This window comes from Azovibrio sp. (genome assembly GCF_049658005.1).
Taxonomy (GTDB): Bacteria; Pseudomonadota; Gammaproteobacteria; order Burkholderiales; family Rhodocyclaceae; genus Azovibrio.
On sequence record NZ_JBASOH010000109.1, the window covers coordinates 55,873 to 105,340 of the forward strand.

The 49,468-nt window shown below is 64.9% G+C and carries 47 protein-coding genes and 1 other RNA gene (1 of these 48 cut by a window edge); 36 read left to right on the forward strand and 12 right to left on the reverse strand.

What is annotated here, in order from left to right:
* The 19 genes from pyrC to lpxC form a co-directional block, all read left to right on the forward strand.
* Positions 1 to 761, forward strand: partial view of a dihydroorotase gene (gene pyrC, locus WBH99_RS09750; protein WP_424219887.1) — the 3' portion only. 274 nt of this gene lie to the left of the window's left edge; 761 of the gene's 1,035 nt are visible here — the last part of the coding sequence; its start codon lies off the left edge, out of view; the stop codon is at positions 759 to 761.
* Between the two features lie 23 nt (positions 762 to 784).
* Positions 785 to 1,219 carry a hypothetical protein gene (locus tag WBH99_RS09755; protein WP_424219888.1) on the forward strand — a complete coding sequence of 145 codons (435 nt, stop codon included), beginning with the start codon at positions 785 to 787 and terminating at the stop codon, positions 1,217 to 1,219.
* Between the two features lie 130 nt (positions 1,220 to 1,349).
* Positions 1,350 to 1,743, forward strand: an RNA gene (gene rnpB / locus WBH99_RS09760) — RNase P RNA component class A.
* 365 nt (positions 1,744 to 2,108) lie between these two features.
* Entirely contained in the window at positions 2,109 to 2,558 is a 450-nt protein-coding gene (gene mraZ, locus WBH99_RS09765) for a division/cell wall cluster transcriptional repressor MraZ (RefSeq protein ID WP_424219889.1), read from the forward strand.
* Positions 2,555 to 3,484, forward strand: a complete 930-nt coding sequence (gene rsmH, locus WBH99_RS09770; protein WP_424219890.1) for a 16S rRNA (cytosine(1402)-N(4))-methyltransferase RsmH — start codon at positions 2,555 to 2,557, stop codon at positions 3,482 to 3,484. Before mraZ ends, rsmH begins: the two co-directional genes overlap by 4 nt.
* Positions 3,484 to 3,753, forward strand: a complete 270-nt coding sequence (gene ftsL / locus WBH99_RS09775) for a cell division protein FtsL (protein ID WP_424219891.1) — start codon at positions 3,484 to 3,486, stop codon at positions 3,751 to 3,753. The genes rsmH and ftsL overlap by 1 nt, the downstream gene beginning before the upstream one ends.
* A complete protein-coding gene (locus WBH99_RS09780; protein WP_424219892.1) occupies positions 3,753 to 5,504 on the forward strand; it encodes a peptidoglycan D,D-transpeptidase FtsI family protein in 1,752 nt (583 codons plus the stop codon). The genes ftsL and WBH99_RS09780 overlap by 1 nt, the downstream gene beginning before the upstream one ends.
* Entirely contained in the window at positions 5,501 to 6,973 is a 1,473-nt protein-coding gene (locus WBH99_RS09785; protein WP_424219893.1) for a UDP-N-acetylmuramoyl-L-alanyl-D-glutamate--2,6-diaminopimelate ligase, read from the forward strand. The genes WBH99_RS09780 and WBH99_RS09785 overlap by 4 nt, the downstream gene beginning before the upstream one ends.
* Positions 6,974 to 8,347, forward strand: a complete 1,374-nt coding sequence (locus tag WBH99_RS09790) for a UDP-N-acetylmuramoyl-tripeptide--D-alanyl-D-alanine ligase (RefSeq protein ID WP_424219894.1) — start codon at positions 6,974 to 6,976, stop codon at positions 8,345 to 8,347. It begins immediately after the preceding gene.
* On the forward strand, positions 8,347 to 9,450 hold the full coding sequence (gene mraY / locus WBH99_RS09795) for a phospho-N-acetylmuramoyl-pentapeptide-transferase (protein WP_424219895.1): 1,104 nt from the start codon (positions 8,347 to 8,349) through the stop codon (positions 9,448 to 9,450). Before WBH99_RS09790 ends, mraY begins: the two co-directional genes overlap by 1 nt.
* Positions 9,451 to 9,455: 5 nt before the next feature.
* The gene (gene murD / locus WBH99_RS09800) at positions 9,456 to 10,811 is read left to right on the forward strand and encodes a UDP-N-acetylmuramoyl-L-alanine--D-glutamate ligase (RefSeq protein ID WP_424219896.1); all 1,356 of its coding nucleotides are present in this window, start codon (positions 9,456 to 9,458) and stop codon (positions 10,809 to 10,811) included.
* Positions 10,808 to 11,971, forward strand: coding sequence for a putative lipid II flippase FtsW (gene ftsW, locus WBH99_RS09805; RefSeq protein WP_424219897.1), 1,164 nt, complete (start codon positions 10,808 to 10,810; stop codon positions 11,969 to 11,971). The genes murD and ftsW overlap by 4 nt, the downstream gene beginning before the upstream one ends.
* Positions 11,968 to 13,038 carry an undecaprenyldiphospho-muramoylpentapeptide beta-N-acetylglucosaminyltransferase gene (gene murG / locus WBH99_RS09810; RefSeq protein WP_424219898.1) on the forward strand — a complete coding sequence of 357 codons (1,071 nt, stop codon included), beginning with the start codon at positions 11,968 to 11,970 and terminating at the stop codon, positions 13,036 to 13,038. Before ftsW ends, murG begins: the two co-directional genes overlap by 4 nt.
* Entirely contained in the window at positions 13,035 to 14,423 is a 1,389-nt protein-coding gene (murC, locus tag WBH99_RS09815) for a UDP-N-acetylmuramate--L-alanine ligase (protein ID WP_424219899.1), read from the forward strand. The genes murG and murC overlap by 4 nt, the downstream gene beginning before the upstream one ends.
* A gap of 5 nt (positions 14,424 to 14,428) precedes the next feature.
* A complete protein-coding gene (locus WBH99_RS09820) occupies positions 14,429 to 15,337 on the forward strand; it encodes a D-alanine--D-alanine ligase (protein WP_424219934.1) in 909 nt (302 codons plus the stop codon).
* Between the two features lie 11 nt (positions 15,338 to 15,348).
* Complete coding sequence (locus tag WBH99_RS09825) at positions 15,349 to 16,101, forward strand: cell division protein FtsQ/DivIB (protein WP_424219900.1); 753 nt, start codon at positions 15,349 to 15,351, stop codon at positions 16,099 to 16,101.
* Entirely contained in the window at positions 16,098 to 17,327 is a 1,230-nt protein-coding gene (gene ftsA, locus WBH99_RS09830; protein WP_424219901.1) for a cell division protein FtsA, read from the forward strand. Before WBH99_RS09825 ends, ftsA begins: the two co-directional genes overlap by 4 nt.
* A 37-nt stretch (positions 17,328 to 17,364) precedes the next feature.
* Positions 17,365 to 18,513 (forward strand): cell division protein FtsZ, encoded by a 1,149-nt coding sequence (ftsZ, locus tag WBH99_RS09835; protein ID WP_424219902.1) that lies wholly within the window; start codon positions 17,365 to 17,367, stop codon positions 18,511 to 18,513.
* 77 nt (positions 18,514 to 18,590) lie between these two features.
* The gene (lpxC, locus tag WBH99_RS09840) at positions 18,591 to 19,517 is read left to right on the forward strand and encodes a UDP-3-O-acyl-N-acetylglucosamine deacetylase (RefSeq protein WP_424219935.1); all 927 of its coding nucleotides are present in this window, start codon (positions 18,591 to 18,593) and stop codon (positions 19,515 to 19,517) included.
* A gap of 126 nt (positions 19,518 to 19,643) precedes the next feature.
* Here the strand turns inward: lpxC and WBH99_RS09845 are convergent, their stop codons facing one another.
* Positions 19,644 to 20,141, reverse strand: coding sequence for a DciA family protein (locus WBH99_RS09845; protein ID WP_424219903.1), 498 nt, complete (start codon positions 20,139 to 20,141; stop codon positions 19,644 to 19,646).
* 13 nt (positions 20,142 to 20,154) lie between these two features.
* Here WBH99_RS09845 and WBH99_RS09850 point away from each other — a divergent pair, with 13 nt between their 5' ends.
* The 3 genes from WBH99_RS09850 to argJ all read left to right on the forward strand — a co-directional run bounded on the left by WBH99_RS09850 (position 20,155) and on the right by argJ (position 25,222).
* The gene (locus WBH99_RS09850; protein ID WP_424219904.1) at positions 20,155 to 21,072 is read left to right on the forward strand and encodes a M23 family metallopeptidase; all 918 of its coding nucleotides are present in this window, start codon (positions 20,155 to 20,157) and stop codon (positions 21,070 to 21,072) included.
* An 87-nt stretch (positions 21,073 to 21,159) separates the two neighbouring features.
* Complete coding sequence (gene secA / locus WBH99_RS09855) at positions 21,160 to 23,874, forward strand: preprotein translocase subunit SecA (protein WP_424219905.1); 2,715 nt, start codon at positions 21,160 to 21,162, stop codon at positions 23,872 to 23,874.
* Between the two features lie 109 nt (positions 23,875 to 23,983).
* On the forward strand, positions 23,984 to 25,222 hold the full coding sequence (argJ, locus tag WBH99_RS09860) for a bifunctional glutamate N-acetyltransferase/amino-acid acetyltransferase ArgJ (RefSeq protein WP_424219906.1): 1,239 nt from the start codon (positions 23,984 to 23,986) through the stop codon (positions 25,220 to 25,222).
* On the opposite strand, the gene apaG is transcribed toward argJ, so the two are convergent.
* Complete coding sequence (apaG, locus tag WBH99_RS09865) at positions 25,219 to 25,596, reverse strand: Co2+/Mg2+ efflux protein ApaG (protein ID WP_424219907.1); 378 nt, start codon at positions 25,594 to 25,596, stop codon at positions 25,219 to 25,221. The genes argJ and apaG overlap by 4 nt on opposite strands.
* A gap of 75 nt (positions 25,597 to 25,671) precedes the next feature.
* Between apaG and rpe the strand changes: the two genes are divergently transcribed.
* The 9 genes from rpe (at position 25,672) to trpC (ending at position 32,353) form a co-directional block, all read left to right on the forward strand.
* Positions 25,672 to 26,373: a ribulose-phosphate 3-epimerase gene (gene rpe, locus WBH99_RS09870; RefSeq protein ID WP_424219908.1), complete on the forward strand. Its 702-nt coding sequence runs from the start codon at positions 25,672 to 25,674 to the stop codon at positions 26,371 to 26,373.
* Between the two features lie 2 nt (positions 26,374 to 26,375).
* Positions 26,376 to 27,041: a phosphoglycolate phosphatase gene (locus tag WBH99_RS09875; protein ID WP_424219909.1), complete on the forward strand. Its 666-nt coding sequence runs from the start codon at positions 26,376 to 26,378 to the stop codon at positions 27,039 to 27,041.
* A gap of 171 nt (positions 27,042 to 27,212) precedes the next feature.
* Positions 27,213 to 28,706 carry an anthranilate synthase component I gene (gene trpE / locus WBH99_RS09880; protein ID WP_424219910.1) on the forward strand — a complete coding sequence of 498 codons (1,494 nt, stop codon included), beginning with the start codon at positions 27,213 to 27,215 and terminating at the stop codon, positions 28,704 to 28,706.
* Positions 28,707 to 28,790: 84 nt separating this feature from the next.
* On the forward strand, positions 28,791 to 29,030 hold the full coding sequence (locus WBH99_RS09885; protein WP_424219911.1) for a hypothetical protein: 240 nt from the start codon (positions 28,791 to 28,793) through the stop codon (positions 29,028 to 29,030).
* Between the two features lie 44 nt (positions 29,031 to 29,074).
* Entirely contained in the window at positions 29,075 to 29,380 is a 306-nt protein-coding gene (locus WBH99_RS09890; protein WP_424219912.1) for a type II toxin-antitoxin system HigB family toxin, read from the forward strand.
* 1 nt (position 29,381) lies between these two features.
* Positions 29,382 to 29,762, forward strand: coding sequence for a helix-turn-helix domain-containing protein (locus tag WBH99_RS09895; protein WP_424219913.1), 381 nt, complete (start codon positions 29,382 to 29,384; stop codon positions 29,760 to 29,762).
* A 202-nt stretch (positions 29,763 to 29,964) separates the two neighbouring features.
* Positions 29,965 to 30,537, forward strand: coding sequence for an aminodeoxychorismate/anthranilate synthase component II (locus tag WBH99_RS09900; RefSeq protein WP_424219914.1), 573 nt, complete (start codon positions 29,965 to 29,967; stop codon positions 30,535 to 30,537).
* The gene (gene trpD / locus WBH99_RS09905; RefSeq protein WP_424219915.1) at positions 30,534 to 31,568 is read left to right on the forward strand and encodes an anthranilate phosphoribosyltransferase; all 1,035 of its coding nucleotides are present in this window, start codon (positions 30,534 to 30,536) and stop codon (positions 31,566 to 31,568) included. Before WBH99_RS09900 ends, trpD begins: the two co-directional genes overlap by 4 nt.
* Entirely contained in the window at positions 31,565 to 32,353 is a 789-nt protein-coding gene (gene trpC / locus WBH99_RS09910; protein WP_424219916.1) for an indole-3-glycerol phosphate synthase TrpC, read from the forward strand. Before trpD ends, trpC begins: the two co-directional genes overlap by 4 nt.
* A gap of 136 nt (positions 32,354 to 32,489) precedes the next feature.
* Here trpC and WBH99_RS09915 read toward each other — a convergent pair whose 3' ends face one another.
* Positions 32,490 to 33,131: an OmpA family protein gene (locus WBH99_RS09915; RefSeq protein ID WP_424219917.1), complete on the reverse strand. Its 642-nt coding sequence runs from the start codon at positions 33,129 to 33,131 to the stop codon at positions 32,490 to 32,492.
* 115 nt (positions 33,132 to 33,246) lie between these two features.
* Here WBH99_RS09915 and hemA point away from each other — a divergent pair, with 115 nt between their 5' ends.
* The 3 genes from hemA (at position 33,247) to WBH99_RS09930 (ending at position 37,431) form a co-directional block, all read left to right on the forward strand.
* The gene (gene hemA, locus WBH99_RS09920) at positions 33,247 to 34,512 is read left to right on the forward strand and encodes a glutamyl-tRNA reductase (protein ID WP_424219918.1); all 1,266 of its coding nucleotides are present in this window, start codon (positions 33,247 to 33,249) and stop codon (positions 34,510 to 34,512) included.
* Positions 34,513 to 34,722: 210 nt separating this feature from the next.
* Entirely contained in the window at positions 34,723 to 36,897 is a 2,175-nt protein-coding gene (gene katG, locus WBH99_RS09925) for a catalase/peroxidase HPI (RefSeq protein WP_424219919.1), read from the forward strand.
* 294 nt (positions 36,898 to 37,191) lie between these two features.
* Positions 37,192 to 37,431, forward strand: coding sequence for a DUF2789 family protein (locus tag WBH99_RS09930; protein WP_424219920.1), 240 nt, complete (start codon positions 37,192 to 37,194; stop codon positions 37,429 to 37,431).
* Positions 37,432 to 37,586: 155 nt separating this feature from the next.
* On the opposite strand, the gene pyrF is transcribed toward WBH99_RS09930, so the two are convergent.
* The 9 genes from pyrF to WBH99_RS09975 form a co-directional block, all read right to left on the reverse strand.
* Positions 37,587 to 38,432 (reverse strand): orotidine-5'-phosphate decarboxylase, encoded by an 846-nt coding sequence (pyrF, locus tag WBH99_RS09935; protein WP_424219921.1) that lies wholly within the window; start codon positions 38,430 to 38,432, stop codon positions 37,587 to 37,589.
* Positions 38,429 to 39,604, reverse strand: coding sequence for an Eco57I restriction-modification methylase domain-containing protein (locus WBH99_RS09940; protein ID WP_424219922.1), 1,176 nt, complete (start codon positions 39,602 to 39,604; stop codon positions 38,429 to 38,431). The genes pyrF and WBH99_RS09940 overlap by 4 nt, the downstream gene beginning before the upstream one ends.
* Positions 39,605 to 39,792: 188 nt before the next feature.
* Entirely contained in the window at positions 39,793 to 40,980 is a 1,188-nt protein-coding gene (locus tag WBH99_RS09945) for an MFS transporter (protein WP_424219923.1), read from the reverse strand.
* Positions 40,981 to 41,037: 57 nt separating this feature from the next.
* Positions 41,038 to 41,469: a MaoC family dehydratase gene (locus WBH99_RS09950; protein ID WP_424219924.1), complete on the reverse strand. Its 432-nt coding sequence runs from the start codon at positions 41,467 to 41,469 to the stop codon at positions 41,038 to 41,040.
* Positions 41,470 to 41,599: 130 nt separating this feature from the next.
* Entirely contained in the window at positions 41,600 to 42,463 is an 864-nt protein-coding gene (locus tag WBH99_RS09955; protein WP_424219925.1) for a peptidoglycan DD-metalloendopeptidase family protein, read from the reverse strand.
* 22 nt (positions 42,464 to 42,485) lie between these two features.
* Positions 42,486 to 43,322: a 16S rRNA (adenine(1518)-N(6)/adenine(1519)-N(6))-dimethyltransferase RsmA gene (gene rsmA / locus WBH99_RS09960; protein WP_424219926.1), complete on the reverse strand. Its 837-nt coding sequence runs from the start codon at positions 43,320 to 43,322 to the stop codon at positions 42,486 to 42,488.
* Positions 43,319 to 44,365, reverse strand: a complete 1,047-nt coding sequence (gene pdxA, locus WBH99_RS09965; protein ID WP_424219927.1) for a 4-hydroxythreonine-4-phosphate dehydrogenase PdxA — start codon at positions 44,363 to 44,365, stop codon at positions 43,319 to 43,321. Before pdxA ends, rsmA begins: the two co-directional genes overlap by 4 nt.
* Positions 44,365 to 45,675, reverse strand: a complete 1,311-nt coding sequence (locus WBH99_RS09970; RefSeq protein WP_424219928.1) for a peptidylprolyl isomerase — start codon at positions 45,673 to 45,675, stop codon at positions 44,365 to 44,367. Before WBH99_RS09970 ends, pdxA begins: the two co-directional genes overlap by 1 nt.
* 5 nt (positions 45,676 to 45,680) lie before the next feature.
* The gene (locus tag WBH99_RS09975; RefSeq protein ID WP_424219929.1) at positions 45,681 to 48,113 is read right to left on the reverse strand and encodes an LPS-assembly protein LptD; all 2,433 of its coding nucleotides are present in this window, start codon (positions 48,111 to 48,113) and stop codon (positions 45,681 to 45,683) included.
* Positions 48,114 to 48,209: 96 nt separating this feature from the next.
* Between WBH99_RS09975 and WBH99_RS09980 the strand changes: the two genes are divergently transcribed.
* Positions 48,210 to 49,235 (forward strand): aminoglycoside phosphotransferase family protein, encoded by a 1,026-nt coding sequence (locus tag WBH99_RS09980; RefSeq protein WP_424219930.1) that lies wholly within the window; start codon positions 48,210 to 48,212, stop codon positions 49,233 to 49,235.
* Positions 49,236 to 49,245: 10 nt separating this feature from the next.
* A partial coding sequence (locus WBH99_RS09985) for a nucleotidyltransferase family protein (protein ID WP_424219931.1) occupies positions 49,246 to 49,468 on the forward strand: 223 nt, incomplete at its 3' end.

The following is a 49,468-nucleotide window of genomic DNA, read 5'->3' on the forward strand; positions in this document are numbered from 1 at the left end:
GTTTCGTCAAGGCCGTGAAGCTGTACCCGGCCGGTGCCACCACCCATTCCGACGCAGGTCTGACCCGGATCGAGGCCGCCTACGACACCCTGGCCGAAATGGAACGCCTGGGGCTACCCCTGCTGGTGCATGGTGAAGTGACCGATCCGGCGGTGGACCTGTTCGACCGGGAAAAGGTTTTCATCGACACGGTGCTGCTGCCTTTGCTGCAGCGCTTTCCCGAGTTGAAGCTGGTGATGGAGCACATCACCACCCAGGATGCCGTCCAGTTCGTGCTGGAAGCCGGTCCGAATGTGGCGGCCACCCTCACTGCCCACCACCTGCTCTACAACCGCAATGCCCTCTTCCAGGGCGGCGTGCGGCCCCACTGGTACTGCCTGCCGGTGCTGAAGCGGGAAACCCACCGCCAGGCCCTGGTGCGGGCAGCCACCTCCGGCAGTCCCAGGTTTTTCCTGGGCACCGATTCCGCCCCCCATGCCAGGAGCGCCAAGGAAGCGGCCTGTGGCTGTGCCGGTTGTTACACCGCCTATGGGGCCCTGGAGCTGTATGCCGAGGCTTTTGAAGCGGCCGGTGCCCTGGACAAGCTGGAAGCCTTTGCCAGCTTCCATGGGCCCGCATTCTACGGCTTGCCCCGCAATGCCGGGACGGTGACCCTGAGCCAGGAAGTCCTGGCCGTGCCCGAAGCCTACCCCTATCTTCCCGGCGAAACCCTGGTACCCCTGCGGGCCGGGGAGCAGCTGGGCTGGAAACTGCTGGCTTGATCCATGTTACCGAGGAGATGACCATGTTGCGCCGCATTTTGCCCTTCGCCCTGCTGCCCCTGCTGACGGGGTGCATCAACGATGGGGCGGCTTACCGGATCGATGGTTCCCGGCATGCCCTCACCGTGGTGCGGGAACAGAACCTGTTCTGGAAGAAGCAGGTGAAGCTGGCGGTGGTGGTGGCGCGCATGCCCGATTGCCAGCGCAAGCACACGCTGCAGGAAGCCGATCTTTCGACCCCCGTCGAACTTTGGCAGCCTGGGCCGGGAACCTTCATCCTCGCGGTCGGCAACAACCGGTATGTCACGGAAACCCGTACCTGCCTGGGTTTTGCCCCGCTGACCGAGGAACCGCCGGGAGGTATCGGCGTCCACCTGGGGACCTTCGCCGTGAAGAACGGAGTGTTTACATTCACCCCGGCGGCCAGGCCCGAAGAGGCGGCTGCCGGATCCCGATGATTCGATGCGGCCGAACTTGTTTTCCACCCGGGCTCCTGGCAATGCCGACCCGGCCTGTTGCAACGCGGCATGGCAATTTCGCCCCGGTCGGCGCGGGGTAATTGCCGCCAGGCGCGTATAATCCGCGCCGGGAGTTGGCCAAGGCAGCCGCTGCCTGCCGCAAGGCAGGGGGAGGAAAGTCCGGGCTCCACAGGGCAGGATGCCGGCTAACGGCCGGGCGCTATAAGTCGCAAGACCCAAGGCGACGGAAAGTGCAACAGAGAATAGACCGCCGATGGCCCCAGCGCGTGAGCCTGGGGATCAGGCAAGGGTGAAACGGCGGGGTAAGAGCCCACCGCAGGACTGGTGACAGGACTGGCAAGGTAAACCCCATCCGGAGCAAGACCAAATAGGGAAGCATCAGGCGTGGCCCGCGCTGCTTCCGGGTAGGTTGCTTGAGCCCCGCAGCAATGCCGGGCCTAGAGGAATGGCTGCCAAAGGACGCAAGTCCTTCACAGAACCCGGCTTATCGGCCAACTCCCCCTTCATTTCCGGGCGCTCGCCCCGATCGTGCATGCGCGACAAGAATGCAATGAACATTGCTTGCATTTGATCTGACCGGCCTTTCCGTTCCCCTTCCCCGCGCCCTGTGCGCCCCCTTCCGGATTTTCATGCGTCATGAATGGCCGAAGGGTTTCCCCACCCGGCGACACTCCTGATAAAGCACTTTCAGTTCCCCTTCCCATGCATTGATTTGATTGATTATTTTCATCCGCGATTTTATTTGAAAGCGCGGCTAAGTCCTTGTCTTGGCTAAAAAAACCGGGATTCTTGCGGTTGACGGGGGGTGAGGCTGTGCCGTAAAGTGGGAAGAAGTGGTGTAAAGTGGGTGAACGGGGGGTTTGGGGCCATGTTTGAAGGAGCGGTTTCGCTGAGTCTGGATGCGAAAGGGCGGCTTGCCATTCCGGCGCGCCACCGGGACGCGCTCGTCTCCGCGGCCGAAGGCTCCCTGGTGCTGACTGCTCATCCCCAGCGTTGTCTGCTGCTTTATCCCCTGTCGGCCTGGGAGCCGATTCGCGACAAGATTCTGAAAGCCCCCAGCTTCGATGCCCGGGCCCAGAGCCTGAAGCGGGTGCTGGTGGGGAATGCCCGGACCGAATCCATGGATTCGGCCGGACGGATGCTGGTGGCTCCCGAGCTTCGGGAGCACGCTCAACTTGAAAAAACGATCTGGATGGTGGGCATGGGAAGTCATTTCGAAATCTGGAGCGATGCCGGTTGGCGGCGCCAGAACGAACTGGCTTTCGAGGCGCTGCAAAGCGACGAGCCGCCCCCGGGTTTCGAGGATATTTCCCTGTGAAGGCTGGCGGCGCCCATGTCACGGTGCTGCTGCAGGAGGCGGTGGAAGCGCTGGCGGTGCAACCCGGGGGGGCTTACATGGATGCCACCTTCGGCCGCGGCGGCCACAGCCGGGCCATTCTGGCGCAGTTGGGCGAGGCCGGGCATTTGCTGGCCCTGGACCGGGACCCGGTGGCCATCGAGGCCGGGCGCGCCCTGGTCGATTCCCGTTTCACGTTGTTGCACCGTCCTTTTTCCGAGTTGTCGGAAGGGGCGGAGGAGGCCGGTTTTTCCGGCTTTGATGGCATCTTGTTCGACCTGGGGGTTTCCAGTCCCCAGCTGGACGAAGGTGGGAGGGGTTTCAGCTTCCGCCACGACGCACCCCTCGACATGCGCATGGATACCTCCTGCGGCGAGACGGCGGCGGAGTGGCTGGCGCGGGCCGAAATAAGAGACATCACGGAGGTCATCAGAAATTATGGCGAAGAACGGTTTGCTTTCCAGATTGCAAAGAAGATTGTGGCTACTCGGGCCGAGCGGCCTATTACAACCACAGGTCAATTCGCCACGCTCGTACGCGAAACCGTGCGGACCCGCGAGCTCGGTCAGGATCCGGCGACGCGCAGCTTTCAAGCTCTACGGATTCACGTCAATCAGGAGCTCGGCGAGCTCGCGCTAGCCCTGCCGCAGGCGCTGGAGTTGCTGCGCCCGGGCGGGCGGCTGGTGGTGATTTCCTTTCATTCCCTGGAAGACCGGATCGTCAAGCAGTTCATGCGCAAGGCTGCGATGCCGGCCGATGCCCTGCCCAAAGACCTGCCCTTGCGCGCCGACCAGTTGCCCAGGCCCACGCTGCGTTTGCTGGGCAAGGCTTGCAAGCCATCGACAGAAGAAGTGATGGCCAATCCACGGGCCCGTAGTGCCGTGATGCGTACGGCGGAAAAACTCTGATGTTGCGTTTCAATATGATCCTGTTACTGGTGGCGGTGATGTGCGCGCTGGGGACGGTGACTTCCCAGCACAAGGCGCGCAAGCTCTTTCAGGCCCTCGAGGCCGAGCAGGAGCGCGCCCGGCAACTGGATGTCGAGTATGACCAGTTGCAACTGGAACTATCCACCTGGGCGACCCATTCGCGCATCGAGAAAATCGCCCGGGAACGGCTGAAGATGGTGGTGCCGGCGCGTGTCTCGCCGGTGTATTTGCCAGGCGGAGGGCGCTGATGGCCGTGCGTCGCCGCCATACTTCCCGGGCGCATCGCTTCAGCGAGAGCCCCTTGCTGCAACTGGCGTTGCCGGGCTGGCGCTCGCGCCTGGCCGGCCTGGTATTTCTGGGCCTGTTCGCGGCCTTGCTGGGGCGGGCTTTCTATCTGCAGGTGGTGAATAACGAGTTTTTGCAGGGCCAGGGTGAATCCCGCTACCTGCGCGATCTGGAAGTGTCTGCCTCGCGGGGCAAGATTCTCGACCGCAATGGCGATCTGCTCGCCATCAGCACGCCCATGAAGTCGGTCTGGGCCATTCCGGTCGATGCCGGCAAGCTGGAGCCGCTCCAGGTCAGGAGTCTGGCGGGCCTGCTGGACATGGATGTGAAGGAATTGCAGCGGCACCTGGCGAGCGACAAGAATTTTGTCTATCTGCAGCGTCAGGTGCCGCCCGAAACGGCGGATCGGATCGCGGCCCTGAAGTTGCCGGGCGTGCACCAAAGCAAGGAATTTCGCCGCTATTACCCGGCGGGCGAGATGGTGGCGCATATCGTCGGGTTTACCGGGGTCGATGATCGCGGCCTGGAGGGCGTGGAACTGGCCTATCAGCCGGCGCTGATGGGGCACCCCGGCAGTCGCAGCGTCATTCGCGACCGGCGCGGTCAGATCGTCGAGGATGTGGGCAGCATGCGGCCGCCGCAAGATGGCAAGGACATCCGCCTGGCCCTGGATTCCAAGATCCAGTACCTGGCCTTTTCGGCGGTCAAACAGGCGGTGCAGGACAATCAGGCCAAGGCGGGCGGGGCGGTGGTGATCGATGCGAAAACCGGGGAAATCCTGGCCCTGGCCAACTGGCCTTCCTACAACCCCAACAACCGGGCCCGGCTCACCGGGCCGCAGCTGCGCAACCGCGCCGTCACCGATAGCTTCGAGCCGGGCTCCACCATGAAGCCTTTCACGGTGGCCCTGGCCCTGGAAAAGGGCAAGTTCCGTTTCGACTCCATCATCGACTGTGCCCCGGGGCACATCACCATTGGCGGGGCCACGATTTCCGATGCTCACCCCCATGGTGCCCTGACCGTGGCCCAGGTGATCCAGAAATCCTCCAACGTCGGCGCGGTGAAGATTGCGTCCACCTTCGCGCCCAAGGAAATGTGGGAGATGTTCGATACCCTGGGCTTTGGCACCCCGCCGGCCCTGGGTTTTCCCGGTGAGGTGGGCGGCCGCCTGCGGCCCTGGAAGCACTGGCGTCCGATCGAGCAGGCCACCATGGCCTACGGCCACGGCATCTCCGTCAGTCTGATCCAGCTCGCCCGGGCCTATCTGGTGTTCGCCCGGGACGGGGACCTGCTGCCCCTTTCCTTGCAGAAGCTGGAACAGCCGCCGCCCCGGGGAGTGCAGGTGTTTTCGCCGCAGACGGTGCGGGAAGTCCGCACCATGCTGGAAATGGTCGTCGGCCCCGGCGGCACGGCGCCTCAGGCCCAGGTGCCCGGTTATCGCATCGGCGGCAAGACCGGCACGGCCCACAAGCTGGAAGGCGGGGTCTACGCCCACCGCTACGTGGCTTCCTTTGTGGGCATTGCGCCCATGTCGGAACCGCGCTTCATCGTCGCGGTGATGGTGGATGAACCCTCGTCCGGCAAGTATTTTGGCGGCAGCGTGGCAGGTCCGGTGTTTTCCCAGATTACAGCGGGCGCCCTGCGCACCATGGGGATTGCACCCGACGCCCCGGTGCAGCAGGTGACGGACGGCAAGAAGGAGGGAGTGGTATGACCGGGGCGAGCCTGCTGCTGGCGCAACTGGGACTGTCGTCCGCTGGCCTGACGGGCGCGATGGATGACAGCCGTCAGGTACGTCCGGGCGAACTGTTCCTGGCCTATCCCGGTCATGGGGCGGATGGACGGCAGTACATCGCCGAAGCCCTGGCCGCCGGTGCGGCGGCCGTGTGCTGGGAGCCCGGCGGCGGTTTCGCCTGGAATCCGGACTGGCAGGTGCCTCATCTGGAAGTACCCGGCCTGCGTGCGCTGGCGGGCCCCCTGGCTCATGAATTGGCGGGCCGGCCGAGTGAATCCGTGGCCCTGTTGGCGGTCACCGGCACCAACGGCAAGACCACCATCAGCCAGTGGCTGGCCCAGGTCTATCCGGAGCCCTGTTCGAGCATTGGCACCTTGGGGGCGGGTTTCCCCGGGCAACTGGAGCCAACCGGTTTCACCACTCCGGAAGCGACCACTCTCGCCCGGCTCCTCGCCGGACAGGGGGAGCGGGGGGCCAAAGCCTGCGCCCTGGAGGTCAGTTCCATCGGCATCGAAGAGGGCCGCATCAACGGTTGCCGGGTCGATACGGCCCTCTTCAGCAATCTGACCCGCGATCACCTCGACTACCACGGCACCCTGGAAGCCTATGGCGCCGCCAAGGCAAAGCTGTTCCGCTGGCCCGGTTTGCGCCTGGCGGTGATCAATCTGGACGATGCCCTGGGGCAGCAGCTGGCGCGCACCAGTACGGCGGACCGGGTGATCGGCTACAGCCTGGAAGGGCGCCGCGACCTGCCGGCCGTGCTGCGCGCCGCCCGGCTCGAGGCGACGGCGAGCGGCCAGGCCTTCGAATTGCAGACCCCGTGGGGGAATGCCGCGGTGGAAACCGCGCTGGTCGGGGCCTACAACATTGCCAATCTGCTGGCCGTCGCCGCGGTGTTGCTGGACCGGGGGCTGGAGCCGCGGGCCACGGCGGAGCGTCTGGCCAGCCTGACCCCGCCCCCTGGACGCATGGAGCGTTACGGCGGCGCGGGGGAGCCGCTGGTGCTGGTGGATTACGCCCATACCCCGGATGCCCTGGCCAATGCCCTGGCGGCGCTACGGCCGCTGGCCACGGCTCGGGGCGGACGGCTGCTGTGCCTCTTTGGCTGTGGTGGCGACCGGGACCCGGGCAAGCGCCCGCTGATGGGCGAGGTGGCCGCGGCCCTGGCCGATGAAGCCTGGATCAGCAGCGACAATCCGCGCAGCGAAAACCCCATGGACATCATCGATGCCATCCGCCAAGGCGCCCCGGGCGCCCGGGTCGAGGCCGACCGGGGCCGGGCCATCGCCGGGGTGGTGCGCGGCGCCGGAGCGCAGGACGTGATCCTGATTGCTGGCAAGGGCCACGAGCCCTACCAGGAAATTGCCGGGGTGCGCCATCCCTTTGCGGATGGAGAACAAGCCCGGCGGGCCCTGGCGGCCCGTAACGAAAACAGGAAGGTGGCGTAAATGCGCTGGACTCTGAGCGAAATTGCCGCAGCGCTGGAAGGGCGCATGATCGGTGCCGATCTGACTCTTCATGGCGTCAGTACCGACAGCCGCAAGGACTGTAGCGGCCAGTTGTTCGTGGCCCTGAAGGGAGAGCGTTTCGACGCCCACGACTATCTGCAGATGGCCGTGCAGCAAGGTGCGGCCGCCTTGCTGGTGGCCCGGGAGGAGGGGCTGCCCGCCGGCGTGCCCGCCATCGTCGTGGACGACACCCGGCTCGCCCTGGGGCGCATGGCCTCGGCCTGGCGCCAGCGTTTCGACATTCCCCTGGTGGCGGTGACCGGTTCCAATGGCAAGACCACGACCAAGGAAATGATCGCCGCCATCTTCCGGGTGGCTTATGGGGAACAGGTGCTGGTCACCCAGGGCAACCTCAATAATGACATCGGCCTGCCCCTGACCCTTCTCGGGCTGGAGCCCGGACACCGGGCCGCCGTGGTGGAAATGGGCATGAACAGCCCGGGCGAAATCGCCTACCTGACCCGCATCGCCCAGCCCACGGTGGCGGTGGTGACCAATGCCCAGCGCGCCCACCTGGAGGGCATGGGCTGCCTGGATGGCGTGGCTCGGGAGAAGGCCTCCATCTACGAAGGACTGGGCCAGGATGGGGTGGCCGTCATCAACTGCGACGATGCCTATGCCGACCTCTGGCGCAATCTCAACCGTGGTCGTCCGGTCCTGGGTTTTGGCCTGGATCAGGCGGCCGATGTTGCCGGCCGGGTGCAGCTGCATGGCCTGGATACCCGCTTGAGGCTGGAAACCCGCGACGGTAGCCGCAGCATCGAACTGCAGGCTGCGGGCCGCCACAATGCCCGCAATGCGCTGGCCGCCGCTGCCGTGGCCCTGGCCGCTGGCCTGGACCTGGATACGGTGGCGACGGGGCTGGCCAACTTTGCCGGCGTCAAGGGGCGCCTGCAACGCCGGGCCGGAATCCGCGGCGCCATGCTGCTCGACGACACCTACAATGCCAACCCCGATTCCGTGCGGGCCGGCATCGACGTGCTGGCCTCCACCGTGGGGCGGCAGATCCTGGTGCTGGGCGACATGGGCGAAATCGGCGAAGCCTGCGCCCAGTATCACGATGAAATCGGCGGTTACGCCAAGAGCCAGGGCATCGACCGGCTCTATGCCCTGGGCGAGGCTAGTCAGCAGGCGGTGCGCAACTTCGGCGAGGGCGCGCGCCACTTCAAGACAGTGGAAGCCCTGGTGCAGGCCCTCCTGCCGGAACTGGAGGGCGGCACCACGGTGCTGGTGAAAGGCTCCCGCTTCATGAAGATGGAACGCATCGTGCAGGCGCTGTTGGCCCCACCCGAAACGGCAAAGGAGACCGACTGATGCTGCTCATGCTGACCCAGTGGCTGGCCCAGGACATCCGGACCTTCAACGTCTTCAACTACATCACCCTGCGCACCATGCTGGCCGCCATGACCGCGCTGTTCTTTTCCCTGATCATGGGGCCGGCGGTGATCCGCTGGCTGGCGGCCAAGAAGATCGGCCAGGCGGTGCGCACGGATGGGCCGCAGACCCATCTATGCAAGTCCGGCACCCCGACCATGGGCGGGGTGCTGATCCTGATCGCCATCGCCGTCACCACCCTGCTCTGGGGCGACCTGACCAACAAGTATGTGTGGACGGTGCTGATCGTCACCCTGGGGTTCGGCATCATCGGCTGGTATGACGACTGGAAGAAGGTGGTGTACCGCGACCCGAACGGCCTGTCCTCGCGCTGGAAGTTCTTCTGGCAGTCGCTCCTCGGGCTGGGGGCGGCCCTGTTCATCGCCTTCTCGGCCCAGGTGCCGGCCCAGACCGAACTGATCGTGCCCTTCTTCAAGAGTGTCGCCCTGCCCCTGGGCATCTGGGGCTTCGTGGTGCTCACCTATTTCGTCATCGTCGGCACCTCCAACGCGGTGAACCTCACCGACGGCCTCGATGGCCTGGCGATCATGCCGACCGTGATGGTGGCTTCGGCCTTTGCCATCTTCGCCTATGTGGCCGGCAACGCCGTCTATGCCAAGTACCTGTTCGTGCCCTATGTGCCCGGGGCGGGGGAGCTTTGCATCCTGCTCGGCGCCATCGCCGGGGCCGGGCTGGGCTTTCTCTGGTTCAACGCCTACCCGGCGGAAGTGTTCATGGGGGATGTCGGCGCCCTCGCCCTGGGCGCCGCCCTGGGCTGCGTCGCCGTGATCGTGCGCCAGGAAATCGTGCTGTTCATCATGGGCGGGGTGTTCGTCGTGGAAACCCTGTCGGTGATGCTGCAGGTGGGCTGGTTCAAATACACCAGGAAGCGCTTCGGCCAGGGCCGGCGCATCCTGCGCATGGCGCCCTTGCACCACCATTTCGAGCAGACCGGCTGGAAGGAAACCCAGGTCGTCGTGCGCTTTTGGATCATCACCATCATCCTGGTGCTGATCGGCCTTTCCACCTTGAAGTTGCGCTAAAGAATATGGAACCAAAGGGCAGAACCTTCCTCGTGATCGGGCTCGGCGAATCGGGCCTGGCGATGGCCAGATGGCTCGATCGCCAGGGTGCCCGGGTGCGTGTCGCCGATAGCCGCCTCGATCCGCCCAAGCGGCAGGACCTCGCCGCGGCCGTGCCCGACGCAAAACTGCTGACCGGCCCCTTCCGGGCGGAAAGCTTTGCCGGCATCGATGCCATCGCCCTTTCGCCCGGCGTGCCCAAGACCACCCCGGAAATCGCCGCCGCCACCGTGCCGGTGCTCTCCGAAGTGGAGCTGTTCGTCGCGGGCCTCGCCCGCTACCAGCCCGATGCCAGGCTCCTCGCCATCACCGGCAGTAACGGCAAGACTACCACCACGGCGCTCACCGCCCATCTCCTGAACGGCGCGGGGGTGCCCGCCGTGGCCTGCGGCAACATCTCCCCGGCGCTGCTCGATGCCCTGATGGCCGCCCTGGACGAAGGCAAGCTGCCGGCCGTCTGGGTGTTGGAACTCTCCAGCTTTCAGCTCGAAACCACGTATCACCTCGATGCGGACGCCGCCGCCATGCTGAATCTGAGCGAGGATCATCTCGACCGCTACCACGGCCTGGCCGACTATGCCGCCGCCAAGGCCCGCATCTTCCAGGGCAGGCCGGTGCGGGTGCTGAACCGCGATGACGACTGGAGCCTCTCCCTGGGCGGCTGCGGCGCCGGCCTCGTGACCTTCGGCCTCAATCCGCCGCCCCGGTCCGGCCATTACGGCCTCAAGGACAACGCCCTCTACCTGGGCGAAAAACGCCTCCTTGGTCTTGACGAACTGCCCATCGCGGGTCTGCACAACGCAGCCAATGCCATGGCCGCCCTGGCGCTTTGCGCCGCCATCGGCGTCGAGGCCGAGCGGGTGTTGCCCGCCTTGAAGACCTTCAAGGGCCTGGCGCACCGGGTTACGCCGGTGGCCGAGATCGGCGGCGTGCGCTATGTCGATGATTCCAAGGGCACCAATGTCGGCGCCACCCTGGCCGCCCTCGCCGGCATGGGCCGGCCGGTCGCCATCATCCTCGGTGGCGAAGGCAAGGGCCAGGATTTCTCGCCGCTCAAGCCGGCCCTGGAACGGCATGGCCGGGCCGTCGCCCTGATCGGCCGGGATGCCCCCGCCATCGAATCCGCCATCGCCGCTTGCGGCCTGCCGATGCAGCGCTTTGCCGACATGGAAGGCGCCGTGACCTGGCTGGCGGCCCAGGCCCGGCCCGGGGATTGCGTGCTGCTTTCGCCGGCCTGCGCCAGTCTCGACATGTATCGTAATTACGCGCACCGCGCCGAAGCTTTCGTGGCGGCGGTGCGCAAACTGGAGGGTGGGGCATGATCGTCGAAGCCCTCGATTCGCCCCGCCGCCAGATCGCCGAGATCGACCCGGCCCTGCTCTGGAGCGGCCTCCTGCTGCTGATGCTGGGCCTGGTGATGGTGTATTCCGCCTCGATCGCCTTTGCCGAGGGCAACCGGGCCTTCGGCAACCAGCCGGCCTACTTTCTCGTGCGCCACGGGGTTTTCCTCGGCATCGGCCTGATCGCTGCGGCCATGGCCTTCCAGGTGCCCCTGAGCACATGGCAAAAAGCATCGCCCTGGCTCTTTTTGGTGGGCGTGCTGCTCCTGGCCATCGTGCTCATCCCCGGCATCGGCAGGGAAGTGAATGGCGCCCGGCGCTGGCTGCCGCTGGGGGTGGTGAATTTGCAACCCTCGGAACTGGTGAAGCTGTTTGCCGTGCTCTACACCGCCGATTACACGGTGCGCAAGATGGAAGTCATGCACGACCTGAAGCAGGCCTTTCTGCCCATGGCCGCCGCCATGGCCCTGGTCGGCGGGCTGCTCTTGAAGGAGCCGGACTTCGGCGCCTTCGTGGTCATCATCGCCGTCGCCGTCGGCATCTTGTTCCTGGGCGGCATGAAGGCCCGCCTGTTCGCCTTCCTGTTCGTCTTCCTGCTGGCCGCTTTTGCCATCCTGATCATCGTTTCCCCCTACCGGCGCGACCGGCTGTTCGGTTTCATGGACCCCTGGTCGGACGCCTATGGCAAGGGCTATCAGCTCTCGCATGCCTTGATCGCCTTTGGCCGGGGCGAGTTCTCCGGCGTCGGGCTGGGGGCCAGCGTCGAAAAACTGTTCTATCTGCCCGAGGCCCACACCGACTTCCTGCTGGCCGTGATCGCCGAGGAGCTGGGCTTTGTCGGCGTGCTGGTGGTGGTGAGCTTGTTCGCCCTCCTGGTGCACCGCGCCTTTGCCGTGGGGCGCCAGTGTGTGCAGCTGGAGCGCCTGTATCCGGCCCTGGTGGCCATGGGCATCGGCATCTGGATCGGGCTCCAGAGTTTCATCAACATGGGCGTCAACATGGGGCTCTTGCCGACCAAGGGCCTGACCTTGCCGCTCATGAGTTTCGGCGGCTCGGGCATCGTCGCAAACTGCGTCGCGCTGGCCATCTTGCTCCGGGTGGATTGGGAAAACCGGCAATTGATGCGCGGAGGCAAGCTGTGAGCCGCCATTCCCGCAAATCCATCCTGATCATGGCCGGCGGCACCGGTGGCCATATCTTTCCGGCCCTGGCCGTGGCCCAGCAGCTGCGCGACGAGGGCTGGAAGGTGCTGTGGCTGGGCAAGCCGGGCAGCATGGAGGCGCGCCTCGTGCCCCAGCATGGCTTCGAGATGGTGTATGTGCATTTTGACGCCCTGCGTGGCAAGGGGCTGGCCCGAAAGCTCATGTTGCCCATCAATCTGCTCAAGGGCTTTGGCCAGGCCCTGGCCGGGTTACGCCGGGTGCGGCCCGATGTGGTGCTGGGCATGGGCGGTTATGTGGCCTTCCCGGGCGGCATGATGGCGAAGCTGCTGGGCATTCCCCTGGTGATCCACGAACAGAATTCCGTGCCGGGGCTGGCAAACCGGGTGCTGGCCAGGGTGGCGGACCGGGTGCTGACCGGCTTTCCGGAAGTCCTGAAGAAAGGCATCTGGGTGGGCAATCCGGTGCGCGAGGAAATCATCCGGGTCGCGCCCCCCGCCGAACGCCTGGCCGGGCGGGACGGCCCCCTCAACCTGCTGGTGGTGGGAGGCAGCCTCGGCGCCCAGGTGCTCAACGAGATCATTCCCAAGGGGCTCGCCCTGATGGAGCCGGCCCTGCGCCCGAAGGTGGTGCACCAGTCCGGCGAGAAGCACCTGGCGGCCTTGGAGCGCCACTATGCCGAGGCCGGGGTCCAGGCCCACTGCGTCAGCTTCATCGACGACATGGCCGGGGCCTATGCCTGGGCCGATCTGGTGATCTGCCGTTCCGGCGCCTTGACCGTGGCCGAACTGGCGGCGGTAGGGGTGCCGGCGATTCTGGTGCCCTATCCCCATGCGGTGGATGACCACCAGACCAGCAACGCCAGATTCCTGACCCTGGCCGGCGGCGCCTTCTTGTTGCCGCAGGCCGACTTGACGCCGGAATCGGTCGCCCTGATCGGCAATTACAGCCGCAGCCAGTTGCAGGAGATGGCCGGGAAGGCCCGGGCCCTGGCCCGCCCTGATGCCGCCCGTGACGTGGCTCAAGTTTGCAAAGAGATTGCCAAGTGAAACACAAGGTCAAACATATCCATTTCGTCGGCATCGGCGGTTCCGGCATGAGCGGCATCGCCGAGGTGCTGGCCAACCTGGGCTACACCGTGTCCGGTTCCGACCTGGCCACCACTTCCACCACCCAGCGCCTGGCCAGTCTGGGTATCCGGGTCGCCATCGGTCATGCGGCCGACCACATCGCGGGCGCCAATGCCGTGGTGGTGTCCACCGCCGTCAAGGCGGACAACCCGGAAGTGGTGGCGGCTCGCCTGGCCGATGTCCCCGTGGTGCCCCGGGCCCAGATGCTGGCCGAGCTGATGCGCCTCAAGCAGGGCATCGCCATTGCCGGCACCCACGGCAAGACCACCACCACCAGCCTGGTGGCGAGCATCCTTGCCGAAGGCGGGCTCGATCCCACCTTCGTCATCGGTGGCCGCCTGAATGCGGCTGGGGCCAATGCCCGCCTGGGCAAGGGGGATTTCCTGGTGGCCGAGGCCGACGAGTCGGATGCCTCCTTCCTCTATCTCTCCCCGGTGGTGTCGGTGGTGACCAATATCGATGCGGATCACATGGAAACCTACGGTCACGACTTCGGCCGCCTGAAGCAGGCTTTCGTGGAGTTTCTCAACCGCCTGCCGTTCTACGGCGTGGCGGTGCTCTGCCAGGACGATCCCCATGTGCGCGAGATCCTGCCCCTGGTGCCAAAGCAGGTAGTGCGCTACGGCCTGACGCCGGAAGCCAGCATCTACGCGGAAAACATCCGCGCCAAGGACGGTCAGATGCATTTTGATGCGGTACGGGTCAATGGCAGCACCACCCGCCTGCCCATCACCCTCAACACGCCGGGCATGCACAATGTGCTCAATGCCCTGGCCGCCATCAGTGTGGCCACCGAGGTACAGGTAGCGGACGAGGCCATCATCAAGGCCCTGGCCGAGTTCAAGGGCGTCGGCCGGCGCTTCCAGCGTTACGGGGAGATTCCCCTGGCTTCCGGTGGCCGCTTCACCCTGGTCGATGACTACGGCCACCACCCGGTGGAAATGGCGGCCACCCTCGCCGCCGCCCGCGGCGCCTTTCCCGGCCGCCGCCTGGTGCTGGCCTTCCAGCCGCACCGCTACAGCCGCACCCGGGATTGTTTCGAGGATTTCGTCAAGGTGCTCTCCGGGGTCGATGCGCTGCTGCTCGCCGATGTGTATGCCGCCGGGGAGACGCCCATCGTCGCCGCCGACGGCCGGGCCCTGGCCCGGGCGGTGCGGGTCGCAGGCAAGGTGGAACCGGTGTTCGTGGAAGACATCGATCAGATGCCGGAGCGGATCCGGGAAGTGGTCCAGGATGGCGACGTGGTCTTGACCATGGGAGCCGGTTCCATAGGTGGCGTTCCTGCCAAAGTGAGTCAAGCATGAGTGCAATGCATCGCAAATTCGGCAAGGTGGCGGTGTTGATGGGCGGGACTTCCGCCGAGCGCCCCGTGTCCCTCAAAAGCGGCGCCGGGGTGCTCGCGGCGCTGCGGCGCCAGGGCGTGGATGCCCATGCCTTTGATCCCGCCGATCAACCCCTCGATGCCTTGAAGGGCTACGACCGGGCCTTCATCGCCCTGCACGGCCGCTATGGCGAAGACGGCACCATCCAGGGCGCCCTGGACCTGATGGGGATTCCCTTCACCGGGCCCGGGGTGATGGCTTCCGCCGTGGGCATGGACAAGTTCCGCACCAAGCTGATCTGGCAAGCCGTCGGGCTGCCGGTCCCCGAATACGCCATGCTGAGCGCCGACGCCAATTTCACTGAGGTGGAAGAGCAACTGGGCTTGCCCCTGTTTGTAAAGCCCGTGCGGGAAGGTTCCTCCATCGGCGTCTCCATGGTGACCCGGGAAGGCGGGCTGCGTGCCGCCTGGCAGGAGGCCGCCCGGCATGACTCGCTGGTGATTGCCGAGTCTGGCGTGATGGGCGGCGAATACACGGTGGCGATCGTCGGGGACCAGGCCCTGCCCGTCATCAAGATCGAGCCGGCGACCGGGTTTTATGACTACGACGCCAAATATCTGCGCGATGACACCCGTTACCTTTGCCCCTGCGGCCTGCCCAAAGACAAGGAAGCCGAGGTCCAGGCCGGCGCCCTGAAGGCTTTCGAGGTGCTGGGCGGCAAGGGCTGGGGCCGGGTGGATTTCCTCATGGATCAGGAGGGGCGGCATTATTTCCTGGAGGTCAATACCTCCCCCGGCATGACCGACCATTCCCTCGTGCCCATGGCGGCAAGGGTTGCCGGAATGGATTACGACGAACTGGTATTGAAAGTGCTCACCCTCGCGGGCCGGGACTGAAGAGAACATGAATGTGGCATCGACCCCAGCTGCTCAACACCCTGGCAGACCTGCTGTTTGCCGCAGGGGCTGCCATGCTCCTGGCGGCGGCCGCCGTCTGGGTGCTGCGCATGCCCTTTGCACCGATCCGGGAGGTGGTGCTGGAAGCGCCCTTGCAGCATGTCTCCCCCCTGGAACTGGAAGAAGTGCTGCAGGCCAGGGTCCGGGGCAACTTCCTCAGCCTGTCCCTGGACGGGGTGCGGGAGTCCCTGGAGGGACTGCCCTGGGTGCGCCAGGCCCAGGTGCGCCGGGTCTGGCCCGACCGGCTGGTGGTGCGGCTGGAGGAGCATCGAGCCGTGGCCCGCTGGGGCGACGCCGGCAACGAATGGGTGAATACCTTTGGCGAAGTGTTCCTGGCAACGCCGCCCGATCAAGAGCTGATCAGCCTGCCGCTGCTCAAGGGCCCGCCGGGTACGGCAGCGCAGTTGCTGAGGTACTACAGCGAAATCCTGGGACTGCTGCAGCCGGTGAACCTGAAGCCGGTGGCGGTGCTGCTTTCCCCGCGTCTGGCCATGAGTCTGCAGCTGGACAACGGCATGGTGCTGGCCCTGGGCCGGGAGCAGAGCCGCCTGCCCGCCCGCCATCGCCTGCAGCGCTTCATCGAAATATATCCCGTCGCCGTGGCGGGGCGGGAGCCACGGCCGGTAACTGTGGATTTGCGTTACCCCAACGGCTTCGCCTTGTACCCGGCGGGGAATCTACCGGACAACAGAGGTAAGGAATGAGCAGAGAGAACAAGGATCTGATCGTAGGACTCGACATCGGCACGTCCAAGATCGTCGCCCTGGTCGGCGAGATCACCGCGGAAGGGCGGCTCAACGTGATCGGCATGGGCTCCCAGGATTCGCGCGGCCTGAAGAAGGGCGTGGTGGTCAATATCGAGGAAACCGTGCACACCATCAGCCGGGTGATCCAGGAGGTGGAGCTGATGGCGGACTGCAAGGTCCGGGACGTCTATACCGGCATCGCCGGCAGCCACATCAAGAGTTTCAACTCGGACGGCATGGTGGCGATCAAGGACAAGGAGGTGACCCCGGCGGACGTGGACCGGGTGATCGAAACGGCCCGGGCCCGGCCCATTCCCGCCGATCAGGAAATCCTGCACATCCTCACCCAGGAATTCGTCATCGACGGCCAGGACGGCATCCGCGAGCCGATCGGCATGAGTGGCATGCGCCTCGAAGTGAAGGTGCATATCGTCACCGGCGCCGTTTCGGCGGCCCAGAACATCGTCAAGTGCGTGCGCCGCTGCGGCCTGGAGGTGAATGACATCGTGCTGCAGCCCCTGGCTTCCAGCTACGCGGTGCTGTCCGAGGACGAGAAGGACCTGGGGGTGTGCCTGATCGACATCGGCGGCGGCACCACCGACATCGCGGTGTGGACCCAGGGAGCGATCCGCCATACCTCGGTGATTCCCATTGCCGGAGACCAGATCACCAACGACATCGCCATGGCGCTGCGTACCCCGACCCGGGACGCCGAGGACATCAAGTGCAAGAACGGCTGTGCCCTGTCCCAGCTCGCCGATCCGGAAGACATCCTGGAAGTGGCGGGGGTCGATGAGCGGCCGAGCCGCAAGCTCTCGCGCCGGGCCCTGGCCGATGTGATCCAGCCCCGGGTCGAGGAGCTCTTCGAGCTGATCCAGCACGAGCTGCGCCGGGCCGGGTTCGAGGATGTGCTGTCGTCCGGCATCGTCATCACCGGTGGCGCAGCGGTGATGCCCGGCATGATCGAACTGGGCGAGGAAATCTTTCACATGCCCGTGCGCCAGGGCACTCCCAAGTATCAGGGCAGCCTGGCGGATGTAGTGATGAATCCCCGGTTTTCGACGGCCTATGGTTTGCTGCTGGAGGCTCAGACCCAGCGCCGCCGGGGCCAGAAGGTGGAGGAGAAGCGTTCGGTCAAGAACGTCTTTTCCAGCATGAAGTCGTGGTTCGAGAAAAATTTCTGATTTTCGGTTTATAACTTTTATTGCAGCGGAGGCGCGTATGTTTGAAATCATCGAGAAAGACGAGCTCGATACCATCATCAAGGTGGTGGGCATCGGAGGGGCGGGCGGCAATGCCGTCGAACACATGATCCGGGAAGGGGTGCAGGGGGTGGAGTTCATCGCCGCCAACACCGATTCCCAGGCCCTCAGCCGCAGCCAGGCCGCCATCAAGCTGGCGCTGGGCAAGCTGGGCGCGGGCGGCAAGCCCGAAGCCGGCAAAAGCGCGGCGGAGATCCACAAGGATGCCATCCGGGCCCAGCTCGAAGGCGCCCACATGGTCTTCATCACCGCCGGCATGGGCGGCGGCACCGGCACCGGCGCCGCTCCCGTGGTGGCCGAGATTGCCCGGGAAATGGGCGTCCTCACCGTGGGCGTGGTGTCCAAGCCGTTCTCCTTCGAGGGCGGCAAGCGCATGAAGAATGCAGAAGCCGGGATCACGGAATTCTCCAAGCACGTCGATTCCCTGATCGTCATCCTGAACGACAAACTGATGGAAGTGATGGGCGACGACGCCGGCGTCGATGACTGCTTCAAGGCGGCCGACGACGTGCTCAAGAACGCCGTGGGCGGCATCGCCGAAATCATCACCAACCACGGTCTGGTCAACGTCGACTTTGAAGACGTGCGCACCGTGATGGGCGAAACCGGCCGGGCCATGATGGGTTCCGCCGTGGCCGCCGGTCAGGACCGGGCCCGCATCGCCGCTGAACAGGCCGTGGCTTCGCCACTCCTGGAAGGCATCAACCTGTCCGGCGCCCGGGGGGTGCTGGTGAACATCACGGCAGCCCGTTCCGGCCTGAAGATGAAGGAAGTCAACGAAGTGATGGCGACCGTGCGGGCCTTTGCCGCTGAAGACGCACACGTCATTTTTGGCGCGGTCTACGACGAGCACATGGCGGAAAACCTGCGCGTCACCGTCGTGGCCACCGGTCTGGGGCAGCTTGCCAAGCAGCAGGCTTTCACCGTCATCTCCACCCCGCTGCAGGCAACCGGGACCGATGGCATGGGCTCGGCGATCGACTACAACGAAATGGCCAACATCCCGGCGGTGGTGCGCAATCGTCGCAATGTGACGGCCGAAGCCCTGGAAAACAGCGGCGTGGACCGCTACGACATTCCGGCCTTCCTGCGCAAACAAGCCGACTGAGCGCCGGTCACACTTCGCCTCTGCCCGGGGGAGCGCGCCTTCATGATAGAATGCGCCTCCCCCGCCCCCTATCGAACATGCTCAAGCAGAGAACCCTGAAATCCCTGATTCGCGCTTCTGGTGTCGGCCTCCATGGCGGCGTCAAGGTGAACATGGCCCTGCGCCCGGCTGCTCCGGATACCGGCATCGTGTTCCGGCGCGTCGATCTGGCCGAGCCCGTGGATATTCCCGCCTCCGCCCTGCTGGTGGGCGATACCCGCATGTGCTCCTGCCTCGAACAGGAGGGCCCGGAGGGCAAGGTCAAGGTCGGCACCATCGAACACCTGATGTCGGCTCTGGCCGGCCTGGGCATCGACAATGCCTATATTGATCTCGATGCGCCGGAAGTGCCCATCCTGGACGGTTCCGCGGCCCCGTTCGTGTTCCTGATCCAGTCTGCCGGCATCGAAGTGCAGGCCGCGCCCAAGCGCTTCATCCGGGTCAAGCGCACGGTCGAGGTCAGCGACGGCGATAAATGGGCCCGTTTCGACCCTTATGACGGTTACCGCCTCGATTTTTCCATCGTCTTCAATCATCCCGCCATCGACAAATCCGCCCAGCGCGCCGTGATCGACTTTGCCGATAATTCCTATACCCGCGAGGTCGCTCGGGCCCGCACCTTTGGTTTCATGCAGGAAGTGGAGTGGCTGCGGGAAAACGGTCTGGCCCTGGGCGGCGGCCTGGAGAACGCCATCGTCCTCGATGAGTTCCGGGTCCTGAACGGGGATGGTCTGCGTTATGGCGATGAGTTCGTCAAACACAAGATTCTCGATGCGATAGGCGACCTGTACCTGATCGGTCATCCGCTCCTGGCCGCATTCACGGCCCATAAATCCGGCCACGGCCTCAACAACGCCCTGGCCCGGGCCCTGCTGGCCCAGCAGGAAGCCTGGGAATTCGTGACGTTCAGCGCCAGCGACGTGGTTTCCGAACGCATCCAGCGCTGGCTGGCCCAGACTGCCTGAGCGGCACAAATTCCATGTACGTCCTCAGAATCCTCGGCGTACTCCTGATCATCAGCGTCGGTTTCTGTTTCCTGATCCATGCATTGACCGGGCAGCGCCGCTATCTTGATGTTGCCGCTCGCCTGCTCAAATACAGCCTGATTTTTGCCCTGATTCTGTTTGCCCTGCTGTTCCTGGAGCGGGCGCTGCTGATTGCCTGATGGCGGCCCGATCCAGCAGATGGCGTAGGGCCTGAGCCAGGGGCGATTCCTTGGGCATGCTGTCGGCGCAGGCAGAAAGCACGCGAACGCTCTCGCATGACATGGGTTTGACGCTGGAAGTGGTTGATTGAGCAAGATTTTGAATGGGTTGAACTTTCACTTCTATCTGGTTACACTCCAGACCGATTTTCACAAAACTGTCCCGCAGGCGCAGGCTGATCTGCTTGAGTTTGGCGGCAACCGCGCCATTGGCGGCGTGAATGACGATCGTCCCCGATCGGTAATTGACCACCCGGGCATGCTCAGCCAGACCCGCCGGGACAGAGGCCGCAAAGCGCTGCTCCAGCCGCATGAGCAAGCGGGCGTGGGCCAGGACCCGGGCGGTCTGGTCCGAACGTTCGAGCAGTGTTTCGGGGGTAAGCATAGGAGGGTAGCCCGTGCAGATTATTCTGGTGTCCAGCCATTTCACGACGGCGAAGACGATCACCATCAGGATCCAGCATATTGTCGCAGTCTTTGTGATCTTTTTGGCCGCGGTGTGCTTCGGGTCGGCCATTCTTTCCTGGCTGACGATCCAGTTGCGCCTGCCGCTGGTACAGGAACTGGTGCTGTCCATGCAACGACAAGAAGCGCATCAGGCCGAGCGCTTCGTCAAGGACAACCTGCAGGTCATGGCGACCCGGCTGGGGGAAATGCAGGCCCGGATGGTGCAACTAGATGGGCTGGGCCGACGTCTTGCGGAAAAAGCCGGGACGGGGGGGCCACTCAGGAGAGGCACCGCCGCGCCGGACGAGCCTCAGGGCGGGCCGTTCATCCCGGCGCCGCTGAGCGAAGCGGCCTTGAGTCAGGAGATCGACCGTCTGGCTCAGGACATCGAGGCAAAGTCGAAGAGTCTTGCCGCCGTCGAGAACAGCCTGAGGGAAAACATGGTGCGCCGCGAGTTTCTGCCCACCACCCTGCCCGTGCTCGGTGGTGCCCGGCTCGGCTCGCCCTTCGGCCTCCGGCTGGATCCTTTCGGTCGCGGCCGCGCCATTCATGAAGGACTGGATTTCGTGGCGCCCCCTGGAACTCCGGTCGTGGCCGCAGCCGGGGGCGTGGTGGTGAATGCGGCCTATCACCCCGAGTTTGGCAATCTGGTGGAAATCAATCATGGCGGCGAACTGATGACCCGCTACGCCCACCTGGCGTCCATGGCGGTGGAGGTGGGGAGCGTCGTCCGCCGGGGTCAGAGGCTAGGGGCACTGGGCAGTACGGGGCGCTCCACGGGGCCGCACCTGCATTTTGAAGTCAAGGAAAACGGGCATCCCATTGATCCTGCTGTTTTCCTGGAGCGGCGACTGGCACGTAACGGCTGAATCATGCCGCCGCCGGCAAAAGGTGGCGGCTGTCCGTCATGCTAGAATCGGCACTTTGCTGCCCTAGGGCGCTCCGAGCGTGAAGCGATGATTTCCGGATTACTCAAAAAGATTTTTGGCAGCCGCAATGAGCGGCTGATCAAGCAATATTCCCAGACCGTCCGCCGCATCAATGAACTGGAGTCCGGGATTGCCGCGCTCTCCGACGATGCCCTCAGGGCCAGGACCGACGAGTTCCGCGACCGCCATGGTAAAGGCGAAAGCCTGGACGACTTGCTGCCCGAAGCCTTCGCCGTGGTGCGCGAGGCCAGCAAACGGGTGCTGGGCATGCGTCACTTCGACGTCCAGCTGATCGGCGGCATGGTGCTCCATGACGGCAAGATCGCCGAAATGCGTACCGGCGAAGGCAAGACCCTGGTGGCGACCCTGCCGGCCTACCTGAATGCCATTTCCGGCCAGGGCGTCCATGTCATCACGGTGAATGACTACCTGGCCAGCCGCGATGCAGAATGGATGGGGCGCCTGCACCGCTTCCTGGGCCTTTCGGTCGGCGTCAATCTCTCCCAGATGGACCATCAAGACAAGCAGGCGGCCTACGCGGCAGACATCACCTACGGCACCAACAACGAATTCGGCTTCGACTACCTGCGCGACAACATGGTCTACTCCGCCGCGGAGCGGGTGCAGCGGGGTCTCAATTACGCCATCGTGGACGAGGTGGATTCGATCCTCATCGACGAAGCCCGGACGCCGCTGATCATTTCCGGCCAGGCCGAGGATCACACCGAACTTTACCTGCGCATGAATGCCGTGGCGCCCATGCTGAGCCGCTGCGCCGAAGAAGAGGGCGAGGGCGACTACTGGGTCGATGAGAAGGGGCATCAGGTGCACCTGACCGAAGCGGGCCATGAGCACGCCGAAAACATTCTGGTGAATATGGGCCTGCTGCCCGATGGCCGCAGCCTCTATGAAGCCGCCAACATCACCCTGCTGCATCACCTGAACGCCGCCTTGCGGGCCCACACCCTGTTCCACAAGGATCAGCACTATGTGGTGCAGAACGGCGAAATCATCATCGTCGACGAATTCACCGGCCGCCTGATGGCCGGGCGGCGCTGGTCCGATGGCCTGCACCAGGCGGTGGAAGCCAAGGAAGGAGTGAGGATCCAGAACGAGAACCAGACCCTGGCCTCGATCACCTTCCAGAACTATTTCCGCATGTACGGCAAGCTCGCCGGCATGACCGGCACGGCGGATACCGAAGCCTACGAATTCCACCAGATCTACGGTCTGGAAACCGTGGTGATCCCCACCCACCGGCCCATGCAGCGCAAGGATCACAATGATCTGGTGTTCAAGACGGCCGACGAGAAACATGCCGCCATCGTTGCCGACGTGAAGGACTGCCATGACCGCGGTCAGCCCGTGCTGCTGGGCACCACCTCCATCGAATCTTCCGAACTGCTCTCCAGGCTGCTGGACAAGGAAAAGCTGCCACATCAGGTGCTCAACGCCAAGCAGCATGCCCGGGAAGCGGAAATCGTCGCCCAGGCCGGCCGTCCCGGCATGATCACCATCGCCACCAACATGGCCGGCCGCGGTACCGACATCGTGCTGGGCGGCAATATCGAGAAGCAGATCGCCGCGGTCGAAGCGGATGAATCCCTGTCCGAAGCCGACAAGGCCGCGCGCATCGCCGGGATGAAGGCCGAATGGCAGAAGGTGCATGATCAGGTGCTGGCTGCCGGTGGGCTGCACATCATCGCCTCCGAGCGCCATGAATCACGCCGCATCGACAACCAGTTGCGGGGCCGGGCCGGCCGCCAGGGGGATCCGGGCTCCTCCCGTTTCTACCTGTCGCTGGACGATTCCCTGCTGCGCATCTTTGCCGGTGAGCGGCTGCGCTCCATCATGGACAAGCTGAAAATGCCCGAAGGCGAGGCCATCGAGCATCCGCTGGTGACCCGCTCGCTCGAATCCGCCCAGCGCAAGGTGGAAGGCCGCAATTTCGATATCCGCAAGCAGTTGCTCGAATACGACGATGTCGCCAATGACCAGCGCAAGGTCATCTACGCCCAGCGCAACGAGCTCCTGGCCACCGAGGATATTTCTGAAACCATCACGGCCATGCGCCATGGGGTGCTCGAAGAACTGTTCCGTCAGTTCGTGCCGGCTGAATCGGTCGAAGAGCAGTGGGACATTGCGGGTCTGGAACGGGCGCTGGCGGGCGATTTCCTGGTCGAAGCGCCCATCACCGAGTGGATGAGCCGGGATTCGACGCTGACCGACACGGAAATCCTGGGCCGGCTGCTCAAGCTCACCGACGAGATTTACGAAGAGAAAGTGGCCCTGGTGGGCGCCGAGGCGTTCCACCACTTCGAGCGCAATGTCATGCTGCAGAGCCTCGATACCCACTGGCGCGAGCACCTGGCCGCCCTGGATCACCTGCGTCAGGGGATCCATCTGCGCGGCTACGCCCAGAAGAATCCCAAACAGGAATACAAGCGCGAAGCCTTCGAACTGTTCGAGGGGCTGCTCGATGCCATCCGCCGCGACGTCACCCGGGTGCTGATCACGGTCCATATCAGCACCCAGGCCGATGTGGAAGAAAGCGTTCCCCACCCTGACGTGGAGAACGTGCAGTATCACCACGCCGGCTATGACGAAGTGCTGGGCGGCGCTGCCGAAGCCGGTGAGGCCAAGCCTCAGCCGGTTCATGCCGACCCCAAGATCGGCCGCAACGATCCTTGCCCCTGTGGCAGCGGCAAGAAATACAAACACTGTCACGGAAAACTGGCTTGATCATCTCGCCTGAGCAAAAATCGGCGTCCGGCAGGGCGCCGATTTGTCATTGGCCGCCCCATCACATTGGCCGCCCATCACATTCCCTCTTTCACTCCGGAGTTCTCTCATGCCTGTGAATTACACCACGCCCGCCCCCGCCGCCCTGTACCCCATCGCCGGCGTCACCCTGGGGGTGGCCGAAGCTGAAATCCGCAAAAAGAATCGCAAGGACCTGACCCTGATCGCCCTGGAAGCGGGCGCCACGGTGGCCGGGGTATTCACCCGCAACCGCTTTTGCGCCGCCCCGGTACAGTTGTGCCGCCAGCACCTCGCGGCCGGCAAAGGCATCCGCGCCCTGGTGATCAACACCGGCATTGCCAATGCCGGCACCGGTGCGCCGGGCCGCGCGGCGGCCGAGACCTGCTGCGCGGCGGTGGGCCGACTGCTCGGCATCGCGCCCGAGCAGGTGCTCCCTTTTTCCACCGGGGTGATTCTCGAACCCTTGCCGGTCGAGCGCCTCACGGCGGCCTTGCCCGCCACCTTGGCCGACCTCGCGGCCGAGCACTGGCATGAAGCCGCCCATGCCATCATGACCACCGACACGGTGGCCAAGGCCGCCTCGCGCACGTTGCAAGTGGGCGGCAAGACCCTCACCATCACCGGCATCTCCAAGGGCGCCGGCATGATCAAGCCGAACATGGCCACCATGCTCGGCTTCATGGCCACCGACGCCGGCATCGCCCAGCCCCTGCTCGACGCCCTGGTGCAAGAAGCGGCGGATCAATCCTTCAACTGCATCACCGTGGATGGCGACACCTCCACCAATGATTCCTTCATCATGATCGCCAGCGGCAAGGGCGAACTCTCCTTCACCACCGGGCAGGAAGCCGGCTGGAGCGAAGTCAGGACCGCCCTGATCGACGTGGCCCGGGAACTGGCCCAGGCCATCGTCCGGGATGGGGAAGGGGCCACCAAGTTCATCACCGTGGCGGTGGAAGGCGGCAAGGACCGGGAAGAGTGCCGCCAGGTGGCCTACGCCATCGGCCAATCCCCGCTGGTGAAGACCGCCTTCTTCGCTTCCGACCCGAATCTGGGCCGCATCCTGGCGGCCGTCGGCTATGCCGGCATCGGCGATCTGGAAGTGGAAGGGGTCAAGGTCTGGCTGGAAGCGGCAGGTCAGCTTGCCCTGGTGTCCGAACTGGGCGGCCGGGCGGCGAGCTACAAGGAAGAAAGCGGGGCGGCGATCATGGCCGAGCCGGAAATCACCGTGCGGGTGCACCTGGGCCGGGGCGCCGCCGCCGCCACCGTCTATACCTGCGACCTCTCCTACGACTACGTCAAGATCAACGCCGACTACCGCTCCTAATGCAAGGTCCGGGGGATGGCGAGCACGAATTCGGGAATCGCGGCTGCGAAGGGGACGCCTTCTCCGGTCACCATCTGGTAAGTGCCGCGCATGGTGCCCACCGGAGTTGCAAGGACGCAGCCGCTGGTGTACTCGAAGCTTTCCCCGGGTTTGAGCAGGGGCTGGTTACCCACCACGCCCAGGCCTTTGACTTCCTGGATCTGCTCATTGCCGTCGGTGATGATCCAGTGCCGGGAAATCAACTGGGCGACCGCGCTGCCCTGGTTGGCAATCGTGACGGTGTAGGCGAATACATGGCGTTTGTTGTCCGCATCCGATTCCTCGGGGAGGTACTGGGTACGCACGCTGACGGCTATTTTCTGTTTGTCGCTCATGGGGAGGCCATTGTTCAAGTTTGAGGGTGGGGAGGCTAAAATGCCGGTCTTGTCGAAACCTTGGAAGCGCTCACCATGACCCGCCGGGATTTTCTCATCGCCCCCAGCATTCTATCGGCCAATTTTGCCAAACTGGGGGAGGAGGTGGTCAACGTCATCGCTTCCGGTGCCGACTGGATTCATTTTGACGTGATGGACAACCATTACGTTCCCAACCTCAGTATCGGCCCTCTGGTGTGCGAAGCCATCCGGCCCTGCACCGAGGCGCCCATCGACGTGCATCTGATGGTCAGGCCGGTGGATCGCCTGATCCCCGATTTCGCCCAGGCCGGGGCCGACATCATCACCTTCCACCCGGAAGCCTCCGAGCATGTGGACCGCAGTCTGGGCCTGATCCGCGACAGCGGCTGTCAGGCTGGCCTGGTGTTCAATCCGGCCACCTCCTTGCAGCATATGGATTACGTCATGGACAAGCTCGACGTGGTGTTGCTGATGAGTGTGAACCCCGGTTTCGGCGGCCAGTCCTTCATTCCCGCTACCCTCGCCAAGCTGGCCGAAGCCCGGGCCAGGCTCGATGCCTACGAGCGGGAAAGCGGCCGGCGCATCCGCCTGGAGGTGGATGGCGGCGTCAAGGTCAGCAATATCGCCCAGATCGCCCGGGCCGGTGCCGATGCCTTCGTGGCGGGCTCCGCCGTGTATGGCGCCGGCCAGGACAGCGACCCGCATCGTTACGATTCCGTCCTGGCCGCCCTGCGCGCCGAGCTGGGGAGGGCCTGACCATGAAGCTGCAATCCGTGACTTTCGACCTGGACGGAACCTTGCTGGATACGGCGCCGGACATCACCGTGGCCTGCAACCGCATGTTCCGCGCCATGGCCCTGCCAGAACGCAGTGAAGCCGAGATCCGCAATTTCGTCGGGCGGGGCATGGAAGAACTGGTCACCCGGTGCCTGACCGGGGAGGCACCGCCGGCCCCCGAGGCGGTGCAGACCGGGATGCAGTTCTTCCGGCAGTTCTACCAGGAACAGAATGGCCGGGCCGCGCGGCCCTATCCGGGCGTGCTGGAGGGGCTGCAAGCCTGGCAGGAGACGGGCCTGCCCCTGGCCGTGGTCACCAACAAGAGCCTGGCCTTCACGGCACCCCTGATGGAAATGACCGGCCTGGCCCGCTATTTCCGGTTTTACGTCGGCGGCGACAGCACGCCCTACAAGAAGCCCCATCCGGGACCGGTGCTACATGCCTGCGAGGTGCTGGGGGTGGCTCCCGAGGCCAATCTGCACATTGGCGATTCCCGCAACGATGTGGCGGCCGCCCGGGCCGCCGGCAGTCTGGCCTGGCTGGTGCCCTATGGCTACACGGAAGGCGAGCCGGTGGACAGTGTCGATTGCGATGCGCTAGTATCCGACCTCTCAGCCGCCCTGCGGCTGGCCCGATCCCTGATCTGATCCCCTCCGGACCGAGACCGCCTCGAGAACATGACGAACCTGCGTACCTGGCAACCCCGGCATAGCTGGCGCCTCTGGCGTCCGTGATCCTGCGCCGGGCCGCTTCCGGCAGGCAAGCTGTACGCAGCACCCACAGCACTCTTCGTCGTTTTTGTTTTTGCGAGGCTTTCCATGACTGAACAAGAATTCAACGCCCTGGCCGGGCAAGGCTATAACCGCATCCCGGTCAGCCTCGAGACCTTTGCCGATCTCGATACCCCCCTTTCCATTTACCTGAAGCTGGCCAACGGCCCCTGCACTTACCTGCTCGAATCCGTGCAAGGCGGTGAGCGCTTCGGCCGCTATTCCATCATCGGCCTCGCCAGCGCCCTGCCGACCCGGATCGCCGTGCGGGGCCGACAGGTGCAGGTGCTCCATGGCGCCACGGTGGTCGAACAGACCGAAGCCGTGAATCCCCTGGATTTCATCGCCGACTTCATGGCCCGCTTCAAGGCGCCCCCGTCTCCCGGCCTGCCCCGCTTCACCGGTGGCCTGGTGGGCTGCTTCGGCTACGACACGGTCCGCTATGTGGAGCCCCGGCTCGGCAAGGGGCCCTCGGCCGGCGATCTGGGCACGCCGGACATCCTGCTGCTGCTCTCGGAAGAGCTCGCGGTGGTCGACAACCTCTCGGGCAAGCTGACCCTGATCGTCTATGCCGAAGCGGGCCAGCCCGACGCCTTCCAGAAAGCCCGCGCCCGCCTCAAGGCCTTGCTGGTCCGGTTGCGTCAGCCGGTCACGGTGCCGGCGGAAACGCCCGTGGCCTCGGCGCCGGCCGTGTCCACCTTTGGCGAGGAAGCGTTCAAGGCCGCCGTCGTCAAGGTCAAGGACTACATCACCGAAGGCGATGTGATGCAGGTGGTGATTTCCCAGCGCATGGAAAAGCCCTTCGGTGCCAGCCCCATGGCGCTCTACCGGGCTCTGCGCAGCCTCAATCCTTCCCCTTACCTGTTCTATTTCGATTTCGGCGATTTTCATGTGGTGGGCTCCTCGCCGGAAATCCTGGTGCGCCTGGAAGAGCAGGGGACGGAGCACAAGGTCACCGTGCGCCCGATCGCCGGCACCCGCAAACGCGGCATCACGCCGGAAGAGGATGCCGCCCTGGCGGTGGAACTGCTGGCCGACCCCAAGGAACGGGCCGAGCATGTACAGCTGATGGATCTGGGCCGCAACGACTGCGGCCGGGTGGCCCAGGTGGGCAGCGTCCGGGTCACCGAGAACATGAGCATCGAGCGCTATTCGCATGTGATGCACATCGTTTCCAATGTCGAAGGCAAGCTGCAGCCGGGTCTGGGCGCCATGGACGTGCTCAAGGCCACCTTCCCGGCCGGCACGGTTTCCGGCGCCCCCAAGGTGCGCGCCATGGAAATCATCGACGAACTGGAGCCGGTCAAGCGCGGCCTCTACGCCGGCTCCGTCGGCTACCTGGGTTTCCACGGCGACATGGATGTGGCCATCGCCATCCGCACCGCGGTCATCAAGGATGGCAAACTGCACGTCCAGGCCGGCGCCGGCATCGTCGCCGACTCCAACCCCGAGGCCGAATGGGAAGAAACCCGCAACAAGGCCAGGGCCGTGCTCCGCGCCGCCGAACTGGCCGAAGCCGGTCTCGATACCTGCATGGATTGAACCTGTTTCCGGCAGTTGATCTCAGGTCAATCTGCGCGATGCCAGACTGGCAGCCCGTTTCAACGAATGAGCAGGAGTCACCTGATGGGTGAAGCCAAAAGGCGCGACAAAGCGGTACTGACGCAGGCCCAGCAGGCCATGGCCGTGGACAAGCGGGCGGCGCGCATTGCCCATATCCGGGCGGCCTTGCGCCATGTCCGCGCAGTTGCAAAGCCGTTGCCCCAGGCCAAGCGCTGGAAGGCGTGGGTGGACGATGGGGTGGCGAAAATCACCCGGCCGCCCCCGCCCTGGCTCCCCCCAGAGCCGCTCGCATTGACCGGGTAACGGCCGAATTCAGGTTTATCCCGGTTTGGGACTATAATCGCTGCATGAACATCGTCGCTGTCAAATTCCTCCGCGCCTTCTGGGAAAAACACCCGGATGCAGAGCAACCGCTCAAGTCTTGGGTGGATGAAGTCAAGCAGTCCACATGGACGCAACCCGCCGAGATCAAGGAACAATATCGAAGCGCGAGCATCCTCAAGAATCGCCGCGTGGTGTTCAATATCAAGGGCAACGATTATCGACTGGTGCTGTCCGTTGCCTACCACTACCAGGCGGTCTATGTGAAATTCATCGGCACCCACAAGGAATACGATGCCATAGACGCTGAAACTGTAGAGATGGAGGTCTGACATGGAAATTCGCCCGATCCGCACCGAAGAGGACTACCAGGCCGCGCTCTCTGAAGTCTCGGCCTACTTCGACACCGAACCCGCCCCCGGCACTCCCGATGGCGACCGCTTTGAAATCCTGCTGACGCTCGTGGAAGCCTACGAGGCCAAGCACTACCCGATTGACCTGCCCGATCCGGTCGAGGCCATCAAGTTTCGCATGGATCAGGCCGGGCTGACGCCTAAGGACTTGGTGCCCGCAATCGGCCGACTGAACCGCGTCTATGAGATTCTGAACCGCAAGCGCCCGCTGACGCTGAACATGATCTGGAAGCTACACGAGAAGCTGGGCATTCCGGCCGAGTGCCTTATCCAGCCCCCGAAGCGGCACATCGCGTCCTGATCTGGCCTGATCTGGCCTGATCTGGCCTTGTCCGGTTTTTGACGCGAGTAGGTCGTGCAGATGATAATCGCTCCTTCGTGCAACATTTTTTCCCTAGCCAACTGCGGCGAGGCGGGCATTCAACAAACAACCGGACACTTACCGGATAAAAATAGAGGCAGTCAGCGGCAATTGCCAATTAAATCAAAGGAATAGCTTAACTATGCTGCTGATGATCGACAACTACGACTCCTTCACCTACAACCTGGTGCAGTACTTCGGCGAGCTGGGGCAGGAGGTGCGGGTCTATCGCAACGACGCCATCACCCTGGACGGGATCGCAGCGCTTGATCCCCGCTATCTGGTGATTTCCCCCGGCCCCGCCACCCCGGCCCAGGCCGGCATTTCCCTCGCGGCGATCCGGGCCTTTGCCGGCAGGATTCCCATCCTCGGCGTCTGCCTCGGCCATCAGGCCATCGGTGAAGCCTTCGGCGGCAGGATCGTCCATGCCCGGCAGTTGATGCACGGCAAGGTCTCCCCGGTGCACCACAAGGACAGGGGCGTCTTCAAGGGCCTGCCCAATCCGCTTACCTGCACCCGTTACCATTCGCTCGCGATCGAGCGGGAGAGCTGCCCCGATTGCCTGGAGATCACCGCCTGGACCGAGGATGGCGAGATCATGGGGGTGCGCCACAAGACCCTGGCCGTGGAGGGGGTGCAGTTCCACCCGGAATCCATCCTCACCGAGCGCGGTCATGCGCTCCTTGCCAACTTTCTCGAGGAATTTGCCCGATGAACGCCGTCTTCAGCCCCAGGGAAGCCCTGCAGCGGGTCATCGAACACCGGGAAATCTTCTTTGACGAGATGGTTTCCCTGATGCGCCAGATCATGGGAGGGGAAGTGAGCCCCCTGATGATTGCCGCCGTCATCACCGGGCTCAGGGTCAAGAAGGAAACCATCGGCGAGATTGCCGCCGCCGCCAGCGTCATGCGCGAGCTATCGACCAAGGTGGAGCTCACCGATCTGAGCAAGGTGGTCGATACCTGCGGCACCGGCGGCGACGGGGCGCATACCTTCAACATTTCCACCGCCGCCATGTTCGTGGCCGCCGCCGGCGGTGCCCGCGTCGCCAAGCATGGCGGCCGCTCCGTTTCCTCCCAGTCGGGCAGTGCCGACGTGCTGGAGGCCCTGGGCGCCAACATCGACCTCGGTCCCCAACAGGTGGCGCAATGTATCGAAACGGTGGGGGTCGGCTTCATGTTCGCCCCCCACCACCACAGCGCCATGAAGCACGCCGCGCCGGTGCGCCGGGAAATGGGCGTGAAGACCCTCTTCAACATCCTCGGCCCCCTCACCAATCCGGCCGGCGCGCCGCAGCAGGTGATCGGCGTGTTCCACCCGGACCTGGTGGGCATCCTCGCCCGGGTGCTGCAGCGCCTGGGTAGCCACCGGGCCCTGACCGTGTTCGGCCGCGAGGGTTTGGATGAAATCTCGATCTCCGGCCCGACCTGGGTGGGCGAACTCAAGGATGGCGAGGTGAGCGAATACGAAATCAGCCCCGAGCAGTTCGACCTGGCGCGGCACGACCCCAAGACCCTCGAAGTCGCCCATGTCGAGGACTCCCGGGCGATGCTGCTCGCCGCCCTGGAAAACAAGGCGGGCGCCGCGCGCGACATCGTCGCCTTGAACGCCGCCGCCAGCCTCTATGTCACCGGCCAGGCCGAATCCCTGGAAGCCGGGGTGGAGCAAGCCCTCGACCTGATCGCCTCGGGCGCCGCCCGGGCCAAGGTCGATGAATTCGTCAGTTTCACGAGGCAATTCACATGAGCGACATTCTCGAGAAAATCATTGCCACCAAGCGCGAGGAAATCGCTTCGGCGCGTTACCGCCTGCCCCTGGAAGCAGTCCGGGACCGGGCTCGGGACCAGGCCCCGGCCCGGGATTTTGCCGGCGCCCTGCAAGGCCGCGCCGCTACCGGCAGGCCGGCGGTGATTGCGGAAATCAAGAAGGCGAGCCCCTCCAAAGGGGTGATCCGCCCGGATTTTCACCCCGCCGAAATCGCCGCGAGCTACGCGGTCCACGGCGCCACCTGCCTTTCCGTGCTCACCGACCGCCTCTATTTCCAGGGTTCCCCGGCTTACCTCGAAGCCGCCCGGGCCGCCTGCAGCCTGCCGGTGCTGAGAAAAGACTTCCTGGTGGATGCCTACCAGATCTTCGAGGCCCGCGCCATGGGCGCCGATGCCATCCTCCTGATCGTCGCCCAGCTCTCCCTGATGCAGATGCAGGATTTCGAAGGTCTGGCCCGGGAGCTGGGCATGGCGGTGCTGGTGGAGAGCCACGATGGCGAGGAACTGGAACTCGCCTTGCAGCTCAAGACCCCGCTGATCGGCATCAACAACCGCAATCTGCGCACCTTCGAAGTCAGCCTCGAGACCACCTTCGCGCAACTGCCGCGGATTCCCGCCGACCGGCTGGTCATCACCGAAAGCGGCATCTTGACGCCGGCAGACGTCAAGGCCATGCAGGCCAGGAATGTCCATGCCTTTTTGGTGGGCGAAGCCTTCATGCGCGCTCCCGATCCCGGGGTGGAACTGGAACGGCTGTTTGGCTGAGGCCGCGGACTTTACCCGCTTTCCCAAAAAAAACCCCGGTCAGGCCGGGGTTTCGTTTGTTGGCGGGATAGGGTGGCATAGGGTGGCATAGGGGTGGCATAGGGTGGCATAGGGCTTGTTTTTGGCGGCACAGGGCTCATTTTTCCACTTCATAGACCACGTCGGCCCGGCGGTTTTCGGCCCAGGAGGCTTCATCCTTACCCTTGAGCTTGGGACGGCTGTCGCCCAGGGTGATGGTCTTGACCTGCTTGTCGCTCGCGCCGTTGGCAAGGAGTGCATTCTTGACCGCGAGGGCACGGCGCATGCCCAGCACCCGGTTGTAATGACTGGAGCCGCGCTCGTCCGCATTGCCTTCCACCCGGACACGGGCCTGGGGGTGTTTGGCGAGATAGCGGCCGTGAGCGGCCAGGGCCGGGTTGAAATCAGGCTTGATGTCGTACTGGTCGAAATCGAAATAGACGCTGCGCTGGGTGCGCAGGCCTTCCTCGTCCATCTGGAGCCCTGCCTTGCCGGCGGAGCCACCTGCCTCGGCCACACCGTCCGTTCCGGCGGAGCCACCTGTCCCGGCCGCACCACCTGCCCCGGTGCCGCCTGCCCCGGTGCCGCCTGCCAAGCGTTCGAGTTCCGGGGGCACCGGCTGGCCCAGCAGGCCCGGGTGCACCTTGAAGGTGGCGGGCGGGATCACCTTGACGCTGTTGCTGGGGCGAGGGGTGGCGCAGGCGGCCAAAAAGAGCGCGGTGAGGGACAGAGCCAGGGTGGACGGGGAGGGGCGGGGCATGATCGACAGATAGTTGGGAGGCAGGGGCGGATGATAACGCGTCGGCGCCGACCTAGCCACAGGAAGGCAGGCCGGGGGCAATGATATAATCGTCCACCCCCAAAATGGCGACCCCATGGCAATTTTCACCCTCGGCATCAACCACCACTCGGCCCCCCTGGCGATCCGGGAACAGGTGGCTTTTCACGTCGATACCCTGCCTCAGGCCCTGTGCGCCCTGACCCGGGCCAGCTCCGTGCGGGAAGCTGCCATTCTGTCCACCTGCAACCGTACCGAACTCTACTGCGCCACCGAAAACCCGGAAGCCGCCGCCGAGTGGTTTGCCGAATATCACCAGCTGGAGCGGGACACGCTCAAGCCCTTCTTGTACACCTTGCCTTCCCGGGATGCGGTGCGCCATGCCTTCCGGGTCGCCAGCGGCCTGGATTCGATGGTGGTGGGCGAGGCCCAGATCCTCGGTCAGATGAAGGATGCGGTGCGTGTGGCCGAGTCGGCCGGCACCCTGGGCACTCACCTGCACAAGCTCTTCCAGCGCGCCTTTGCCGTGGCCAAGGAAGTCCGCAGCAGCACCGCCATCGGCGCCAGTACGGTATCCATGGCGGCGGCGGCGGTGCAGTTGGCGGAGCGGATTTTCGAATCCCTTGCCGACCAGAAGATCCTTTTCATCGGCGCAGGTGAAATGATCGAACTCTGCGCCACCCACTTTTGCGCCCGGCAGCCCCGCCAGGTGACCGTGGCCAATCGCACCGTGGAACGGGGGCGGGCCCTGGCCGACCGCCTGGGCGGCCAGGCCATCCGTCTCGACGAACTGGCCGATACCCTGGGCCAGTACGACATCGTGGTCTCCTGCACCGCCTCGCCCCTGCCCATCATCGGCCTTGGCATGGTGGAACGGGCGATCAAGGCGCGCCGGCACCGGCCGATGTTCATGGTGGATCTGGCCGTGCCGCGCGACATCGAGCCCGAGGTCGGAGAACTGGGCGACGTGTTCCTGTACACCGTGGATGACCTCGCCCAGGTGGTGGCCACGGGAATGGAATCACGCCAGGCGGCCGTGCTCCAGGCCGAAGCCATCATCGACACCCAGGTCGACAGCTTCCTGCACTGGATGGCCTCCCGGGATACCGTGCCCCTGATCCGGGGGCTGCGGGATGCCGCCGAGCGCGCCCGCCGCCATGAGCTGGACCATGCCATGAAGCGCCTGGCCGCGGGGGACAGCCCGGAAAAAGTGCTGGAACAACTTTCCCTGCGCCTCACCAACAAATTCCTCCACGCCCCCACCCAGGCCCTGCAGCTGAGCGATGCGGAGACCCGCAAGGATCTGCAGGAAGCAGCATCGCGGCTCTTTCATCTGCACCCGGACGCCTCCGCCGGACATTGATCTTTGGGGCATGGCAAAGGCCAATAGCCAGGATCTATTCACGGTTTATTCACAAACCATTGGCCTTACGGCCGCTGCAGGCCTAGATTGTCATCCCGGAAAGAAATGCTGCGTGGGGCGGGAAACCGGCCGTTCCATCTGGCGTGAATCCAGCCCTCGATGGCCCGAACGACCGGGTCGTCACGAACCCCACCCCAAGAGGAAAGCAAAATGAGCGAGAGCACCCCCCCCGCCGGCAAATGCCCGGTCATGCACGGTGGCAACACCGTCGTCAGCCGTTCGGTGATGGCCTGGTGGCCCAAGGCCCTGAACCTGGACATCCTGCACCAGCACGATCGCAAGACGAACCCGCTCGGCCCCGATTTCGATTACCGCGCCGAGGTCGAAAAACTCGACTACGAGGCAGTAAAGCAGGACCTCAGCGCCCTGATGACCGACAGCCAGCCCTGGTGGCCGGCCGACTGGGGCCACTACGGCGGCCTGATGATCCGCATGGCCTGGCACTCGGCCGGCACCTACCGGATCGCCGATGGCCGCGGCGGCGCCGGTACCGGCAACCAGCGCTTCGCCCCGCTCGATTCCTGGCCGGACAACGCCAACCTGGACAAGGCCCGGCGCCTGCTCTGGCCGATCAAGAAAAAATACGGCAACAAGCTGTCCTGGGCCGACCTGATCATCCTGGCCGGCAACGTCGCCTATGAATCCATGGGCTTCAAGACCTTCGGCTTTGCCTTTGGCCGGGAAGACATCTGGCACCCCGAGAAGGACATCTACTGGGGTTCCGAACAGGAATGGCTGGCCCCGAGCGGCAGCGAAGGCAGCCGTTATCATGGTGAGCGCGATCTGGAAAACCCCCTCGCCGCCGTGATGATGGGCCTCATCTATGTGAACCCGGAAGGGGTGGATGGCAAGCCCGATCCCCTGAAAACCGCCCAGGACATGCGCGTCACCTTTGCCCGCATGGCCATGGACGATGAGGAAACGGTCGCCCTCACCGCCGGCGGCCACACCGTCGGCAAGGCCCACGGCAACGGCAGCGCCGCCAACCTCGGCCCCGCCCCGGAAGGCGCCGAGGTGGAGGAACAGGGCCTGGGCTGGATCAACCACAAAACCCGCGGCATCGGCCGGGATACCGTCACCAGCGGCATCGAAGGTGCCTGGACGACGCATCCGACGAAGTGGGACAACGGCTACTTCGAGATGCTCTTCAAGCACGACTGGTGGCTGCAGAAATCCCCGGCCGGGGCCTGGCAGTGGGAGCCGGTCGTAATCGCGCCCGAGGAGATGCCGGCGGACGTGGAAGACCCCTCCCGCCGCACGAAGCCGATCATGACGGACGCCGACATGGCGCTCAAGTTCGACCCCGAATACCGCAAGATCGCCGAGCGTTTTTACAAGGACCCGGCCGCCTTTGAGGCCGCCTTCGCGCGCGCCTGGTTCAAGCTCACGCACCGGGACATGGGCCCCAAGAGCCGCTACCTCGGCCCCTATGTGCCCGCCGAAGACCTGATCTGGCAAGATCCCGTGCCTCCCGGCAACACGGCCTATGACGTCGCCGCCGTCAAGGCGAAGATCGCCGCCGCCGGCCTTGCCCTGAGCGACAGGGTGGCGACCGCCTGGGATAGCGCCCGCACCTTCCGCGGTTCCGACAAGCGGGGCGGCGCCAACGGCGCCCGCATCCGCCTCGCCCCGCAAAAGGACTGGGAAGGCAACGAGCCCGCCCGCCTCGCCCGGGTGCTGGGCGTCTATGAAACGATCGCCGCCGAGACCGGCGCGAGCGTTGCCGACGTGATCGTGCTGGGCGGCAATGTCGGGCTGGAGGAGGCCATCCAGGCGGCCGGCTTGGCGGTGGAGGTGCCCTTTGCCCCCGGCCGGGGCGATGCCCGCCAGGACCAGACCGACGTGGCGTCGTTCGAAGTCCTGGAACCCCTGGCGGACGGCTTTCGCAACTGGCAAAAGCAGGACTACGCCGTCCAGCCCGAGGAGATGCTGCTCGACCGTGCCCAGCTCCTGCGCCTCACCGCCTGTGAAATGACCGCCCTCGTCGGCGGCCTCAGGGTGCTCGGCGCCAACCATGGCGGCAGCCCGCATGGGGTCTTTACCGACCGGGTCGGAACGCTCTCCAACGACTTCTTCGTCAATCTCACCGACATGGCCTATCGCTGGGAGCCGACCGGGCGCAACCGCTACGCCATCGTCGATCGCCAAAGCGGCAAGACGAAGTGGACGGCGACCCGGGTCGATCTGGTGTTTGGCTCCAACTCGGTGCTGCGGGCCTATGCCGAGGTCTATGCCCAGGACGACAACCAGGAGAAATTCGTGCGCGACTTCGTCGCCGCCTGGACCAAGGTGATGCACGCCGACCGTTTCGACCTGGCGGCCTGATCCCCCCACGGCAAAGCCCCCCAGGTAGCGGCACTGCTTGGGGGGCTTGCAGAAAAAACAGCGGGGGATCCGGGAGAAGTCCCTGGCTTTGCGCCAGGCCTTTGCGCCAGGAATTTGCGCCAGGAATTTGCGCCTGACCGAGGCGCTCCGGCATCTGCTCCGTACCTGCTCCGTACCTGCTCCGTACCCACATTGGTCCCGAATGACAGGATAGCTGCAACCGATGCGCCAATCCGGGGTCCAACTCAGATGCCTTGCCATCGTGGCCGGCATTTTCTCCGGGAAGATACCGCCATGGAACACACGCAACACGACCTGAGCCATCTCTTTGCGCAACTGGGCCGGCCCAATGGAGCGGCCGAGATTGCCAGCTTCATCGCGGCGCACCGCCCCTTGCCGGGCGGAACCGAGCTGCATGATGCCGCTTTCTGGTCTTCCTCCCAAGCCCTGTTTCTCTGCGAAGCGATCGGCGATGATGCCGATTGGGCCCAGGTGGCCGAACGGCTCAATGGGGAACTGCACGCCGAAAAATGAACGCCCGGCAGAAAAAAGCCGGTTAGGAAACGACGGTTAGGAAACGACGGCCTGGAAACGACGGCCTGGAAACGACGGCTTGGAAACGACGGCCTGGAACCGCCGGGGATGACGCTGGAGAGCCAGGCCCGGCGTTATGATCGGCATGGTGTGATTCAGCTCTCTCGCCGCGCAGGCCAGGCCGGGGCGCGGTAGCGGTTGATGGTGGCGCGGGTTTCCTCGGCGGCCTTGCGGGCGGCGCTGGCGAAGTCTTCGCCCGCCCCGGCGTAGAGGATGGCCCGCGAGGAGTTGAGCATCAGCCCGGTGCCGCCCAGGGTGCGGCCGGCCTTCACCGTGGCTTCGATGTCTCCCCCCTGGGCGCCGATGCCGGGGACGAGCAGCGGCATGATGCCGGTGAGTTCGCGCACCCGGGCGATTTCCGCCGGGTAAGTGGCGCCCACCACCAGGGCGCACTGGCCGGTGCGGTTCCATTCGTCCGCCACCAGCCGGGCCACCCGCTCGAACAGTTTTTCGCCGCCGCCGACATCGAGGAACTGCAGGTCGCTGCCGCCGGGGTTGGAGGTGCGGCAAAGCAGGATCACCCCCTTCTCCGGGTAGGCCAGATAGGGCTCGACGGAATCCCGGCCCATGTAGGGGTTGACCGTGATGGCATCGGCGCGAAAGCGCTCGAAGGCTTCGAGGGCATATTGCTCGGCGGTGCTGCCGATGTCGCCCCGCTTGGCATCGAGGATCACCGGGATGCCCGGATGGCGGTCATGGATGTGGGCGATCAGGGCTTCCAGCGCGTCTTCGGCGCGGTGGGCGGCGAAGTAGGCGATCTGGGGCTTGAAGCAGCACACCAGATCGGCGGTGGCATCGACGATGCTCCGGCAGAATTCGAAGATGGCATCGGCGCGGCCGGCGAGGTGAGGGGGGAACCGGGCCGGGTCGGGGTCGAGGCCGACACAGAGCAGGGAATCGTTGTTCTGCCAGGCGGCGGCGAGGGATTCGATGAAGGTCATGGGCATTTGTTTTGCGCGAGAAAGCGGGAGAAGGCGTCTGGCAACAGGCAGGTCTGCAGGCTGCGCTGGGTAAACAGGAAACGGCCGTCGCAGATGAAGCCCAGTTCCTGCCAATCCACCTCCCGGTTCAACATCCCCACGGCCTGGATCAGGTCGCGGCGGGAGAGGTCGGGGTTCCTCGGAAAGAGGGCCAGGATGGAGCCGTCGAAATGGGGCGATGGGTGCAGGAAGAAGGGTTCCGGCCGGCGGGTCCGGCCATTGACATAGATGCGCGGCCGGTCATTGCGGGGATAGGCCCGGCCCCATTGCCACCAGTTTTCTTCATCGAAGTACCGCACCCGCCGGGCGAGCAGGCGCTCCTTGTGGGCTTCGAGGTGGGGGTGGCGCAGGCCGTAGATCATGCGCCGGGTCTCGCCCGTGTCCACGGTGCGGGAACAGACGAACTCGAGGTTACCCTCCGGATGGGTGAAGATGTCATCCGCCCCGGAAACCCCGCCCACCCGGACCTCGAACAAGTCGGCAAGCGGCAGGCGGTAATCCTCGCGCAGGAACATCAACTGCCCATTCACCTCGGTAAAGCGGCGGCCATCATTCAGGGTGCGATCCGTTCGCCCCTTTTCGAACCGGAAGATGGCGCAATTGGGCACATAGGGGCCGAAGATGCGGCCGTCTCCGGTTTCGAGAAAATCGGTGATGCTGCCCTCACGATGGAGCCAGGCATTGAGTTTTCTCGCCGCCGTGAGTTTGACGAACTCCCTTGGCACGATGAACACCAGCTCGCCACCCGGCTTCAGGTGGCGTACGCACTTCTCGATGAAGAACAGGAACAGATTGCTGCGCGCATCGAAGTGCGCCATGGGCAAGAGCGCGCGGGTGGATTCGGGAATGTCCTGGAAGCGCACATAGGGCGGATTGCCGATGATGGTCTCGAACTGCTCCGTGCTGGGATAGGCAAAGAAATCCTGCACCAGGGCGCCTTCGGGTGCCACCTTTGGGTCGATCTCGATGCCAACAACGTCCCGTCCCTTGTCTTGCAAGGCTTTCAGGAAGGCCCCCGCTCCCGCCGAGGGCTCCAGCACCCGCCCCTCGTTACGGCACAGGCTGAGCATGAGGCCCACTACGCCGGGGGGCGTGAACACCTGGCCAAGCTCTACGACGTCGCGGTTTGACATGAAAGCGGGGGGAGGGAAAGCCGGAAAGGGCCGCCATTTTCGCACTCCTGGCAAGCCGGGCCAAACGGCGATCTCGTCGCGGGGATTGGTTCGTACCCGCTCCGGCTCGCTGGAGCCGTCTGGCAGGGGGCGAGGGGCTGGCACAGCAGCGGAAAGAAGGGTTTTCAAAGCAGTGCGGCTTCGTTCCGTCATGAAACGCCATGTGCGCTGCGTTTCCAGAGCGGATGGAGCCCGATCAGGCCGAGCACCGGGCCGGGCAGCAGCAGCCAGGCGGTGTGGCTGCCCCAGGCTTCCAGCTGGCGGGTGGCGAGCTGGATGGAGACCATGGTGAGGGCAAAGCCGATGGCGTTCTGGATGGCGAGGGCGCTACCGACCAGATCCGCCGGGCAGGCCCGGGCCGAGAGGGCGGAGAACTGGGCCGAGTCGGCAATCACCGCAAACCCCCAAAGCAGCAGGAAGGCGAGGAGCCAGGGGGCCGGGGCGTCCGTAGCCCAGGGATAGAGCAGGCAGCAGCCGCCGGAAACGGCCAGCGCCAGGGCGGCGACCTTGGCGCCGGGAAGGCGGCGGGAGAGCTGGCCGGCTACGACACAGCCCAGGGCGCCGATGCCGATGATGGCAAAGGAAAGCCCCGCCACGCTCTGGCCCAGGGCGAGATCGAGGTGGGTCTGGACGATCAGGAGCGGCACCAGGGTCCAGAAGGCGTAGAGCTCCCAGCAGTGGCCGAAGTAGCCTAAGGCCGAAGCGCGAAACTCGCGCTGGGTGAAGGCCAGCAACACCTGGCCGAGTTTGAGGCGCGGCGCATCTAGGCGGCGGCGGAAATGGGGGCCGTCGCCGAGGCAGAAGATCATCAGCCCCGCCAGCAGGGCGAGGGCGGATGAGGTGAGGATCACCTCCTGCCAAGGCCAGCGGGCGCCGGCCAGGCGGATGCCGTGGGGCAGCGCGGTGCCGAGGGTCAGCATGCCGACCAGCCAGGCCAGGGTGGAACTGGCTTTTTCCGGGGCCCAGCTCACCACCATCTTCATCCCCAGGGGATAGATCCCGGCCAGGCAAAGGCCGACGCAAAAGCGCAGCGCGAGGGCGCTCTCGAGGCCCGTGGCGAGCAGGGCGAAGGCGGCATTGCCGGCCGCGCCGAGCAGGGCGCAGAGGGCGAAGATGCGGCTGGCAGGAAAGCGGTCGGCCAGGCCGGTGAGGGCAAACCCCAGGGTGCCGGCGATGAAGCCGGCCTGCACGGCATTGGTGAGGCTGCCCAGATCGGCGGGGGCCAGCTGCCAGACCCGGATCAGGTCAGCGGCGGCACTGTTGGCGGAAAACCAGAGGGAGGTGCCAAAGAGTTGCGCCAGCACGATCAGGGGGATGGCAAGGCGGGGGGATGGCAAGGCGGGCCGGGATGGGGGAGAGATCCCGGCTGGCAAGGCGGGCTGGCGCTGCAAAGTTCAGCCGGCGCGGCTGGTGCACAGCATGGTGGCTTCGCCTTCGATGACCACCTTGCTATTGACGGTGCACACGGTTTCGATGATGGCCCGCTTCTTTTCCACGATCACTTCCTTCACCGTGGCGGTGGCGGTCACCGTGTCGCCGGGGCGCACCGGCGCCTTGAACTTCAGGGTCTGGCCGAGGTAGATGGTGCCGGGGCCGGGCAGGCGGTTGCCGAGCACGGCGGAAATCAGGCTGGCAGAAAGCATGCCGTGGGCGATGCGGCCGCCGAACGGGGTGGTCTTGGCGAATTCCTCGTTGAGGTGCACGGCGTTGGTGTCCGTGGAAACGCCGGAAAACAGCACGATGTCGGCTTCGGTAATGGTTTTGGCGATACTGGCGCTCATGCCGGGTTGCAGGTCTTCGATGTCATGGCCGTTCTGTGCATTCATGGGGAAACTCCTGGGTTGGTTGAGGGGCAGGGGATGCAAGGGTTGCAAGGGGGTGCCGGGTGATGCGGGCCCGGATTATACCGGGCTTGGGTCAAGGGCTGGTATCAAGGGCCGGTGTCAAGGGCGGGTGTCAAGGGCGGGTGTCAAGGCTTGTCCCGGCGCTTTGATGAAGAAACAAGGCGGGGTCCACGTTGGTGCCGTTGAGCACCATCGTCCAGTGCAGATGGGGTCCGGTCGAACGGCCGGTGGAGCCGACCGTGCCGATCGGGGCGCCTTTTTCCAGCCCCTGGCCGGGGTGCACGTCGATGCCGTCCAGGTGGCAATACAGGCTGATCAGCCCCTGGCCGTGGTCGATGAAGACCGAGCGGCCGTTGAAAAAATAGTCGGCCACCGCCAGCACCTGGCCGCCGGAGACCGTGCGTACCGGCGTACCCCGCGCGGCGGCGATGTCGAGGCCCGAATGAGGGGCGCGGGGCTGGCCGTTGAAGAACCGGCGGACGCCGAAGCGGCCGGACAGGCGGCCTGCGGCGGGCCGCACGAAATCGGTATCGACATAGGGCGTATCGCGCCAGTGCCGCTTCAAGCGGGCGATCTCCTCGTGCTCACGCGCGACGCGGGCCTCGTTTTCCGGCGAGAGTTCCACCTGGCCCTTGTTCTTCAGCCGCAGGTTCTGGACCGGGTATTGCCTGGGCTCGACGCGCAGGGCCAGGGGCGAACCCTGATCCGGCCTGGGGCCCTGGCGCAGAATCAGGGTGCCTGCCGGCGTATCCAGGGGAATGCCGACCAGGGCTTGCCAGCGGCCTTGGCGGGCGAGCACGGTGACGGGCTGATCGCCCAGCCAGAGCTGGGGACGGGCGGCTGTATCGGGTCCTAGTTCCAGTCGCGCCACCCCGCCTGGTACGGCGAGGGGGTGTAGCTGGGCGCGCAGGGCAGGGGGCAGGCAGAGCAGGGCGAGCAGCAGGGCCAGGCGAGGGAAACGGCGCCGTAGCGTCATGCGCCACCGATTTTTGCAGGATTCACTGACCTTGCCCCGTTCTTGAACCGAGGTGATTGGCCAGGCGCACGAAGGTTTCCAGCGAGAGTTCTTCGGCGCGGCAGGTGAGGGGAATTTCCAGGGCTTCCAGTTCCGCCTCGGTAAACAGGCCCTTCAAGGTGTTACGCAGCATCTTGCGGCGTTGCGAGAAGGCGGCGGCGACCACCTGGGCCAGGTGTTCCTGACTCCTGGCGTGCAGTTCTTCCCGGGGCTTGGGTATCAGGCGCACCACGGCGGACTGCACCTTGGGCGGCGGGTCGAAGCTTTCGGGAGGTACGTCGATCAGCCATTCCAGGTAAAAGCGGTACTGGAGCATGACCGAGAGGCGTCCGTAGGCCGAATCGCCGGGTTCGGCCACCATGCGTTCCACCACTTCCTTTTGCAGCATGAAGTGCATGTCCCGGATCTGTTCGGCGAAGGCGGCCAGGTGGAACAGTAGCGGGGTGGAGATGTTGTAGGGCAGGTTGCCGGCAACCCGCAGGCGCGGGCCGAGGCTGCCGAAATCGAATTTCAGGGCGTCGCCTTCATGGAGGGTGAGGCGTTCCCGGCTGTGGAGTTTCTTCAGGCGGGCGATCAGGTCCCGGTCGATTTCGATCACATGTAGCGGCTCCACGCGCTGCATCAGGGGCTCGGTGAGGGCTCCGAGGCCGGGGCCGATTTCCACGACGGTGTCCTGGGGTTGAGGGTCGATGGCCTGGACGATGGCGGTGATGATGCCCCGGTCCACCAGGAAATTCTGGCCGAAGCGTTTGCGAGGTGCGTGGCCTGCCTGGGTGGATGGGCCGCGGGGGCTGCGGGGGCGGTGCTTTTCAGGTTTCATGCAGGCTTTCGCGGGGCGGCACGGGCGGCACGGGTGGCAGGGGCGGCATGGGCGGCATGGGCGGCATGGGTGGCCATGCGGGCGGCTTCGCGCACGGCTTCGAACAGGCTGCCCGGGTCGGCGCGGCCGGTGCCGGCCAGGTCCAGGGCGGTGCCGTGGTCGACGGAGGTGCGGATGATGGGCAGGCCCAGGGTGACGTTGATGCCCTTGCCGAAAGTGGCGTATTTGAGAGGGGCGAGGCCCTGATCGTGGTACATGGCCAGGACGGCATCGCCTTGGCTGAGGACCGGCGGGGTAAACAGGGTGTCGGCGGGCAGGGGGCCGATCAGCTGCAAGCCCTCCTGGCGCAGTTGCTCCAGGGTCGGGGTGATGACTTCGATTTCTTCCCGGCCCAGGTGCCCCCCTTCCCCGGCGTGGGGGTTGAGGCCGGTGACCAGGATGCGGGGGGCGGCCAGGCCGTATTTGCGTTTGAGCTCATGGTGCAGGATGCGGATCACCTGGGTGAGGCTGGCCGGGGTGAGGGCGTCGGCGACTTGCCGCAGGGGCAGGTGGGTAGTGGCCAGGGCGACCCGCAGGGGGCCGCGTTCCGTATCGCCGGCCAGCATCATCACCACCTTGGGGGTGCGGGTTTTTTCGGCCAGATATTCGGTATGGCCGGTGAACGGGATGCCGGCCTCGTTGATCACCGCCTTGTGCACCGGGGCGGTGACCATGGCGTCGAACTCCTCATGCAGGCAACCGCCCAGCGCGGCATCGAGGAGACCGAGCACATAGGGGCTGTTGACCGGGTCGAGCAGGCCGGCCTGGCAGGGGCCGGCCAGAGGGCGGTGCAGCACGTCCAGCACTCCGGGCAGGTAGGCCCGGCCAGGAACGAAGTCGCGCAGGGCGACCGCCAGTTTGAGTTGCCGGGCGCGGGTTTGCAGCAATCCCCGGTCAGCCAGGATCAGGGGGTGGGCGCCGGTATCGGTTTCTGCCAGGCGCAGGCAGAGGTCGGGACCGATGCCCGCCGGTTCGCCGGAGGTGACGGCGATCAGGGGGCGCATCACTCTTCTTTCAGGCGGTATTCGACATAAGTCTTGTCGCGCAGCTGGCGCAGCCAGTCCTGGTAGGCATCGTCCATCTTGCGTGCCCGCAAGGCCTGGCGGGCGGCCAGGCGCTGCTTTTCCTGGCTCAAGTCCTGGGTGCGGCGGGCTTCCACCTTGATCAGGTGAAAGCCGAAGGGGGACTGGATCACCTCGCTGACTTCGCCCTCTTGCAGCGCATCCATGGCCCGTTCGAATTCGGGCACGGTGTCGCCGGGATTGAGCCAGCCGAGTTCGCCGCCCTTGACAGCGGAACCGTCCTGCGAGTAGAGGCGGGCCAGTTCGGCAAAATCTTCGCCATGCTTCAAGCGCTCGCGCAGGTCTTCGAGGCGGCGCCTGGCGTCGGCTTCGGAAACCACTTCGCTGACCCGGATCAGGATATGCCGGGCCAGGGTCTGGCGCACGCCACCATCGGCTTGTTGCTCTCCGCCGCGTTTGCCGAGCAGCTTGATGATGTGAAAACCATTGGGCGAGCGCAGCAGGTCGCTGACCTGGTTGGGCTGCAGCTTGGCCGTGGCTTCAGAAAAGATGGCGGGCATGCGCTCCAGCGTACGCCAGCCCAGATTGCCGCCCTGAAGGGCATCGGGCGCATCGGAATAGGAGGCGGCCAGCTCGGCAAAGTTATCGCCGCTGCGGGCCCGCTTCAGGATGTTTTCGGCCTTGGTCTTGAGTTTTTGCAACTGTTCCGGGCTGGCGGATTCCGGGGCGCGCAACAGGATATGGGCGATCTGGTATTCCTCCTGCTGGCCTTTGGCGCTGGTTTGGGCCAGGAAATTGTCGATTTCCGCATCCGAAATCACCAGGCGGCTGTCGACTTCCCGGTCGCGCAGGCGGGAGATGGTGATTTCATCGCGGATTTCTTCCCGGAAACTGGCATAGGGGATGCCGTCTTTTTCCAGGGCCGCCTTGAACTGCTCCAGGCTCATCTTGTTGTTGGCGGCGATGCGGGCAATGGCCTGTTCCAGTTGCTGGTCATCGACGCGTAGCCCCATGTCGTGGGCGGCCTGAAGCTGGGCCTTGTCGATGATCATGCGTTCGAGCATCTGTTGCTCCAGGACCTCCTGGGGGGGTAGCGGGGTGTTCTGACGTTGCAGTTGGGCGGTGGCGGACTGGACCCGGGCCCGGAGTTCGGACAAGGTGATGACATCGCTGCCGACCACGGCCACGATGCGGTCGGCTTCCAGGACTTCCGGACGGGCCTGGAGAACGGCCGGGGCACAAAGGCCGAGCAGGCCGAGCAGGAGGAGCAGGGTGGAAAGATTCAGGCGCATGGTTTTTACTCGTTGCTCAGGAGGCTGCCCGAGGGCAGTTCGTTGATCTTGCTGTAACCGGGAACGCTGCGTTGCAGCATATGGATGGGGTTGGAACCGATCTGGCCAAAGTCGTTGAGTTCGAGCTGGAAGAACAGGCTGGTATTGGGCGACCCGGCGGTGGACTCCAGGCGCTGCGCCACGAAACGTCCTGCCCAGCAGCCGGCGTTGTATTCCAGGCCGGCGATGCCTTCCACCAGCCGCGAGCTGTCGAAGGCATAGTTGTAGCGACCCACCACATGCCAGCGGCCGGAAAGGTTCCACTGGGCCGCCAGGTCGATCTGGTCCATGGTGCCCAGGCTCTGGGAACTGCCCCGGTTGTAGCGGTAGGTGGCGGAAATGACCTGGCCATGGGCCGGCTGGTAGCGGGAGCCAATCGTGAAGCGCTCATTGGTGGAGTTGTTGAAATTGTATTGCCAGGCCACATCCACATAGGTCTTGGGGGCTACCTGGCCGGTGAAGGCGGCCAGGAAGTCGGAGAGCTTGTTCTGCTGCAGATTTTCGCCAGGCAGGCCGACCTTGGGATCGGCGAAATAGTAGCGCTGACCGATCATCGCCCGCAACTGTTCGGCGCCGGTCCCGGGGTCGATCAGGCGGGTGGTGAGGGCAGCGGTCAGCTGGTTGGCATTGGCGACCCGGTCATAGCCGCTGAAGCGGTTTTCGTTGAAGATCTGCCCGAAGTTGAAGTCGGCCAGGCCCGTATCGAAAATGGGGAACTGGCTCTGGTCCTTGTAGGGGACATTCAGGTAATACAGGCGGGGTTCCAGGGTCTGGGTCCATTCCCGCCCGCCCAGGGTCATGTCCCGCTCGAAGGTCATGCCGGCATCGAGACTGAAGATGGGCAGGGTGCGTTGCAGGGATTCTGGCTGCCCCGCAAGCTGTTGCGACAGGGCGTAATGAGTGGCATGCACCCCGAACTTGGGGGTGATGTAAAAGCCGGGCTGAACGTAGGGCAGGGAAATCTGAGGGTAAAACACGGTGCGATCACCCTGCACGAGCGAGGTGTGCGTGAATCGGGTGTATTGCCCCACGGCCTGCAGGTCCAGGCCATGCCACTCGGGAATACGGGCATTGAAGTTGATCCGCGGCGAGATGAAGTAGGGATTGTCGATCGCGCTTTCGTCGCCGGGGTTCAGGGTCTGGTAACGCAGGGTCTGCAGGCTGGCGCTCCACCATTCGCGGCCGTAATCCAGGGTGAATTCCTTGGGCAGCTGACGCTGGGAGGTGCTGACGACCCGGTTGGAGAGGTCGGTGAAGTAGTCGTCGTCGGAGACCCCGTTCCAGTTGATGCGGGTGGCAAACCCGTAACCCAGGGTCTGGGTGTGGCGCAAGGTATAGGCATAGCGTCGCGCATCGAGTTCCTTGTCCCGGGTCATGTATTCAAACTGGGCCTCGGTGTTGGTGAAGGCATCCAGGTAACGCAGCTCGGTCCCCAGCTGCAGGCCACGCTTGGCCATGACCCGGGGCGTGATGGTGGCATCGTAATTGGGGGCGATGTTCCAGTAATAAGGAATGGAAAAATCGAGACCGGTCCGGGTGCTGGAACCGAAGGTGGGGGCCAGGATGCCCGACTTGCGCTGATTGTTGAGGGGAAAATCCAGGTAGGGGGTGTAGAGAAAGGGAATGTCCTTGAAATACACCGACGTATCGCGGGCCTGCCCCCGGTTCTCGTCGTAGTCCAGCTTGATCTCGCTGCTTTTGGCATACCAGTCCACCTCACCCGGCTTGCAGGTGGAGTAGGTGCCGTTTTCGATGCGGAACTGGTTTTCCCCTTCGAAATGAATGCGTTCCGCCTGGCCGTAGGCCGTGCTCTGGCGCGGAGGCAGCGCCGGCAGGGCGGGCGCCATCCCCGGCGCGGGGGATCGGCGGTTGTTCTGGCTGCCCACCATGCGGCGGATCTGGTATTCCGCCTGGTCAAAATAGCCGATCTGATCGGCCATCCGCAGCTTGAGATAGGGGCCGCTGAGGGTGACGCCTTCCTGGGTCAGGCGGACATGGCCTTCCGCCTCCACTTCGTCTTCCACATTGTGATGGGTGATCCGGTCGGCAAACAGCAGGGTGTCGGCCTTGCGTAATTCGGCGGTGCCCTCGGCCTTGCTCGAGGTATCCGACTGACCTTCGATCTGGTCGGCAATCAGGAAGGAGGGGCGGGCCTCCTTGCTCTTGGGCGGGATGGGCCGCATGCGGCGGCTCTGGCGCAAGACCAGCGGGGTTGCAACCTGGCTGTCGCGATATTCATCCGCCTGCGGGTCGAGCAGGATCGGCACCAGCCGGGAAGGCTCCTGGTCGGCGGGGGCCTGGCTTTCAAGCGGGATGACCGGCGTCGCCTGGGCCATCTGGCTGCCGGAAAAGAGGCAGGCAAACAGAAGGTGCAGGGGGCGGCGGGGGGATCCGGTCATGAAGTGAGCGTCTGCTTGCGGGGCTTGAGGGGAAAAAAAGCAGGCCGGCGGCGGTGCTAGAATCGCGGCATTTTACATCGAACCCCTCCCGTCCACATGTCCCGCGACAAAGAACTGCAAGAATGGGTGGCGGCCCGCCTCGCGCCCCGCTACCCCCATGCCGAAATCGGCATCGCCCCAGCCTCTAGCGACGCCAGCTTTCGCCGCTATTTCCGCTTGACCCTGCCCGATGGCAGCACCCGCATCCTGATGGACGCCCCGCCCGACAAGGAGGACTGCCGCGCCTTCGTGCACGTGGCCGGGCTTCTGGCCGAGGCGGGCCTTCATGCCCCGAAAGTGGAAATCGCCGATCTCGAAAACGGCTTTTTGCTACTCACCGACCTCGGCCGCATCGGCTATCTGGCCGCTTTCCAGGCCGAGCCGGGCCTGGCCGATGCCCTGATGCGTCCAGTGCTGGACGTGCTGGTGCGCTGGCAGCGGGCCTCCCGCCCCGGCGTGCTGCCCCCCTACGACGCCGCCCTGCTGCGCCGGGAGCTGGAGCTGTTCCCGGAATGGTTCATCGATCGCCACCTGGGCCGAGAACTGAACGACAAGGAGCGGCAGATCCTGGACACCACCTTCTCGCTCCTGATCGAATCAGCCCTGGCCCAGCCCCAGGTGTTCGTGCATCGGGACTTCATGCCCCGCAACCTCATGGTGGTGGAGAGCGAAGCCCGGCTCACCCCCGGCGTGCTCGACTTCCAGGACGCGGTCTATGGCCCCATCACCTACGATGTCGTCTCCTTGTTCCGGGACGCTTTCATCTCCTGGGAGGAGGAGCAGGAAATCGACTGGGTGGTGCGCTACTGGGAAAAGGCGCGGGACGCGGGCCTGCCCGTGCCTGCCGATTTCGGCGAATTCTGGCGGGCCTACGAGTGGATGGGCCTGCAGCGCCACCTGAAAGTGCTGGGCATCTTCTGCCGCCTCAACTACCGCGATGGCAAGGCACACTACCTCACCGACCTGCCCCGCTTCATCGGCTATGCCCGCAAGGTGGCGGGCCGCTACCTCGCCTTGAAGCCCCTATTGATCCTGCTCGACGCGCTGGAGGGGAAAGCCGTGGAAGCGGGCCTAACCTTCTGAAGCCGATTCCATGCGCGCCATGATCCTCGCCGCGGGCCGCGGCGAACGCCTGCGCCCCCTCACCGACCACACCCCCAAGCCGCTCCTGGCCGTGGGCGGCAAACCCCTGATCGTCTGGCACCTGGAGCGTCTGGCCCGGGCCGGCTTTCGCGAAGTGGTGATCAACCTCGCGCATCTGGGCGAGCAGATCCCCGCCGCCCTGGGCGACGGCGCCTCATGGGGGCTAAAGATCC

What these genes read in the sequence shown, in the direction of transcription:
- WBH99_RS09755 (WP_424219888.1), top strand. Translation starts at nt 785, where the DNA reads ATGTTGCGCCGCATTTTGCCCTTCGCCCTGCTGCCCCTGCTGACGGGG.
- mraZ (WP_424219889.1), top strand. Translation starts at nt 2,109, where the DNA reads ATGTTTGAAGGAGCGGTTTCGCTGAGTCTGGATGCGAAAGGGCGGCTT.
- ftsL (WP_424219891.1), top strand. Translation starts at nt 3,484, where the DNA reads ATGTTGCGTTTCAATATGATCCTGTTACTGGTGGCGGTGATGTGCGCG.
- WBH99_RS09780 (WP_424219892.1), top strand. Translation starts at nt 3,753, where the DNA reads ATGGCCGTGCGTCGCCGCCATACTTCCCGGGCGCATCGCTTCAGCGAG.
- WBH99_RS09785 (WP_424219893.1), top strand. Translation starts at nt 5,501, where the DNA reads ATGACCGGGGCGAGCCTGCTGCTGGCGCAACTGGGACTGTCGTCCGCT.
- WBH99_RS09790 (WP_424219894.1), top strand. Translation starts at nt 6,974, where the DNA reads ATGCGCTGGACTCTGAGCGAAATTGCCGCAGCGCTGGAAGGGCGCATG.
- mraY (WP_424219895.1), top strand. Translation starts at nt 8,347, where the DNA reads ATGCTGCTCATGCTGACCCAGTGGCTGGCCCAGGACATCCGGACCTTC.
- murD (WP_424219896.1), top strand. Translation starts at nt 9,456, where the DNA reads ATGGAACCAAAGGGCAGAACCTTCCTCGTGATCGGGCTCGGCGAATCG.
- ftsW (WP_424219897.1), top strand. Translation starts at nt 10,808, where the DNA reads ATGATCGTCGAAGCCCTCGATTCGCCCCGCCGCCAGATCGCCGAGATC.
- WBH99_RS09820 (WP_424219934.1), top strand. Translation starts at nt 14,429, where the DNA reads ATGCATCGCAAATTCGGCAAGGTGGCGGTGTTGATGGGCGGGACTTCC.
- WBH99_RS09825 (WP_424219900.1), top strand. Translation starts at nt 15,349, where the DNA reads ATGTGGCATCGACCCCAGCTGCTCAACACCCTGGCAGACCTGCTGTTT.
- ftsA (WP_424219901.1), top strand. Translation starts at nt 16,098, where the DNA reads ATGAGCAGAGAGAACAAGGATCTGATCGTAGGACTCGACATCGGCACG.
- ftsZ (WP_424219902.1), top strand. Translation starts at nt 17,365, where the DNA reads ATGTTTGAAATCATCGAGAAAGACGAGCTCGATACCATCATCAAGGTG.
- lpxC (WP_424219935.1), top strand. Translation starts at nt 18,591, where the DNA reads ATGCTCAAGCAGAGAACCCTGAAATCCCTGATTCGCGCTTCTGGTGTC.
- WBH99_RS09845 (WP_424219903.1), bottom strand. Translation starts at nt 20,141, where the DNA reads ATGCTTACCCCCGAAACACTGCTCGAACGTTCGGACCAGACCGCCCGG.
- secA (WP_424219905.1), top strand. Translation starts at nt 21,160, where the DNA reads ATGATTTCCGGATTACTCAAAAAGATTTTTGGCAGCCGCAATGAGCGG.
- argJ (WP_424219906.1), top strand. Translation starts at nt 23,984, where the DNA reads ATGCCTGTGAATTACACCACGCCCGCCCCCGCCGCCCTGTACCCCATC.
- apaG (WP_424219907.1), bottom strand. Translation starts at nt 25,596, where the DNA reads ATGAGCGACAAACAGAAAATAGCCGTCAGCGTGCGTACCCAGTACCTC.
- rpe (WP_424219908.1), top strand. Translation starts at nt 25,672, where the DNA reads ATGACCCGCCGGGATTTTCTCATCGCCCCCAGCATTCTATCGGCCAAT.
- WBH99_RS09875 (WP_424219909.1), top strand. Translation starts at nt 26,376, where the DNA reads ATGAAGCTGCAATCCGTGACTTTCGACCTGGACGGAACCTTGCTGGAT.
- trpE (WP_424219910.1), top strand. Translation starts at nt 27,213, where the DNA reads ATGACTGAACAAGAATTCAACGCCCTGGCCGGGCAAGGCTATAACCGC.
- WBH99_RS09885 (WP_424219911.1), top strand. Translation starts at nt 28,791, where the DNA reads ATGGGTGAAGCCAAAAGGCGCGACAAAGCGGTACTGACGCAGGCCCAG.
- WBH99_RS09890 (WP_424219912.1), top strand. Translation starts at nt 29,075, where the DNA reads ATGAACATCGTCGCTGTCAAATTCCTCCGCGCCTTCTGGGAAAAACAC.
- WBH99_RS09895 (WP_424219913.1), top strand. Translation starts at nt 29,382, where the DNA reads ATGGAAATTCGCCCGATCCGCACCGAAGAGGACTACCAGGCCGCGCTC.
- WBH99_RS09900 (WP_424219914.1), top strand. Translation starts at nt 29,965, where the DNA reads ATGCTGCTGATGATCGACAACTACGACTCCTTCACCTACAACCTGGTG.
- trpD (WP_424219915.1), top strand. Translation starts at nt 30,534, where the DNA reads ATGAACGCCGTCTTCAGCCCCAGGGAAGCCCTGCAGCGGGTCATCGAA.
- trpC (WP_424219916.1), top strand. Translation starts at nt 31,565, where the DNA reads ATGAGCGACATTCTCGAGAAAATCATTGCCACCAAGCGCGAGGAAATC.
- WBH99_RS09915 (WP_424219917.1), bottom strand. Translation starts at nt 33,131, where the DNA reads ATGCCCCGCCCCTCCCCGTCCACCCTGGCTCTGTCCCTCACCGCGCTC.
- hemA (WP_424219918.1), top strand. Translation starts at nt 33,247, where the DNA reads ATGGCAATTTTCACCCTCGGCATCAACCACCACTCGGCCCCCCTGGCG.
- katG (WP_424219919.1), top strand. Translation starts at nt 34,723, where the DNA reads ATGAGCGAGAGCACCCCCCCCGCCGGCAAATGCCCGGTCATGCACGGT.
- WBH99_RS09930 (WP_424219920.1), top strand. Translation starts at nt 37,192, where the DNA reads ATGGAACACACGCAACACGACCTGAGCCATCTCTTTGCGCAACTGGGC.
- pyrF (WP_424219921.1), bottom strand. Translation starts at nt 38,432, where the DNA reads ATGACCTTCATCGAATCCCTCGCCGCCGCCTGGCAGAACAACGATTCC.
- WBH99_RS09940 (WP_424219922.1), bottom strand. Translation starts at nt 39,604, where the DNA reads ATGTCAAACCGCGACGTCGTAGAGCTTGGCCAGGTGTTCACGCCCCCC.
- WBH99_RS09950 (WP_424219924.1), bottom strand. Translation starts at nt 41,469, where the DNA reads ATGAATGCACAGAACGGCCATGACATCGAAGACCTGCAACCCGGCATG.
- WBH99_RS09955 (WP_424219925.1), bottom strand. Translation starts at nt 42,463, where the DNA reads ATGACGCTACGGCGCCGTTTCCCTCGCCTGGCCCTGCTGCTCGCCCTG.
- rsmA (WP_424219926.1), bottom strand. Translation starts at nt 43,322, where the DNA reads ATGAAACCTGAAAAGCACCGCCCCCGCAGCCCCCGCGGCCCATCCACC.
- pdxA (WP_424219927.1), bottom strand. Translation starts at nt 44,365, where the DNA reads ATGCGCCCCCTGATCGCCGTCACCTCCGGCGAACCGGCGGGCATCGGT.
- WBH99_RS09970 (WP_424219928.1), bottom strand. Translation starts at nt 45,675, where the DNA reads ATGCGCCTGAATCTTTCCACCCTGCTCCTCCTGCTCGGCCTGCTCGGC.
- WBH99_RS09975 (WP_424219929.1), bottom strand. Translation starts at nt 48,113, where the DNA reads ATGACCGGATCCCCCCGCCGCCCCCTGCACCTTCTGTTTGCCTGCCTC.
- WBH99_RS09980 (WP_424219930.1), top strand. Translation starts at nt 48,210, where the DNA reads ATGTCCCGCGACAAAGAACTGCAAGAATGGGTGGCGGCCCGCCTCGCG.